40 protein-coding genes, 3 tRNA genes and 1 other RNA gene are annotated in these 41,367 nt (G+C 67.7%); 20 read left to right on the forward strand and 24 right to left on the reverse strand.

The window, feature by feature from the left end; translation table 11 throughout:
• Positions 1-80: 80 nt before the first annotated feature.
• Positions 81-157: transfer RNA gene (locus IAE56_RS08490), tRNA-Asp, on the forward strand.
• A 95-nt stretch (positions 158-252) separates the two neighbouring features.
• Here the strand turns inward: IAE56_RS08490 and IAE56_RS08495 are convergent.
• Genes IAE56_RS08495 through IAE56_RS08510 form a run of 4 tightly spaced genes read right to left on the reverse strand, consistent with a single transcriptional unit; the run spans position 253 to position 4,196 of the window.
• Positions 253-1,488 (reverse strand): nucleotide disphospho-sugar-binding domain-containing protein, encoded by a 1,236-nt coding sequence (locus tag IAE56_RS08495; protein WP_200752223.1) that lies wholly within the window; start codon positions 1,486-1,488, stop codon positions 253-255.
• Entirely contained in the window at positions 1,485-2,090 is a 606-nt protein-coding gene (locus IAE56_RS08500) for a hypothetical protein (RefSeq protein ID WP_200752224.1), read from the reverse strand. Before IAE56_RS08500 ends, IAE56_RS08495 begins: the two co-directional genes overlap by 4 nt.
• On the reverse strand, positions 2,068-3,252 hold the full coding sequence (locus tag IAE56_RS08505; RefSeq protein WP_200752225.1) for a glycosyltransferase: 1,185 nt from the start codon (positions 3,250-3,252) through the stop codon (positions 2,068-2,070). The genes IAE56_RS08500 and IAE56_RS08505 overlap by 23 nt, the downstream gene beginning before the upstream one ends.
• A complete protein-coding gene (locus IAE56_RS08510) occupies positions 3,240-4,196 on the reverse strand; it encodes an NAD(P)-dependent oxidoreductase (RefSeq protein ID WP_234455975.1) in 957 nt (318 codons plus the stop codon). Before IAE56_RS08510 ends, IAE56_RS08505 begins: the two co-directional genes overlap by 13 nt.
• A gap of 226 nt (positions 4,197-4,422) precedes the next feature.
• Here IAE56_RS08510 and IAE56_RS08515 point away from each other — a divergent pair, with 226 nt between their 5' ends.
• Complete coding sequence (locus IAE56_RS08515; protein WP_200752227.1) at positions 4,423-6,378, forward strand: peptidyl-prolyl cis-trans isomerase; 1,956 nt, start codon at positions 4,423-4,425, stop codon at positions 6,376-6,378.
• A 216-nt stretch (positions 6,379-6,594) separates the two neighbouring features.
• On the opposite strand, the gene IAE56_RS08520 is transcribed toward IAE56_RS08515, so the two are convergent.
• Positions 6,595-7,800 (reverse strand): lytic transglycosylase domain-containing protein, encoded by a 1,206-nt coding sequence (locus tag IAE56_RS08520; protein ID WP_200752228.1) that lies wholly within the window; start codon positions 7,798-7,800, stop codon positions 6,595-6,597.
• The gene (gene gloB / locus IAE56_RS08525) at positions 7,797-8,561 is read right to left on the reverse strand and encodes a hydroxyacylglutathione hydrolase (protein ID WP_200752229.1); all 765 of its coding nucleotides are present in this window, start codon (positions 8,559-8,561) and stop codon (positions 7,797-7,799) included. Before gloB ends, IAE56_RS08520 begins: the two co-directional genes overlap by 4 nt.
• Positions 8,562-8,572: 11 nt before the next feature.
• Between gloB and IAE56_RS08530 the strand changes: the two genes are divergently transcribed.
• Genes IAE56_RS08530 through dnaQ form a run of 3 tightly spaced genes read left to right on the forward strand, consistent with a single transcriptional unit; the run spans position 8,573 to position 10,415 of the window.
• Positions 8,573-9,217 carry a class I SAM-dependent methyltransferase gene (locus IAE56_RS08530; protein WP_200752230.1) on the forward strand — a complete coding sequence of 215 codons (645 nt, stop codon included), beginning with the start codon at positions 8,573-8,575 and terminating at the stop codon, positions 9,215-9,217.
• Between the two features lie 12 nt (positions 9,218-9,229).
• Complete coding sequence (gene rnhA / locus IAE56_RS08535) at positions 9,230-9,682, forward strand: ribonuclease HI (RefSeq protein WP_079220822.1); 453 nt, start codon at positions 9,230-9,232, stop codon at positions 9,680-9,682.
• 4 nt (positions 9,683-9,686) lie between these two features.
• The gene (gene dnaQ / locus IAE56_RS08540) at positions 9,687-10,415 is read left to right on the forward strand and encodes a DNA polymerase III subunit epsilon (protein ID WP_200752231.1); all 729 of its coding nucleotides are present in this window, start codon (positions 9,687-9,689) and stop codon (positions 10,413-10,415) included.
• Between the two features lie 70 nt (positions 10,416-10,485).
• Here dnaQ and IAE56_RS08545 read toward each other — a convergent pair whose 3' ends face one another.
• Positions 10,486-11,190, reverse strand: a complete 705-nt coding sequence (locus tag IAE56_RS08545; RefSeq protein WP_108767966.1) for a protein phosphatase 2C domain-containing protein — start codon at positions 11,188-11,190, stop codon at positions 10,486-10,488.
• A gap of 166 nt (positions 11,191-11,356) precedes the next feature.
• On the opposite strand from IAE56_RS08545, the gene IAE56_RS08550 reads away from it, so the two are divergent.
• A tRNA-Ser gene (locus IAE56_RS08550) sits at positions 11,357-11,447 on the forward strand.
• 211 nt (positions 11,448-11,658) lie between these two features.
• Complete coding sequence (locus IAE56_RS08555) at positions 11,659-12,045, forward strand: DUF6165 family protein (RefSeq protein WP_200752232.1); 387 nt, start codon at positions 11,659-11,661, stop codon at positions 12,043-12,045.
• A 51-nt stretch (positions 12,046-12,096) separates the two neighbouring features.
• Here IAE56_RS08555 and IAE56_RS08560 read toward each other — a convergent pair whose 3' ends face one another.
• Positions 12,097-13,143: a glycosyltransferase family 9 protein gene (locus IAE56_RS08560; RefSeq protein ID WP_200752233.1), complete on the reverse strand. Its 1,047-nt coding sequence runs from the start codon at positions 13,141-13,143 to the stop codon at positions 12,097-12,099.
• A 20-nt stretch (positions 13,144-13,163) separates the two neighbouring features.
• Here IAE56_RS08560 and IAE56_RS08565 point away from each other — a divergent pair, with 20 nt between their 5' ends.
• The 3 genes from IAE56_RS08565 to IAE56_RS08575 are packed head-to-tail and all read left to right on the forward strand — an operon-like array spanning position 13,164 to position 15,066.
• Complete coding sequence (locus tag IAE56_RS08565; RefSeq protein ID WP_108767969.1) at positions 13,164-13,913, forward strand: 3-deoxy-D-manno-octulosonic acid kinase; 750 nt, start codon at positions 13,164-13,166, stop codon at positions 13,911-13,913.
• The gene (locus IAE56_RS08570) at positions 13,913-14,680 is read left to right on the forward strand and encodes an MBL fold metallo-hydrolase (protein WP_200752234.1); all 768 of its coding nucleotides are present in this window, start codon (positions 13,913-13,915) and stop codon (positions 14,678-14,680) included. The genes IAE56_RS08565 and IAE56_RS08570 overlap by 1 nt, the downstream gene beginning before the upstream one ends.
• Entirely contained in the window at positions 14,677-15,066 is a 390-nt protein-coding gene (locus tag IAE56_RS08575) for a nuclear transport factor 2 family protein (protein WP_200752235.1), read from the forward strand. The genes IAE56_RS08570 and IAE56_RS08575 overlap by 4 nt, the downstream gene beginning before the upstream one ends.
• A 77-nt stretch (positions 15,067-15,143) precedes the next feature.
• On the opposite strand, the gene ffs is transcribed toward IAE56_RS08575, so the two are convergent.
• Positions 15,144-15,240, reverse strand: an RNA gene (gene ffs / locus IAE56_RS08580) — signal recognition particle sRNA small type.
• 165 nt (positions 15,241-15,405) lie between these two features.
• Positions 15,406-15,795, reverse strand: a complete 390-nt coding sequence (locus IAE56_RS08585) for a hypothetical protein (RefSeq protein ID WP_200752236.1) — start codon at positions 15,793-15,795, stop codon at positions 15,406-15,408.
• A gap of 185 nt (positions 15,796-15,980) precedes the next feature.
• Here IAE56_RS08585 and sugE point away from each other — a divergent pair, with 185 nt between their 5' ends.
• Complete coding sequence (gene sugE, locus IAE56_RS08590) at positions 15,981-16,298, forward strand: quaternary ammonium compound efflux SMR transporter SugE (protein WP_200752237.1); 318 nt, start codon at positions 15,981-15,983, stop codon at positions 16,296-16,298.
• Positions 16,299-16,374: 76 nt separating this feature from the next.
• Here sugE and IAE56_RS08595 read toward each other — a convergent pair whose 3' ends face one another.
• The 9 genes from IAE56_RS08595 to IAE56_RS08635 form a co-directional block, all read right to left on the reverse strand.
• On the reverse strand, positions 16,375-17,061 hold the full coding sequence (locus IAE56_RS08595; RefSeq protein WP_200752238.1) for a hypothetical protein: 687 nt from the start codon (positions 17,059-17,061) through the stop codon (positions 16,375-16,377).
• 22 nt (positions 17,062-17,083) lie between these two features.
• Positions 17,084-18,361 carry a TonB family protein gene (locus IAE56_RS08600; RefSeq protein WP_200752240.1) on the reverse strand — a complete coding sequence of 426 codons (1,278 nt, stop codon included), beginning with the start codon at positions 18,359-18,361 and terminating at the stop codon, positions 17,084-17,086.
• 15 nt (positions 18,362-18,376) lie between these two features.
• On the reverse strand, positions 18,377-22,030 hold the full coding sequence (locus IAE56_RS08605) for a tubulin-like doman-containing protein (RefSeq protein ID WP_200752242.1): 3,654 nt from the start codon (positions 22,028-22,030) through the stop codon (positions 18,377-18,379).
• Positions 22,031-22,044: 14 nt separating this feature from the next.
• Positions 22,045-22,485, reverse strand: coding sequence for a hypothetical protein (locus IAE56_RS08610; RefSeq protein WP_200752243.1), 441 nt, complete (start codon positions 22,483-22,485; stop codon positions 22,045-22,047).
• 33 nt (positions 22,486-22,518) lie between these two features.
• Positions 22,519-23,979 (reverse strand): hypothetical protein, encoded by a 1,461-nt coding sequence (locus tag IAE56_RS08615; RefSeq protein ID WP_234455976.1) that lies wholly within the window; start codon positions 23,977-23,979, stop codon positions 22,519-22,521.
• Positions 23,979-25,430 (reverse strand): hypothetical protein, encoded by a 1,452-nt coding sequence (locus tag IAE56_RS08620; RefSeq protein ID WP_200752245.1) that lies wholly within the window; start codon positions 25,428-25,430, stop codon positions 23,979-23,981. Before IAE56_RS08620 ends, IAE56_RS08615 begins: the two co-directional genes overlap by 1 nt.
• A 209-nt stretch (positions 25,431-25,639) precedes the next feature.
• Positions 25,640-26,788: a DUF3667 domain-containing protein gene (locus IAE56_RS08625; protein WP_200752246.1), complete on the reverse strand. Its 1,149-nt coding sequence runs from the start codon at positions 26,786-26,788 to the stop codon at positions 25,640-25,642.
• A gap of 123 nt (positions 26,789-26,911) precedes the next feature.
• On the reverse strand, positions 26,912-27,358 hold the full coding sequence (locus tag IAE56_RS08630; RefSeq protein ID WP_200752248.1) for a GNAT family N-acetyltransferase: 447 nt from the start codon (positions 27,356-27,358) through the stop codon (positions 26,912-26,914).
• Between the two features lie 219 nt (positions 27,359-27,577).
• Positions 27,578-27,670: transfer RNA gene (locus tag IAE56_RS08635), tRNA-Ser, on the reverse strand.
• Between the two features lie 145 nt (positions 27,671-27,815).
• Between IAE56_RS08635 and dnaX the strand changes: the two genes are divergently transcribed.
• From dnaX to IAE56_RS08655, 4 genes are all read left to right on the forward strand, one after another.
• Positions 27,816-29,897, forward strand: coding sequence for a DNA polymerase III subunit gamma/tau (gene dnaX, locus IAE56_RS08640; RefSeq protein WP_200752256.1), 2,082 nt, complete (start codon positions 27,816-27,818; stop codon positions 29,895-29,897).
• Positions 29,898-29,903: 6 nt separating this feature from the next.
• On the forward strand, positions 29,904-30,224 hold the full coding sequence (locus tag IAE56_RS08645) for a YbaB/EbfC family nucleoid-associated protein (protein WP_005408298.1): 321 nt from the start codon (positions 29,904-29,906) through the stop codon (positions 30,222-30,224).
• Between the two features lie 141 nt (positions 30,225-30,365).
• Entirely contained in the window at positions 30,366-30,965 is a 600-nt protein-coding gene (recR, locus tag IAE56_RS08650; protein WP_108760009.1) for a recombination mediator RecR, read from the forward strand.
• Positions 30,966-31,025: 60 nt separating this feature from the next.
• Positions 31,026-31,385 carry a histidine triad nucleotide-binding protein gene (locus IAE56_RS08655; protein ID WP_150454176.1) on the forward strand — a complete coding sequence of 120 codons (360 nt, stop codon included), beginning with the start codon at positions 31,026-31,028 and terminating at the stop codon, positions 31,383-31,385.
• Positions 31,386-31,521: 136 nt separating this feature from the next.
• Here the strand turns inward: IAE56_RS08655 and IAE56_RS08660 are convergent, their stop codons facing one another.
• From IAE56_RS08660 to IAE56_RS08675, 4 genes are read right to left on the reverse strand one after another with little or no spacing between them, the layout of a single operon-like run.
• The gene (locus tag IAE56_RS08660; protein ID WP_200752250.1) at positions 31,522-32,049 is read right to left on the reverse strand and encodes a Slp family lipoprotein; all 528 of its coding nucleotides are present in this window, start codon (positions 32,047-32,049) and stop codon (positions 31,522-31,524) included.
• Complete coding sequence (locus IAE56_RS08665; protein ID WP_200752251.1) at positions 32,046-33,995, reverse strand: DUF3488 and transglutaminase-like domain-containing protein; 1,950 nt, start codon at positions 33,993-33,995, stop codon at positions 32,046-32,048. Before IAE56_RS08665 ends, IAE56_RS08660 begins: the two co-directional genes overlap by 4 nt.
• Positions 33,988-34,932, reverse strand: a complete 945-nt coding sequence (locus IAE56_RS08670) for a DUF58 domain-containing protein (protein WP_200752252.1) — start codon at positions 34,930-34,932, stop codon at positions 33,988-33,990. Before IAE56_RS08670 ends, IAE56_RS08665 begins: the two co-directional genes overlap by 8 nt.
• 2 nt (positions 34,933-34,934) lie before the next feature.
• Positions 34,935-35,888, reverse strand: a complete 954-nt coding sequence (locus IAE56_RS08675) for a MoxR family ATPase (protein ID WP_200752253.1) — start codon at positions 35,886-35,888, stop codon at positions 34,935-34,937.
• A 44-nt stretch (positions 35,889-35,932) separates the two neighbouring features.
• Between IAE56_RS08675 and IAE56_RS08680 the strand changes: the two genes are divergently transcribed.
• Positions 35,933-37,771, forward strand: coding sequence for a glycosyltransferase family 39 protein (locus IAE56_RS08680; RefSeq protein WP_200752254.1), 1,839 nt, complete (start codon positions 35,933-35,935; stop codon positions 37,769-37,771).
• Positions 37,772-37,869: 98 nt separating this feature from the next.
• On the opposite strand, the gene IAE56_RS08685 is transcribed toward IAE56_RS08680, so the two are convergent.
• Positions 37,870-38,442: a Maf family nucleotide pyrophosphatase gene (locus IAE56_RS08685; protein ID WP_200752255.1), complete on the reverse strand. Its 573-nt coding sequence runs from the start codon at positions 38,440-38,442 to the stop codon at positions 37,870-37,872.
• 114 nt (positions 38,443-38,556) lie between these two features.
• Here IAE56_RS08685 and IAE56_RS08690 point away from each other — a divergent pair, with 114 nt between their 5' ends.
• The 4 genes from IAE56_RS08690 (at position 38,557) to IAE56_RS08705 (ending at position 41,304) form a co-directional block, all read left to right on the forward strand.
• On the forward strand, positions 38,557-39,066 hold the full coding sequence (locus IAE56_RS08690; protein ID WP_108770625.1) for a YceD family protein: 510 nt from the start codon (positions 38,557-38,559) through the stop codon (positions 39,064-39,066).
• A 116-nt stretch (positions 39,067-39,182) separates the two neighbouring features.
• Positions 39,183-39,377 (forward strand): 50S ribosomal protein L32, encoded by a 195-nt coding sequence (gene rpmF / locus IAE56_RS08695; RefSeq protein ID WP_004154640.1) that lies wholly within the window; start codon positions 39,183-39,185, stop codon positions 39,375-39,377.
• 90 nt (positions 39,378-39,467) lie between these two features.
• Positions 39,468-40,448, forward strand: coding sequence for a beta-ketoacyl-ACP synthase III (locus IAE56_RS08700; RefSeq protein ID WP_108764244.1), 981 nt, complete (start codon positions 39,468-39,470; stop codon positions 40,446-40,448).
• 73 nt (positions 40,449-40,521) lie between these two features.
• Complete coding sequence (locus IAE56_RS08705) at positions 40,522-41,304, forward strand: serine/threonine protein phosphatase (protein WP_108767983.1); 783 nt, start codon at positions 40,522-40,524, stop codon at positions 41,302-41,304.
• Positions 41,305-41,367 lie beyond the last annotated feature (63 nt).

Here is a 41,367-nt window from a genome sequence, read left to right on the forward strand (position 1 = left end):
GCTGGCCTGTCACGCCGGAGGTCGCGGGTTCGAGTCCCGTCCGCTCCGCCATCCCGGATCCCAACAAGTTCTGCCCATGTGGAGCGGTAGTTCAGCTGGTTAGAATGCTGGCCTGTCACGCCGGAGGTCGCGGGTTCGAGTCCCGTCCGCTCCGCCAGCAGAGTTTGAAATGTCAAAGAAGATGCCCGTCGGTCCTGGACCTGCGGGCATTTTGCTTTTTCGGGGTCGATCTACGCCGGGCGTGGCCCGGCGCTACCGCAGCGATGCGACGCGGTCCAGCACCGCTTCCACCGCCAGATGCCGTTGCACGGATGCCTGCAGCGCGGCCAGCCCCGGGAACGCATCGGCCTGCAGTGCGCGTGCGAACAGCGCTGGCAGCTGATCCAGATCGCGCAGCCACAGCCCTGCGCCTGCGTCCTGCAGTCTCGCGGCGTGGTCGAACTGGTCGTAATCCAGTGGATGGACCAGCGATGGCACGCCGGCGCGCAGTGCGTGGTACATCACGCCGGCGCCACCGTGGTGCAGCACGCGGTCATAGCGGTGCAGGTGGCGCGCGTAATCGACGAATGGCAGCCGGTGCAGGTTCGGCAGCGGCTGCAATGCATCGCTTGTTTCATGCTGGTGGCCGTCGCTGACGTGGATCTGCCACTGCGGGTGCAGCGCCGCCAGCGTCGCCGCCGCCTCGGCCAGGCGCGGCTTGATCCAGTCCTGGTGGGTGCCGGCGGTGACCAGCAGATGCCGCGCGCCATCCACGAACGGCGGTGCTGCGTGCGTGCTGGGCGGTGTATGCAGCATCGGCCCGATGAACTGCAGCGCGCGTGGCCAGGTGCGCGGGAATTCCAGCTCCGGCACGCCCAGGGCGAGGATGCATTCATCTGAATACACGCGTTCGCTGCCATCGGCGCGATAGATCGACGGCACGCCCAGCCGCTGCATCGCCGGGCGCTGCCACGCGTGCACGCCGCGCTTGAACAGCCGGGTCAGCTGGCGGCCACCAGCATGCTGCAGCGCCTGCCAGCCCGTGCGCGCCGGGCGCTGGCCGCCCAGATACGGCGGCGGGCCGTCCATGCAGTCCAGCACGCAGGGCGAGGGCAGGCTGGTCCACCAGCGGATGCCGAGCTCGGCGGCCAGCAATCCGGCCGGGGGCAGGGTGAAATCGACGATGGCCAGATCTGGGCGTGCGTGCTGCCAGCGCTGCTGCAGCGATTCCCGCATCTGTTCCATCAGCCGCAGCGCCTGGGTCAGCTGCGCGTGCAGGCGCAGTGGATTGGCCTTGACCGGCGTGGGCGGGTTGGCGATCAGCCACAGCGCCGCCTCCTGGTCTGCCGACAACAGCACGCCACCGTTGAGTCCGCTTGCGGCGATCGCTGCCTGTGCGCCGGGCGTGCTCAGCACCGTTACGTCGTGCTGTGGCTGCAGCTGGCGGGCAATGGCGAGGATCGGGTGCAGGTGGCCGCTGTAGGGCGGGGCGAGCAGTTCGATCTTCATGCGTATTCCTGCTGCAGGCGCGCGGCCAGGTCGCGGGCGATGGAGAGCACGTCCGGCTGCTGCAGATAATCCATGTGACCGCTGTCGACCCACTGCCGTGCGCCGCGCCAGCCCAGCCGCGAGATCCAGTCCTGGCGGCCCACCAGGATCTGCAGGTGGGCGACCGCAGGTGCGCGGCGTGCGACCGGTCCGTAGGCCAGCACGCTGCAGCGCTGTGCGAGGGCTGGCGGCAGGGCGAGATTGGCCAGCAGTTCCAGCCCGCAGCTGCCGACCAGCAGCAGGGTGTGCGGTGCGGCGTGCAGCAGCTGGGCCAGTGCCGGCGCGTGCGCTGCGGCGAAACCCGGCTGGCGCGAGCGCAGGTAATGGCGGCTGTTGTGCCAGCTGGCCGACAGCAGCGCGGCGGGCTGGTGCTCGGGCGTGGCGGCGTCGTAGGGGAAATTGCAGGGATGCAGCACCCGGCCTCGTGCCAGCAGGGCATCGCCGAATGCGCGCTGGAGCGGGCTCAGCGCACAGCGCGCCGGATCGCTCTGCCCGGTGAGGAAGGCCAGTTGCAGTTGCGGTGTGGCCGTGGGCATCGGCTCAGCCGCCCTGGAAATCATCATTCGCCCGCACCTGGTACAGCCGGGTGCGCCAGCGGATGCGGCGCACGCAGGCCGCATGCAGCAGGTGGAATGGCTGCAGCAGTTCGGCCAGCAGCGATGCCAGCGGGCGATGACGGGCGCGACCGCCGGCGCGGCGCTGCAGGTGCACCAGCAGGCCTGTGCGCAGCACCAGCACCAGCGCGGCAACGAGTGCTGGCAGTCCGATCGGCGGCAGCACCGCCAGCACCAGCAGCACCCACAGCAGCAGCGGCGGCAGGCCATGCAGCACGCCGATCAACAGGCGCAGGCGCGGTGATTCATCGCGCAGCAGCAGCACCGCGAACAGCATCCAGCGGTGCATCTGCTGGCGGTAGCGCTGCAGCGTCGGCACGTGGGTCTGCACTTCCACCGGCGCGGTGGACTGGAACAGGCGCGCCCCCTGTCGGCGCAGCGCACGGGCCAGGGCCAGGTCGTCGGCCAGCATCCGCAGCAGCGGGGTGAATCCGCCCAGCTCACGCAGGCGTTCGCTGCGCAGCGCGTAGCACATGCCGTTGATCGACAGCGGCGGCAGCCACGGCAGCAGGCCGAGGTAGGTCAGCACCGCATTGTTGTTGACGAACTGCGCCATCAGGCGTGCGCCGCGCGCGCCGTCGTCGCGGTAGCAGGGCAGGGCGGTGACCAGGTCGGCGTCGGCCGCGCCCAGTTCATCGACCAGCTGCGCCAGCGCCGCCGCCGACAGGCGCGCATCGTCGTCCAGCACCAGCAGCACCGGTTCGCGCACCTGCCGCAGCACCGCGTCCAGCTTGAAGGTCTTCGGGTTGGTCCCTTCCGGTGCGGCCGGATAAATCAGGCGGGTGATCTGGTGGACGGGGTGTGCCGCGCACAGTGCGTCCGCAGTGGCGCGTCCGATGGCATCGGCCTCGTCCAGCAGCCAATGGAAATGCGCGTCGGGCAGCGCCTGCAGGTTGTGCTGCAGCACCTGCGCCAGCAGCGGGTCGCCGCCAAGAATGGGCTGCAGGATCGCCACGCCGCGGCCGTCGTAGCCGGCGGGCGCCTGCGGCCGAGGCGGGCGCTGGCCGAGGATGCGCAGCGCGCCGGCGGCTTTGAGGCCCATCAGCAGCAGGTACAGGACCGCCAGCAGCAGGCTGGCCAGGGCAATCCCGTTCAGGCTCAGGCCGACCATTGCGCACGCTGCTCGCTGATGAAGCGTTCGATACCGTCCTCCAGCGAAACCTGTGGTGGCCCCAGGTCTGCCAGCATGCGCTGCGGATTGAAGGTTTTTGAATAGGCGAAGGCGGCCACGCCGAAGCGGGTGATCGGCGGTTCGCTGCGAAGGCGCAGGATGCGCCAAGCGGCTTCGATCACGCTGGCCGCGCGCAGGGCCAGCGCGGTCGGCACGCGGCGGCGTGGGGCTGGCAGTTGCAGGGCGGCCAGCAATCGCTTCAGCAGGGCGTGCAGGTCCACCGGGGCGGCATTGGTCAGGTTGTAGGCCGCGCCCAGCTGCGGGGCCTGGGCGGCGCGCAGCAGGTACTCCACCAGCGTGTCGATGTGGATCAGGTCGATCTTCGGCGGGCCACCGGGGCTGACCAGCAGCGGCACGCTGCCGCGGCGCGCGGCCGCCAGCAGGCGGGGCAGCAGCACGGTGTCACCGGGGCCGAACACCGCGCGCGGGCGCAGGATGCAGGACGGGCCGTCGTAGCGGGCCAGCAGGCGTTCGGCCTCGGCCTTGCTGCGCGCGTATTCATTCAGGAAAGCGGGACCGATCGGGCTGTCCTCGTCCAGATCATGCTGGTGCGCCTCGCGGTAGAACACCGCGGTGCTGGACACCAGCAGCAGGCGCGGATGGCCGGCGCGGCGGCAGAACTCGATCACCTGCGCGGTGGTGTCCACGTTCTGCTGGCGGAACTGCGCCGGGCTGCCCCACGGGGCGACCCGGGCGGCGGCATGCACCACCACGTCGGGCCGGAACGGCAGCTCGAACGGCTGCGACAGGTCGCGCGCGGCGTAGTTGGGCAGGGGCAGCGGGCGGCGGGCGACACCGAAGGCCTGCACGCCGGGCACGTCGGCAAGGCGGCGCAGCAGGGCGCCCCCGACGAAGCCGGAGGCGCCGGTGACCAGAATGCGCATGGACGGGATCCTCCTTGTGCCTGTGACGCGCCGCAGCCGGGGCCTGCCGCCCATCTGACCGGCCAGTATGCGCCGGCTGCCGCGTCTGCGCCCAGCGCGGGCATGGCGTGGATGCCGCGCATGTGGCGCAGATCCTTGTCCCGCCTGCCTCCGGGCGGTTTTTGGTGCGGGCCGCGAAGCGGGTTACACTGCCGGGCTCGCCAATCAGGCCATGTGATTCCTCACCATGCTGCAGAAACTCCGCGACAAGACCTCAGGCTGGATCGTCACCGTGATCCTGGGGCTGCTGATGATTCCGTTCCTGTTCGTGATCGACAACAGCTACCTCGGTGGTGTCGGCGCACAGAACGTGGCCAAGGTTTCGGCACCGCCGACCTGGTGGCGCTCGGCGCCGTCGTGGTGGCCGGTGCGCATGCTGTGGCAGCACCACGAGATCAGCGCGCAGGATTTCCGCACCCGCTTCGAGCAGGAGCGCATGCGTGAGCGCCAGCAGCATGGCGAGAACTTCGACCCGCGCGCGTTCGAGAGCACCGAGAACAAGCTGGCCGTGCTGGACCAGCTGATCGACGAGCAGGTCGTGCGCCTGGTGGGCGAACAGGCCGGCGTGGTCGTCGGTGACGGCGCCGTGCGCGACTACATCATGACCATCCCGGCCTTCCTCGGCAGCGATGGCAAGTTCAACGAGAACAACTACCGGCTGGCGCTGGGCGGTGGCAATCCGCCGCGTACCCCGTCGCAGTTCCAGGAAGAAGTGCGTGCCAGCCTGCAGCAGTCGGTGATCCCGGCCGGCCTGCAGAACTCCGGCTTCGTCACCCAGGCCGAGACCGAGCGCCTGCTGAAGCTGCTGGGTGAAACCCGTGACGTCGAGCTGGTCGCGCTGCCGGAAGTCCCGGCCGATACCGCGCCGGTCACCGACGCGCAGATCAAGCAGTGGTACGAAAGCCACGGCAAGGATTTCCGCCAGGCCGAATCGGTCTCGCTGGAATACGTCGAGCTCAACGGTGCCAACCTGCCGGCGCCGGTGCCGGCCGACGAGGCCACCCTGCGCAAGCGCTATGAAGAAGAGAAGGCCAAGTTCGCGACCCCGGAACAGCGCCAGGCCTCGCACATCCTGATCACCGGCGACGGTGCCGAAGCCAAGGCCGCCAAGCTGGCCACCGAAGCCAAGGCGGCCGGTGCCGACTTCGCCGCGCTGGCCAAGGCCAACTCGGAAGACCCGGGTTCCAAGGACCAGGGCGGTGACCTGGGCTGGGTCGAGCGTGGCGCGATGGTGAAGCCGTTCGAGGACGCGCTGTTCGCCGCCAAGGCTGGTGACGTGATCGGTCCGGTCAAGACCGACTTCGGTTACCACATCATCAAGGTCGCGGCCGTGCGCGGTGGCGAAGGCAAGTCGTTCGAGGAAGTGCGTGACGTGCTGGCCGCCGAGCAGCTGAAGGCCGACGGCGAGCGTGGCTTCAACGATCTGGCCGGCCGTCTGGTCGATGCCATCAACAAGAGCCCGAGCGACCTGGTTGCCGCAGCCAAGTCGGTCGACATGCCGGTGCAGACCCTGGGCCCGATCACCCGTGCCACCGCCAGCGGTATCGCCGCCGATCCGGCCGTGCTGCGCTCGGCGTTCTCCGACGTGATGGTGCAGGACGGTACCGCCAGCGATCCGATCGCCCTGGGCGGCAGCACCAACCACAGTGTCGTGATCCGCGTGGCCGCGCACACCCCGGAACAGGCACTGCCGCTGGACAAGGCCCGTGAGCAGGTCATCGCCGCGATCCGTGCCGACCGCCAGCGCCAGGCCAGCGACAAGGCGGCTGACGCCGTGCTGGCCAAGCTGAAGGGCGGTGCCAGCCTGCAGTCGCTGGTGGCCAGCGACAAGCTGCAGGTCAGCCCGATGCCGGGCCTGCCGCGCAGCCAGCCGGTGCCGACCCCGGAAATCAACCGCGCCATCTTCAGTGCGCCGGTGCCGGCCGAAGGCAAGCCGAGCTTCGGCAAGGTCGACGTCAACGGCCACGCGCTGGTGTTCGTGGTGAACAAGGTCACCCCGGGCAACATCAAGGAAGTGACGCCGGAACAGCAGAAGCAGCTGAAGGACCAGCTGAGCCAGATCGACGGCATGGCGGCAGCCAAGGCCTACATCGACGCGATGCGCAAGAAGTTCGTGGTGCAGACCACCGAAGCGAACCTGTAAGCCGCCAGGCGAGCAGGACGAAGAAGGCCCGGCAATGCCGGGCCTTTTTTGTTGGCGCGTCCGCTGTATGTAGAGTCGAGCCATGCTCGACTGCTTTTGTGGAGACGTGAAGAAGCAGTCGAGCATGGCTCGACTCTACAAAGGGCGGAAGAGCGGAAGAGCGGTCGAGCAAGCTCGACCTCTACGAACAGCGGGGGCAGCCGCCGGCTGCGGCTGTCAGTCTTCGATGCGCAGCACGGCGCCGGGCTTCAGCACGCTGCTGCCGCTCAGGCCGTTCAACGAGAGCAGGGCCTTCACCGGCATGCCGTAGCGGCGGGCGATGGTCCAGGCTGATTCACCGTTGCGTACGGTGTGGCGGCGGTTGCGCGGGCGGTCGGCCGCGCTGGCCACGGTCCTGGCGACCTGCGGGGCCGGCTGCAGGCTTGCGCTGGGGGCAACGGCGGTCGCTGCGGTCGCAACCGTGGCGACATCGTCAACCGGGGCAGAGGCGGCGGCCACCGGGGCCAGCACGCGGGTGGTGCCTGACGGGCGGCTGCTGCCGGCCAGGGCTGGGTTCAGGCGGGCAATGCGGTTCGGGTCCAGCGCACGCTGCGCCGCCCACTGCTGCACGCTGGTGCCCGCTGGCAGGGTGTGGCCTTTCAGCACCGGCACGGTGCGGTCCAGCGAGGCCATCACGCCGGGTTCGTCTTCGGCATCCTCCAGCACACAGGCCAGGGCATGCAGCTTCTCGACGTAGGCATGGGTGACCGGCGACAGGCCGGGCAGGGCCGCCGGCTTGGCGTTCTGCGCGTTCATCCCCGCCTTGCGCATCGACTGCAGCACGCGGTACTCGCCGGCGTTGTAGGCCATGGTGGCCAGGCGCCAGTCGCCGCCGAACATGCCGTGCAGGGTCTTCAGGTAGCGCACCGCGGCCTGGGTGGAATCCACGGCCGACAGGCGGCCGTCGTAGCCGTTGGCCATCGGCACGCGGTGGTTGCGCGCGGTGGTGGCGATGAACTGCCACAGGCCGGTCGGGCCGCTGCCGTTGCGGGCGTTGGGGCGGTAGCCGCTCTCCACGAACGGGATGAGCGCGAATTCGGTGGGCAGGCTGGCCTTGCGCAGTTCTTCGACCACGTAGCCGAACAGCACCAGCGCATCGTCATCCTGGTTGGCCAGGCGCGAGGGGGCATGGGCGAACTGCTTCTGCCAGCGCGGGCTGGTGGCCTCGGCGTCGCAGGTCGGTTCAGCCAGGCCCTCGCGGAAGCTGGCGAAGATCTCCTGGCCGTTGCGGACCGAGGCGGCCGGCAACAGGGCCGGGTCCATCGGCACGGCCGACGCGGCGGTCAGGTTCTGGCTGATGCCGGCGCCCAGCGACTGCGCGCCCGCGTTTCCGGCCAGCCCCAGGACAAGGCCCAGGGCCAGCGGCAGACTTCGGCGCATCATGCGCGGAAGCCGTCTTTCCAGTGCCGGAGACCGGCCATGACATCGACGTCGTCCACGACATCGCGCCCCAGGTGCGCTGACACCGCCGCGCGGATCGGCGCGGTGTGCACACGCAGGAACGGATTGCAGTCCAGCTCGTTGGCCAGGGTTACCGGCAGGGTGGAACGGTCATCGCGGCGCATGGCCAAAGCCTCCTCTTGGCGCTGCCACAGGGCAGCGTTGGCGGGGTCGACATGCCGCGCGAAGACGGCATTTGACACGGTGTACTCGTGGGCGCAACAAAGCAGCAGTTGCACAGGCAAGGTACCCAGCTTGCGCATCGACGCCAGCAGCTGGGACGGCGTACCTTCGAACAGGCGCCCACAGCCCAGGCTGAACAACGAATCTCCGCTGAAAAGATGTTCAGCAGTGTGAAACGCGATGTGGCTGCGGGTATGCCCGGGCACGGATAGTACGTGGAACATCCGGCCCAGTGCCTGAACGCGTTCACCTTCGCCCACCCGTTCGGTGGCGGTCGGGATGCGCTCGTCGACCGGCGCGATCACACGCGCGCTGGGAAAACGCGCCTGCAGCGCGGGCACGCCGCCGATGTGGTCGTCGTGGTGGTGGGTCAGCAGGATGGTGTCCACGCGCAGGCCTTGGTCGGCCAGCGCCAGCACCGGCGCGGCATCGCCGGGGTCGACGACCACGGCGGCGCCATCGTCGGCGATCAGCATCCAGATGTAGTTGTCCGCAAATGCGGTCAGGGCAGTCAGTCGCATAGAATTGGACCATGCCCCTGCTGCAGAGCCACCGTCAAGCGAGCCTGGTGCCGTGGTTCGACAGCGAGCCGGCGGCAGCCCTGCGCCTGCTTGAGCGCCAGCTGTTGCTGCCACGGCTGGCCGGCCTGCCGTCCCAGCCCTGGCTGTGGATCGCACCCACCGCCGCCTGGCTGGAGGATGCGCAGCTCGGCGGCCGCGGCCTGCGCCTGTACCGCGAGGGCGCCGGCTATGCCGGTGACACCCGCTGCGCGCTGCCGCTGCCGCTGGCCAATGAAAGCGTCAACGCCATCGTGCTGCAGCATGTCACCGCCGCCGATGCCGATTACCTGCTGGATGAGTGCTCGCGCGTGCTGATGCCCGGCGGCCAGTTGTGGCTGAGCAGCCTCAACCCGTTCAGCCCCTTCCGCACCCGCTGGCGCCAGCATGGGCTGGTGGTGCGCACGCCGCAGCGGCTGCGCCTGCTGCTGGCCCGCCATGGCCTGGAATGCGATGACACCCGCTACCTGGGGCCGCTGTGGCAGGGCGCCGGCAGCCGCCGTCGGGCGGGCTGGGCGCCGTTGCGCGCGGCCTGCCTGTTCCATGCCGAAAAACGTACGCTGGCCCTGCCCGGGCCGACCCCGCTGCCGGTGCGCTGGCACGGCACCGTTGCTACCTGATCTGGAGTTGTATTGAAAACCATCGAAATCCACACCGACGGTTCCTGCCTCGGCAATCCCGGCCCGGGTGGCTGGGCCGCACTGCTGCGCTACAAGGGCCACGAGCGCGAACTGAGTGGCGGAGAAGCGCATACCACCAACAACCGGATGGAGCTGATGGCGGCCATTTCCGGCCTGGAGACGCTGACCGAGCCCTGCGACATCGTGCTCTACACCGACTCGCAGTACGTGCGGCAGGGCCTGACCCAGTGGATGCCGGGCTGGATCCGCAAGAACTGGAAGACCGCCGGCGGCGACCCGGTGAAGAACCGCGAGCTGTGGGAGCGCCTGCATGCGGCCACGCTGCGGCACCAGATCGACTGGCGCTGGGTGAAGGGCCACTCCGGTGACCCCGACAACGAGCGGGTCGACACCCTGGCGCGCAATGCCGCGATCCAGATCCGCGACGGCAGCCCGGTAAACTGAGCCCATGCGTCAGATCATCCTCGATACCGAAACCACCGGCCTGGAATGGAAGAAGGGCAACCGCATCGTTGAAATCGGCTGCGTGGAGCTGTTCAAGCGCCGCCCGACCGGCAACAACTACCACCAGTACATCAAGCCCGACGTCGACTTCGAGCAGGGTGCGCAGGAAGTCACCGGCCTGAGCCTGGATTTCCTGGCCGACAAGCCCGAGTTCGCGCAGATCGCCGAGGAGTTCCTGGCGTTCATCGATGGCGCCGAGCTGATCATCCACAACGCGGCGTTCGATCTGGGCTTCCTTGATTACGAGCTGTCCCTGCTGGGGCCGCAGTACGGCAAGATCACCGACCGCTGCACGGTGATCGATACCCTGGCGATGGCGCGTGAGCGCTTCCCCGGCCAGCGCAACTCTCTGGATGCCCTGTGCCGGCGCCTGGGCGTGGACAACTCGCACCGTGCGCTGCACGGCGGCCTGCTCGATGCGCAGATCCTGGGCGATGTCTACATCGCGCTGACCTCGGGGCAGGAAGAGATCGGCTTCGGCCTGGAGGACGACAGCGGGGCCGATGGTGCCGCGCTGCTGGCCTTCGATACCAGCCAGCTGCTGCCGCGCCCGCGCGTGGTGGCCACGGCTTCAGAGCTGGAGGCGCACACCGCGCGGCTGGAGCGCCTGCGCAAGAAGGCCGGCCACGCGTTGTGGGATGGCCCGAAGGTGGAAGAGGTCGCGAGCGCGTAAGCGCGTTGGTAGTGCCGGCCGCTGGCCGGCATCCACGACGCGTCATCCACGCATGGCGTGGATCTACGGGTTAATGGCAGCGCACCAATATGACGGTGATGTTGTCCGACCCACCGCCGTCCAGGGCCGAGGCGACCAGGCTGTCCACGCATTCCTGGGCGCTGGCGTCGTCGTAGGCGAGGGTGCGGGCGATGTCGCGGTCATCGACTTCCTCGGTCAGGCCGTCACTGCACAGCAGCAGCTGCATGCCCGGGCGCAGTTCGCCACTGGTGGTGGCCACGTTCAGATGGTTCGGGTCGGTCACGCCCAGCGCCTGGGTCACCACGTTGCGGTGCGGGTGGGCGCGCGCCTGTTCGGCGGTCAGGTTGCCCTGCGCGACCAGTTCCTGCACCACGCTGTGGTCCTGGCTGAGCTGGGCCAGCTGGCCGTCGCGCCACATGTAGGCGCGGCTGTCGCCGACCCAGGCCACTTCATAGCGGTTGCCCTGCACGCGTGCGGCGACCACGGTGGTGCCCATCGGCAGGGTGTCGTTGCGCCGCCGCGAGGCACGGATGATCTCCTCGTCGGCGGTGCGGATGGCGTGGGCCAGCGGGGCGCCACGGCGGATCTCGCGGACGATGGTCTCGCGGGCCAGGGCACTGGCCACCTCGCCGCAGGCGTGCCCGCCCATGCCGTCGGCCACCAGCCACAGGGCCAGCTCGCTGTCACCGTAGTAGGTGTCCTCGTTGAGCTCGCGGCGCAGGCCAGGGTGGGTGAGGTGTCCGAATTCGATCATGGTGGTTGCTGGGCGGGGTCATGCCGGGGAGAACGGCATCATCACGGCCAAGCGGACATCCGGCAAGGCGTTCAGTCAGAAATATTTCACATGATGGGCCGCAATGGCTTGTGGTCTGCCGCGCTTCCTCGTATGATGCGCGTCCCCGGTTCGCCGGGGAACACCTGGAGAGGTGGCAGAGCGGTTGAATGTACCTGACTCGAAATCAGGCAGGCGTTTATAGCGCCTCGGGGGTTCGAATCCCCCCCTCTCCGCCAGATTAAAAAAGAAGGGCTGCCGAAAGGCAGCCCTTCTTTTTTAATCTGGCGCGGGATGCGGTGCGCGCTTTGCGCGCCTCGCCCCGCCCCTGTCGGGGCAGCCCCTCAACAGAGGGGCTTGTTCCACCCGACGCGCCATCGGGTTGCTGTCACGCGGGAACAGCGTCTTCGCTGCGGTTACCATGTGCGCATCAATTGCTGGAGCGCTGCCATGACCGCTGAAATCCTCGTGCCTGTTTCTTTTGGCGAACTGCTGGACAAGATCTCGATCCTGCAGATCAAGTCCGAGCGCATCAGTGATGAAGGCAAGCTGGCCAACGTGCGCCGCGAGCTGTCCGCGCTGGATGCCACCTGGATGGGCCATCCGGCGGCGGTGAAGGACATTGCCAGGCTGCGTGCCGATCTGAAGGCGGTCAACGAGCAGCTGTGGGACATCGAGGACGAGGTCCGCCTGAAGGAGAAGGCGCAGGCCTTCGACCAGGCCTTCGTTGATCTGGCCCGCAGCGTCTACCTGCGCAACGACGAGCGCGCGCGCATCAAGAAGGCGATCAACCTGGCGCTGGGCTCGGCGTACGTGGAAGAGAAGTCGTACAAATAACCCCACGCCCTGCGTGGAGGGTGCGGGCCACATGCGGCCCGCACCGGTCGCTCAGCCGAGGTGATCGGCTACATAGCGCTCGAAGGCGGCGATGCCGTCCTCGACGGTGATCAGTTCCATCACATCGTCGAACTCGATCTTGGTGCCCCACTTGAGGTCGGCCGCCTGCTTGCCCAGGTACTTGCGCGCGGCATCGTCGTAGCGGTCCACGCAGTAGCGCCGGTCGGAGTACGGGCCGCTGCGGTGCGGGTTGCTGGCCGCATGCAGGCCCAGCACCTTGGTGCCCATCGCATTGGCGATGTGCATCGGGCCCGAATCCGGGGTCATCACCAGGTTGGCGCGGGCCAGCAGGGCCGGCAGCTGCTTCAGCGTGTCCCTGCCCACCAGGTCCAGCGCCGGCGCCGCCAGCTGGGTGAGGATGGCATCGGCCATGCTGCGCTCCAGTTCGCTGCGGCCACCGCACAGCACCACCTGCCAGCCACGCGCGCTGGCATGGTTGGCCACCGCTGCGTAGCGGTCGGCGTACCAGTTGCGCATGACGTGGCTGGAGCACGGCGAGATCATCAGCACCGGGCGGCCATCATCGGGCCACTGCGCCGCGGCCCACTCGTAGGCCGACGGCGGCACCGCCAGGTCCCAGCTCACTTCGGTCTGGCACAGCCCCAGCGGCTCGCAGAAACTGCCGATCGCATCGAGCACGTGGATGCCGGGCCGGTCGGGAATGCGTTCGTTGATGAACAACCCATGCAGGTCCTTGGAGCGGCTGCGGTCATAGCCGATGCGGCGCTCGGCCGGGATGAAGGCCGACAGCAGGTTCGCGCGGAACGCCACCTGCATCTGCAGCAGCGCATCGAAGCGCCCCGGCGGCAGCTGCTTGCGCAGTTCCTTGACGCCGGCCATGCCGGTCTTCTTGTCGTACGCATGGAAGACCACGCCGGGCAGGCCATCAAGCAGCTTCTGGCCGACCTTGTCGATGATCCAGTGGATCGGCGTGTCCGGGCGCGCGGCCTGCAGGGTGCGCACCAGGGGCACAACGTGGGTGACATCCCCCAGGGCAGACAGGCGCAGGAGGCACAAGGATGAGGACGCTGATGCCATGTGTTGTTAGACTCAATGGAATGGTCGTATTTGACGCCAATGAAGCGCTGACGCCATGCCGCGAGGGTCGCGGCATCGGGGCCATTCTGTTCGACCGCGAGCGGCTGCGGCAAGCCGAGGTCGGCCTGTTCTCGCCCCAGCACTGGGGCAGTAGGGCCCGGCCGGTGGCGGAAGGCGGTCGCGGCAGTGCCTGGTTCGTCGATGCGTCCTTCGGCCCTGGCGTACTGCGGCACTACCTGCGCGGTGGCCTGGCAGCCAAGCTCAGCCGGGACCAGTACATCTGGCGCGGCGCGGATCGCACCCGCAGTTTCGCCGAATTCCGGCTGATGCGTGCCCTGCGCGCGCAGAAGCTGCCGGTGCCCCGGCCGATCGCCGCCTTCTACATGCGTGAAGGCATGCGCTACCGCGCGGCCATCCTGATGGAGCGCATCGAGGGCGTACGTTCGCTGGCCGACCGTGCGCTGGTGGCCGGCCGTGGCGCACCCTGGGAAGAAGCGGGCCGGCTGATCGCGCGTTTCCATCGCGCCGGCCTGGACCACGCCGACCTCAATGCCCACAACATCCTGTTCGATGGCAACGGCCATGGCTGGCTGATCGACTTCGACCGCGGGGTGATCCGCATCCCGGCCACCGCCTGGCGCGAGCGCAACCTCAAGCGCCTGCTGCGCTCGCTGGTCAAGCTGCGCGGCGAGCGCAGCGTGGAAGACGTGCAGAAGGACTACGCGCGCCTGCGTCGCGCCTACGACATGGCCTGGAACCGGGGCACCTGATGGACTGGTCATTGCGTTTCCTCGGCGTCGGCAATGCGTCGGCGGTCGAGCTGGGCTCGCCCATGTCGGTGATCGAGCGTGATGGCCGGCCGTGGCTGACCATCGACTGCGGCGGCGAAGGGCTGACCGCGTTCAAGGCGCACTACGGGCACCTGCCGCAGGCGGTGTTCGTCACCCATGTGCACCTGGACCACGTGGCCGGCTTCGAGCGGCTGTTCGTGGATACCTTCTTCAACACGCACCGGCGCGGCAAGGTGCGCCTGTACGTGCCGGCCACCGTGGTGCCGCTGCTGCACAAGCGCGTGGCCGATTACCCCAACGTGCTGGCCGAGGGCGGCGCGAACTTCTGGGATGCGTTCCAGCTGATCGTGGTGGGCGATGCGTTCTGGCACGAGGGCGTGCGGCTGGAAGTGTTCCCGGCGCGCCACCATTGGCCGGAGACCGCCTACGGGCTGCGCCTGCAGGGCGCGCTGACCTGGAGCGGCGATACCCGGCCGATTCCGGAGATGCTGGCGCGCTTCGCCAATGACAACGAGCTGATCGCCCACGACTGCGGCCTGCATGGCAACCCGTCGCACACCGGCGTGGATGACCTGGAGCGCGAATATAGCGCCGAGCTGCAGTCGCGGATGATGCTTTACCACTACGCCAGTGCGGCCGATGGCGAGGCGCTGGCAGCACGTGGGCACCGGGTCGCGCAGCCGGGGCAGTGCGTGCCGCTGGCGACGCCGACGGCGCCGCACGTGCTGGCGCAGGATCCGCCGTGAACACCTCCGGCCAGCCTGCCGACGCGGCGCTGGCGGCCGAGCTGGAACATCTGGAGCGCGCGCTGCACACCCCGCAGGTGCGCGGTGATCGTGTGCGGCTGTCGGAACTGCTGGATGAGGATTTCAGCGAGATCGGCAGCTCCGGCCAGTGCTACGGCCGTACGGCGGCGCTGGCGGAGATCCCGCTGGAGCGGGCGCAGGTGCAGATCGAATCTGAACAGTACGCAGTCTCGCTGCTGACGCAGGACTTGGCCCAGGTGCGTTACCGCAGCCGCTACCACGTGGATGGCCAGCCGCAGCGCTGGGTGCTGCGCAGTTCGCTGTGGCGTCGGCATGCGCAGGAATGGCGGGTGGTGTTCCATCAAGGAACGCCCGAAGCACGGTAGCGCCGGGCCATGCCCGGCGAAGGGCGCCAACCAAGGTTGGCCGCTACCAGGGCGGGGCACGGCCCAAAAAGGCGGTGGCCCCGCCGGCTGACCTCGGCGCCCGCGTCGATCGATACCGTTGCTGCCTTCCGGCCCTGGCGGGATTTTCGACCTAGCGTCGCGAGGGGCCGACGGGGCCACCATAGAGACGTTGGCCGCCCAAGGGCGGCCGGTTCACGGATCAGGGGAAGCAGCGCGTCGCGCGCCGGAGACCACAGCCGGACTGCACATCGGCTGGCCGATGGCAGGCGCGCATTCTAGCGCAGGCAGGCAGGTGCGCGCCAGCGTCACGCGCGGTATTCAATCCCCGCGTTGCCACAGCAGGTGCAGGTCGCCGTCCACGAAGCCCAGGCCGACGCCCTGGGCCAGGCGCAGAGACGCACCGGGCGTGCCTTCCTGCACCAGCGGCATCAGCAGTCCGCGCATGTTTTCCAGACAGCTTGCCCAGTCCGGCCCGGTGAACGCGGTGGCGATCTCGAGTGGCGGATGGCTGGGGCGCCAGCACTCGTCGCATGGCCAGTCCGGATCATTGGCATCGAAGCGCTCGCAGCCGACCAGTTCCAGGGTAAAGCTGGCCTCGTCGTCGGCCGCACCGTCCACCAGGTTGAAGCAGTAGCCGCGCAGCGAGGCCGGGCGCGGCTCGCGCAACGTTTCCGCCAGCCACGTCGTCAGATCCTCCTCAACGCCCATGCAGCACTCCGGACGAAAACGCCATTATGGCATGGCCTGTCCGCCTGAATCCCATGTAATCACAGTGCGCGCAGCACGGCCCCGCGCATCCGGCGTTGCTAGAATGCGGCCGCAGGAGGAACGACCTCCCCCGCATCGGGAATCAATGACCAGGACGGCCTGGCCCTACCAAGAGGAGGGCCGTCATGGCCTGGATCTATCTGTTGTTCGCTGGCCTGCTGGAAATCGTCTGGGCCGTGTCCATGAAGCAGTCCGAAGGCTTCAGCAGGCTCACCCCCACCGTGGTCACCCTCCTCGGCATGATCGCCAGCTTCTGGCTGCTGGCCGTAGCCATGCGCAGCCTGCCGCTGGGTACCGCCTACACGATCTGGACCGGCATCGGCGCGGTCGGTGCGTTCGTGGTCGGCATCGTGTTCCTCGGCGAGCAGGTCAGTGCGATGCGCATCGGCGCGGCCGTGCTGATCGTCTGCGGCCTGGTGCTGATGAAGCTGTCCAGTAGCTGAGGCCGCTGGACGCAGGGGCAGTCGCTGCCCTGCCTGGAAGATCCACGCCGAACGTGGGTCTTCCAGGCGTGCAGGATCAGCGCTGGGCGATGCTCGAATGCAGGGGAATCAGATCGGTGCCGTCAAAGACGACCTGGATCTGCTGTGTGCCACGGGTAGCGCGCTCGCCGTTCACGAACAGATCGGTTTCGATGGCATAGCGGCCCTGCGGCATGCTCGACGGGAACGTGATGGTGAAGGTGTTTTCATAGCCGCCGCTACCGCGGGTCGTGCTTGCGACCTTTTCGCCTTTTTTGAACGGCTGGTTCTGCCCCGGTTCGTAGATGCGGATTTCTTCCTTGACCTGTTGGATCGGTGTACTGCGCCCTTCCACGGCTTCGATGTTGGAGATCACCCGCAATGGCTCGCCACGGCGCACGTTGGCGGCCGACAACTGCGTGTCGTAGCGCAGCACTTCAGGCTGTTCGGGCAGCTGGGCATAGCGGGATCGATAGTCGCTCTCGACGTCCTGCGCGCTGCGGGTGCGCTTGCTCTGTGCATTGATGACAAAACATGCTGCAACGCCGGCGGCGGCACCGACATAGGCTCCCCGCTCGCCTTCGGCCAAGGCCCCCGCGCCGGCACCAAGCACCACCGCGCCCAGGCACTTGCCCCAGTCCGAGCGTGTCATGGTGCCCTCGGCGCAGCCACCCAGGCTGACGGCGATGGCGGCGGCGAGCAGCAACGAGTGCCTGCCAGGAGAAAGGGAGAGGGAGTGGTTCATGATCGGTCCTTGGTCGATGGGGTCATTCAATAGTGGTTTCGCGCATGACGCGGCCGCGTTCGCTGCGTGCCTGCTGGATCACGTCCCGCGCATCTCTCGAGCTGGGGTTGATCGACAGCGCCGACTCCGCCAATGCAATGGCCACGTCGTACCGGCCGGCCCGCAATTCGCGCCTCGCCTTGTCGATCATGGAAACCTCCTGCCCGCTCTGGGGCGTCGATGCGTCGCCACGCGAACTGCTGCTGGGCGGGTCGAAGGTGATTTCCTTCTGGATGACACCTGCGGCGGCTTGCCCGGAGATGATGGCCGGCATGTAGCGCCAGCGTGAGGCCGCTTCTTCCGCGGCACGATCCAGGTAACGGTTTCCACTTGAGCGGAAAACGCTCACATGCCGTGCGGTGCCATCGGCTCCCACGTTGATGGTCAGAACCACCGAGCCGCCTGCACCGTCGCGCAGTGCCTGGCTTGGGTAGCGCACGGGTGGATCCTCCTGCGCGCCGGGCAGTAGTGACGCGGGGCGGTCAGGGATCGCCGGCGGTGAGGGGCCCTGGGTCGGAACCGCGAGTTCGGCGGCATCTTCCGCTTCGGCGCGCTGGCGTTCCAGGGCCGCCTTCTCGGCTTCTTCGACGGCTGCCCGTTCTGCTGCCTCGCGCTGCTGCCGCTGCAGCTCTGCGGCCTGTTGTGCCTGGTTTTCGAGCTGTTGACGCAGATGCTGGGTGCGCTGCTGCAGATCGCTCCAGTACGCGGTGGGCGCACTGCGCCTCAGGTTGGCCAGTGCGGCATCCGCGCAGGCCGGGTCCTCGTTCTGCAGGCAGGCTTCCACCGCAGTACGCCATTGCTCGAACTGCGTGCCATCGGTGGTTTCCTTCTTGCCGTCATCACGCAGGAACATCGCAGCACCCACCGAGCCCACCACCAGGGCCACCAGCACCACCGGCAGCCGTGAGCCCGTGCGCCGGGGCGGTGCCGCAGGCGCGGGGCGCGGGTCAGGCACCACTGCGGCCGCATCCCCAGCCGCGGGCGGCTGCACGACCTTCTGTTTCTTCTTTCTGCCGGGTGCGGCCGATGCAGCAGCATCCTGCACCGTCACCGCTGCCGGCGACGGTGGGATCGGCGGCAGCGACGGGACCGGTGGCGGCAGTGCGTCGTTGTGCGGAACGGTCTCCTGCACGACTGCATCGGCCTTGGCAGTGGCCGGTTGCGAGCGGCTGCAGAACGGGCAGAAGGCGACCGCGGCTGCGAAGGGGCGTTCGCAGGCCGGGTTGACGCAGGTAATGGCAGAGGGGCGGGATGTGGCCATGGTAACCAGCTGAAATCAGGCGACAGGCAGCGGCGGCGGCGGCGGCGCCATCGGTGCTGCAAACAGTGAAGCGAGCTCCGGCAGCGCACTGGCAGCCGTCCAGGCAAGGCCCTCGCGCCACAGCAGACTGCTGCCGGTGATGCTGCCTGCGGCCACGTACTGCTGCAGGTGCTGCACCGTGTACGGACCCAGTGACTGGCCGTTATGGGCCAGGTAGTACTGGTATGTCACGCCCGGCGGAGGAGGCGGCAATGGGCTTCCAGGCGGGGGCGGCGGAACCGGGCCGGTTGCGAGGGCTGGAGCCGCCTGTGCAACGGTCGCAGCAGCCGCAGCAGCCGTCATTTCATAGAACGCGGCCGTCACCTGCCGCTTATCGCCGCGATCCTGCGCCACTTCATCGCCGTACGCATCGCCGGTCGAACCTTCGATGGTGCTGGTCCACGTGTTGAACAGTGCCTGTGCCTGCTGTTCGATGGCAGCAGCTTCATCGCCGGCCTGCTGCTCAAGACGGTTGCGATACTCCTGTGCAAGCATCTCGCTCAGCTTGTAGGGGAAGCGCTTCTTCAGGCTCTCGCGACCCTGTTGGTCTTCTTCCTTCTGCGGCTTGTAGGCAACGCTGGCGATGTGGCGGAACAGGTGCATCAGCAGGGCCAGCTGCACCGGCTCGCGCAGGTTGGCCGTGCGTGCGCGGACCTGGTCCTGCAGGTTGCGCTTGTCATTGCCGTCGAGCCCGCTCTGACGCACGGCAAACTCATCGCCGATGCTGAAGCTGTCGCCCTCAAGCTTGATTTCATACTTGCCATCGGGCCGTCGTTTCAGCACGCCAAGGCCCAGTGCATGCAGGTACAACCGGAAGTCTTCGGCGAACTGGCGGTACTGGTCCTGCGAGAACTGCATGGGCTGGACGAACTGGCTCACCCGCTTGTGCGTATGCAGGGGGATGAGCGCCGCTTCGGTCCGGTATGCGGCCTGGTAGGTTGGCAGCGGGGTCAGGGCAGGGGCCGGGAAACCGGACAGCTCGGTGAAGCAGACAAGCTTGCCCGCGATGCCCGACTCGACGAAGGACAACTGGCCAGCGGTCATGCCGATGCCTTGTGGCAGGGCCTGTTCCAGCTGGGCGCCATACAGGCTGCGGAAGGTGCTGGCGTTCTTCACGCCGATGAGGCAGGTGTAGCGATCCTTGTTGATGCCAAATCCACCGTTGAGGTTCAGCGGTACCCACGGCATCGCGCGCTGCATCAGCAGCCTGAAGGTCTCGCGCAGTTGATCCGGGGTCAGCGCCACCAGTGCCTGCATCAGCGGATCCTGCTGGCTGCGCGCGCTCTGTGGCAGCTGCGCGGTGGCTTTGCTGCGCAGCTTGGTGACCAGCTCCTCGGCCCCGCCATCGCTGACCAGCTTCTGGAACAGCGTCTGTGAACCACCAAAGTCCTTGAACGCATCCTTGGCCCACTGACGGAACTCGAGCGGGTCGATCGCAGCGACTTCCTCGTCCTGCGGCGCCTTCAGTGCGATCAGGGTGGCGTGCTTCTCCGCGATGGCCGCTTCGATCTTGGCGATGTCGCGGTCGATGCGCTGCAGCAGCTGTTCGACCGATTGACGACCTGCCTGCAGCCGGCCGACGAACCCGCTCCAGACCGGGCGGCCGCTGGCATCGACTCCTTCTTTCTCGCCCAGCCAGCCGGAGACTTCGCGCAGCAGCGCAGCTGCCTCACGAGCCGCCACGGCGCGTACATAGAACAGCAGGCGATCGCCAATGGTTTCCTTGATCTGCGCCAGCACCGTCTCGGCCTGTTTTTCCTTGCCGCTGATGCGTGCCAGCAGACCGCGGCCGGTGGTTTCCTTCAGGCGTTCGAACTCGCGGGCAAGCTCGCCGTTGCTCAGGCGCTCACTGATCTCGGCAAAGCGCTGTGCGTTGCGTTCCAGTGCGGGAATGATGCCGGTGGCGTCGTTTTCCAGCCGATCCTTGATCATCTCCACCAGGGCCAGCGTGTAATCCAGGCCGCCCCGCTCATCGTCGTCCAGGCGGCGGAAGATCTGCGCGGGCAGTGCAAGCTCGTCGATGATGCGTGCAAAGGCCTGCTGGCGATTCTCGCGGATGCGGACCTCGTGGTTGCGGTCGGCGCTGTCCACGCGGTTGCCCTGGGTATCGCGCTCCAGCTGCTTGATGATGTCCTGGACATGCAGCGGCCACTGTTCGCGGTCTGCGCTGCCGAACATCAGCTGCTGGAAGGCTGCCTCGACCTTCTGCTCGATCTGGGCCCCGATACTGTTGTCGCCGCTGACCTTCAGCAGTTCGTCGGCGACCTGGTAGTGGGTGAACTCGCCGTTGACGGTCGCCAGGTCACCGCGGGACAGAAACTGCGGGATCTCGGTGAACGTGCGCGGCACCACCGACAGCTGCTCGCGCATGAAATCATCACGCTCCTTGTCGGTTGGGCGGTTGCCCGCAACCTGCGCAGTCGCCACGCCGAAGAATGCCTTCAGCATCGCCTGGACCTGCTGGTTGATACGGACGTTCTGCCGCTGGTCGACCTGCGTGTCCAGTACGGCCTGGCCAACGCCGGAATAGCTGGCAGTGAAGCGCATTTCGGTATCGTCGCCGTAGTCCTGCGGGAGCGGGACCGAATAGGCGCGGATCTTGTGCTGGTTCTGGTTCACCGCGACCGAACGCTTGCGGTTGGCGAAGTCCTGGGAGGTGAAGTCAGTGAAGAAGATGTCGGACAACATCTCGTAGATGTCTTCCTGCTCGCTGGTCTTGGCCATCGCAACATTGGTGTTGTCGACGATGTACACATCATCGAACGGCCGTGCATCGATGCTGAGGTTGTCCGAGGCGTTCCACTGCTTGACTAGGCGGGTGCCGCGCAGCGCGGTCTCCAGCTCCATCAGTGCCGCGTAGCCGTTGGCCTGGATGCGGTCGGGATTGGTCGTGCTGACAAAGCCGCCGGGCAGGACCATGTACAGGTCCACCTTGCCGTCGACGTTCTTCTCCTTGAGGATCGCCTTGGCCAGGTAGCCCATGTCCAGGAAGGAGCCGGAGCCGGTACCGCCAGCCACTGAACCGGTGATCACCACGCGGACCTTGCCGGGCTCGATTTCCAGGCCCAGCCGCTTCAGTCGTTCCGCACGTGCACCGATGTTGCTCAGCAGCGTTTCCAGCTTGTCACGCAGCTTGTCGCGGATCATCGGGTACTTGTCGAAGAAGTACAGCCTCGACAGGGCGCGGATCTGCCCGGCGCCCTTGCTCGGGTCGATGCCCAGGTTGGCGATCTTGTCCGGCGTCAGCGGGAACCATTCGGCCACTTCGCGATGGCGACGAAGTTCATCGTTGGAGTGGGTGTACTTTGCGAGGTCCAGCCGCTCGATGATCTTTTCTTCGGAGGTGAAAGCGACCTGCTCGGCAATCACATCGGTCTTCACCGACTTGCCGTCCTGGGTCACTTCGCCTGCATCCAGATCGAAGTTGATGAACTGGGCAACCGGGAAGTCACTCAGCTCTTCCACCCGGGCGTTGCCACCCCAGATGGCATTGAGGATGCGTCGGCGAAGGCGGATGTTGACCTTCATGCCGGTGCCGCCGAGGGCGATGAACAACGTCGGCCGGATCTTCTCGGTCACCTGGGTCGGCGCGGCGGCCACCGTCGAGGAATTGTCGCTGGACTGGCTCATCGTCTGCTCCTGCTTCAGCGCTTGGCGGAGAAGGTGGCAAGCCAGGCCACCAGCGAAACCAGGGCCAGGCCCCCCAGCGGGAACAGATAGAGCGGTGCGAGGAACCGGCCGCTGTTGACGAAGCCAAGTACCGCAGCTGTGGCAACGGCCATCAAGCCCAGGAACAGGAACCAGCCCGACGCATTGGCCCGGCTGGGCGCCACGCGTTCCTTGACGCGCCAGTTCGCATACGCGTTCTTGATCACGAAGAACACCACGGCCAGGACCAGCAGCACGACGCCGCCGATCAGCGCATCACGGCTGTTGGTCTGCTCGCCCACCGTCACATCCCAGTCGCCGGTCAGGGTCAGGCTGGGCTGCTGAGGGGTGGTGGTGGGGGTGGCAGCATCCGTCGGCGCCGGATCAGTGGCAGGCTGGTCGGTGACGGGGGCGGGAAGCGAACTTTTCTGGCTCATGCTCTGTCCTTGGGCGAATGCAGCGAATGGGGGTTACTTGAGGCGGATCGGGGTATCGGCATGGACCCAGGCCAGGCGCGCGCCGGTGAGTCCTCGCTTGAGCGTGGCCACGTGTTGTCCATGGCTGTCGATCACGTTGGCCGAGGCGAAGGGCTTGAGCCGGAACTGCTGGCTCTGGCCATCGACAACCACGGTGCAGGCACGGGCGCCGCCCAGCAGAAGTGCTGCAAGCAGCGCTGCGGCAAGCAGGGCAACGCCGCCGCCGTAGACAACGACTGCAGGCCAGACCGGGTACTGGACCTTGAGCAGCAGCGGCACCCGGGTGACCGAACTGTTCAGCTGCACGGGTGGCAGGAACACGTCCGGAAGGGCGTCGCCGGGGAAAAGCTCGGCCATGTGGGCGATGAAGGCGGGCGATACCTGCAGCTGCTGGTCATCCAGGCGGATGTCGATGGCACCGCGCTTCTCGTAGCCACTGCGCAGCAGTACTTCACGTGACCACTGAGAAGGCAGCGGCGGCAGTCGCAGCGCCAGCGTCAGTGGATCGCTCTGCTGGCCCGGTTCCAGTGCCTGCACGGTCTGCGTCGACAACGTGCCTTCCAGGCCGATCGCCGGCGGTGTGACCAGCGACGTGCGCGCGCTGTGGATCTGGTAGGGGTTGAACAGATTCTCGAAGCGGCCCTCGACCTGCGCCGTGCGCGCGAGCGTGCCGGCATCGAAGGACAGCACGAGGGTGGAACGATCGGCGGCAAGACCGGCCTGGATGCCCGGGGAATTTTTCACACCGGTCGGCAGGAACCGCACGGCCGCCTCTGAAAGCGGCTTCAGCCGCACGTGGCCTTCCGGCAACAGGGCGGCCAGCGAGGGCTGCTGCAGGATGGCCTGCAGGGCGGAGCTGGCGGGTTCGCCATAGGCGAGTGCGTAGATCATCAACCCGTTGGCGCGGTAGTGCTTGCCCTGCACCGGCATCTTCAGGGGGAACGCAGCAACCCGGGTGATGACCGGCTCTTCGTGCAGCAGTTCATAGAATTCCCGGTTGCGGGCGATGGTTTCATCGCTGTTGTTCGGGCTGTTCTTGTTGTTGGTGATCACCCAGATGATGCCGGGCCGGCTTTCCAGGCCGGTCTCAATGGCGCCCAGCAGGGCTTCCTTGAAATCCGTATCGGCCAGCGCACCGGACTGCTTGTGTGCCAGGCCCGCCTTGGCCAGTGCCTGGCCCAGACCAGGGTGGCTGCCCGGCCCGCGATAGACCCATTCGGGGGACGGGTGGCGTGCATCAGCCTGGTTGAACAGGCCGACCACCACCTCGCCATTGCCGCCGGCGGCCTGGCCAAGCCGGGTGACCAGCGGCTTGAAGGGCGACGCGGGATCTTCGTAGAACGGCTCCATCCAGCCGGAGTTCTGCACGAGGATCGCCTGGCGCAGGGGTTCGGCCCATGCAGGAATGCTGGCGCCGAGCGCCATCGCCAGGATGATCAGCTGCAGGCGCCGCATCAGCGCACGCTCCATCGCAGCAGCGTGCCGCGGTCGTCGATCCAGAGCCACAGCGCATCGTCGTGCATGAACCATTGCGCGTTCCAGGGTTCGGCCGCGTCCAGGGTGTAGGTCTGGTTGGGGAATGCCGGCCAGCCAATGCAATAGCTGGCCTGCTGCCTGCCACGGTTTTCATAGAACGACAGCAGGCTGGTGCGGCGCTCATTGGGGACGCGCAGGTACATCAACATGCCGTTCTGTTCAATTTCCAGGAACGGATGGATGACGTTGTCGGAGGCGTCCGGATGGTCATCCGGGTCGTAGTCCGCCCAAGGGCGATCCACCCGCACATTGAGCTGGAAGGTGCTGGCGCCGGTGCCCGCGGACGCGCGTCGCAGCGGGTTTTCATGTGGCAGGGAAGCGCCGAGCAGGACCGACACGGTGCTCTTGTCTTCGCGCTGCAGCAGTTGCCAGTCGCCATCGCCGTTGCGGTAAGGCGGGCCCAGAATGGGCCGTGCCTGCATGCCGGACGGCCAACCGTGCCAGCGGACGTCGATGTTCTCGCCGTTTTCCTGCACCTGCAGCCAGCCGAGTTCGCCGATCCAGGCCAGCCCATGTCCATTGGCCACCACGACGGGTGCCGCAAGCAACGGCATCTGTGCGGGCACGTCGCCCTGCACAGGCAGCGTGTTCCAGCGGCCCTGCTGATGCATCGCGATCTGCGCCCGCCCACCTGCGTGCAGCGGAACCAATGCAGCATCGCCCAGGCGACCGGGCGTCCCCATTGCAGTGCCTTCGCAGCGGTCTACGCTGTACTGCATGCGCAGAGGGTCGATCTGCACGAAATCCGCGCCAGCGTCGTTGGCAATCACCAAGCCGGAGCCCGTCGCGGCGGGCAGTGCAGCCACCGCCGAGGCCCAGTGGTCGAAACGGTGGCGCGCCAGCGGCAGCTTGCTGGCGCGCAGTTGTACCCAGCGCTGGCCATGGCGCTGCCAGATCCACAGCGAACCACTGCGGCCCAGTGCGAACAAAGCGTCGCGATGGCCACCAGCGTCGCTGGCGATGTAGAGCAGACCGTTGCTGGCTGGCGCGTCAACGCGCACGGCGCTGCTCTGCATCGTGGTTGCCGTCGTGCGCCAGTGTGTTGTCAGCCGGCCGACCAGCTCGGCCAGCGCCGCGCCGGCGTCTTCATCGCAGATCCGGTTGCCCTGGCTGCTGGCGCATGGCGGCAACCAGTTCTGGCTCCGGATGTCCGGCAGTGGCGAGCCGTCGAAAGGCGAGAACTTGAACTGGCGGGGCAGAAATCCCGCGTCGCCAGGCGCAGTCCGGGCACCCGCGAGGTAGTCCAGATCGGTCAGGACCGATGGAACAGGCAAGCCATCCAGTTGCTCAGCGTCGAATCGGTGGCCGTCCTGCGTCCACGCATCGTTATCCAGGCACCACGTGGTGCCTCCTGCACTTTCGGCAATCACGCCGACCCCCTGTGTCCATGCGCCGTGAAGGATATCCTAAAATTCTCTGACGGCGGTCACGGTTTTTCCCTACAGCGTGTAGGGAAAAGCCTTACATCCCGGACGCTGGGCCGAACCCTGTCGTGGCGCGACCCGACGAGGGGCTGCGGATCGGGCGGCGCAGTGCGGGCTGGGCCCTTGGGGATCGCAAGCGATCGCGTCTGCGGTGATCAGGCGGAGATGCCTGCCAGCGCCGCGTACATCACCACCACATTGACCAGGAAGAAGTAGACGCCGCCGATGAGGGTGTAGCGCAGCACGGTCAGCAGCTTGTTGCCGCCGTACACGCGCTGCTGCATCCACAGCAGGTAGACCGGCACCGCCAGCCACAGCAGTGCCGTGATCCACAGGCCGAGCGTGGCGACCAGCGGCGAGGCGAGTGCATTGCTGATGCTGGCGACCAGAAAGGTTGCCAGCACGACCATCATCAGCCAGCAGTGGCTGTACAGCGCCACTACCAGATGTTCCAGGTAGCCCATCGATCGCGGGATGTAGGCAATGCGCAGGACCAGTCCGAACACCGGCATCAGGAAGAACAGCGCGCCGGGCAGTGCGGTCAGGATCGCCTGCATGTACAGATCGGTCTTGCCGCCCATGCGCTGGATGTTGGCATTGCCGTTCTGCAGGCGCCGGTTGAGCCAGTTGTTGGCGAACTGCGGCAGGCCGGCGAGCACGATGGGATTGGTATCCGCATCCCAGGGCTTGCCGTTGATGCTGTAGTTGAAGAACGTGCCGTGATCGTCGTCGGCCGGCGGCGCGGGGGTGTCGGTAGGCGCGCCGAGCTCGGCCCTGCGCTGTGCGGCGGCGGCATTGACCGCAGCCCGGGCAATGGCGAAACCGGCGTTGCCGGTATTCGTGGTGCTGGCCTGCTGGTCGATCAGTGCCATCTGCTGCGCGCGTACGGCTTCGACCTGTTCGGCGGTGGTGGCCTTGCCGAACAGCGAATTGCCGCTGGCGCCTACGTTGAAGTCGTCGACGTGGACGAACATCTTGCCGATGAAGAAGGTGAACAGAGTGAGGATGACAAACAGCCGCAGCGGCTGCACGTAACCCACCCGGCGGCCCTTGAGATAGTTCAGTGCAATGCGGCCGGGCACCCACAGGTCGCGCAACGTGCGGAAGATGCGCCCGTCCAGGTGCCAGAACGATTCGAAGACTTCCTCGATGGCGTGGCCGACATGCTTGAGCGGATTGTGCGCGGACTGCCCGCAGTGATGGCAGTAGTGGCCCTGCAGGGCGGTGTCGCAGTTCTCGCAGGTGCCGTGTGCCGATGGATCGGCGTCGGGCAGGGCGGCGTGCACGCGGTCGATCGAGCTCATCGGGGCAAAGGGCCGTGCGTAGGGTGAAGGCGCCTACGATAGCGATTTTTCAGGTTTCGTTCAGCTTTTGGGGCAGGGGAGTTTTTGGGTGCGCAGGGTGTCTCATCCACGCGTGGCGTGGCTCTACTGCAGGCGTACTTCCATGTGCACGGCGTGGATTCCCGGGCCGTGACCGTCCGTTACCCGTTGGGTGACGCGGAAGCCCAGCCCGGCGTAGAAGCCCTCGGTGTGCTGGCTGGTGCTCAACGCAACGCGCTCCACGCGGGGGTCGGTGGCGGCCTGCTGCAGGCGCACCCGTGCAAGATGGCGGCCAAGTCCTTGTCCGTGGCGGGATTTCTCGACCATCCCCCAGCAGAATCCGGCGGTCCCGTTCGCGGGAGGAGACAGCCCTCCGCAGGCGACGACGCTGCCGTCGAGTTCGATGACCTGGTAGGCGTGTTCTTCCGCCAGCCCGCGCAGGAACGACTCGAAGTCCGGGCGTTCCTCCGGCGCGAAATAGGTTGGCAGATTGCTGTCAAAGATCGCCAGGCAGGCGGCCAGATCGTTGCGGTGGTAGGGCCGGGTCCTCATGGGGTGACCATAGCGCATGGGACCGGCAGGGGAGCGGGATCGGGCGGCACGCCATCCACGCATGGCGTGGATCTACTGAACTTTCCGGGGAGAGGCAGGCAAAGGGAGGGGCCCATTCGTTGCGCAGCAACGCATGGGGCGAAGCGCGCAAAGCGCGCATCGCGTCCCACGCCAGATTAAAAAAAACGGGCTGCCCTGAGGCAGCCCGTTTTTTTAATCTGGCGGAGAGAGGGGGATTCGAACCCCCGAAGCGCGGTTTAGACGCTTACACACTTTCCAGGCGTGCTCCTTCAACCACTCGGACACCTCTCCGGATCCCTGCCATCGGCAAACGCCTCAGCAGGGGCGCAGATTCTAGCGGGCGGCGCGGCAGTACACAAGCACCCCCAGTCATCGATGTGCAGCGGGTGTGTCGGAGGCGAGGGGGCTGGACAGGCATGGCACAATGGAACATCCGATGGAAGACGGTGGCCTGATGTCCTATCTCGTGCTTGCCCGCAAGTGGCGTCCGAAGCGTTTTGCCGAGCTGGTGGGCCAGGAACACGTGGTCCGTGCGCTCAGCAATGCGCTGGACAGCGGCCGGGTCCACCACGCGTTCCTGTTCACCGGTACCCGCGGCGTGGGCAAGACCACCATCGCGCGCATCTTCGCCAAATCGCTGAACTGCGAGCAGGGCACCAGCGCCGACCCGTGCGGCCAGTGTGCGGCCTGCCTGGACATCGACGCCGGCCGCTACATCGATCTGCTGGAAATCGATGCCGCGTCCAACACCGGCGTGGACGACGTGCGCGAGGTGATCGAGAACGCCCAGTACATGCCCTCGCGTGGCAAGTACAAGGTCTACCTGATCGACGAAGTGCACATGCTCTCCAAGGCGGCGTTCAATGCGCTGCTGAAGACGCTGGAAGAGCCGCCGGAGCACGTGAAGTTCCTGCTGGCCACCACCGACCCGCAGAAGCTGCCGGTCACCGTGCTCAGCCGCTGCCTGCAGTTCAACCTCAAGCGCCTGGACGAGGACCAGATCCAGGGGCAGATGACCCGCATCCTCGCCGCCGAGGAGATCGAGGCCGACGGCAGCGCCATCGTGCAGCTGGCCAAGGCCGCCGACGGCAGCCTGCGCGACGGCCTGTCGCTGCTGGACCAGGCGATCGCCTATGCCGGCGGCGCGCTGCGCGAGGACGTGGTGCGCACCATGCTGGGCACGGTTGACCGTACCCAGGTGGCGGCCATGCTCGACGCGTTGGCCGAGGGCGATGGCCCGCGCCTGCTGCAGGTCGTGGCCGCGCTGGCCGAGTTCTCGCCGGACTGGAGTGGCGTGCTGGAAGCGCTGGCCGAGGGCCTGCACCGCATCCAGGTGCAGCAGCTGGTGCCCGGCGCCGCGGCCCCGGTCGAGGGCCTGGACGCTGCCGCGTTTGCCGAGCGCCTGCGCGCGGAAGTGGTGCAGCTCTGGTACCAGATGGCCCTGAACGGCCGTCGCGACCTGCCGCTGGCGCCGAGCCCGCGTGCCGGCTTCGAAATGGCGGTGCTGCGCATGCTGGCGTTCCGCCCGGCCGCGGCGGTGCCGCCGGTGCCGAAGTCGGTCGAAGGTGCGACGGGTGGTGGTGCTGCGGGCGGCAGCGCCGGCGGTGGCCATGCCGCCGGTGCCGGCAGCAACGACGCCGCACCTGTGGCTGCAGCTGCTGCGGCGAGCCCTGCAGCGGTGGCTGACGTGGCTGCCCCGATGCAGACCGCGCCGCGCGAGCCCGAACCCGAACCTGAGCCGGCCCCGCAACCGGAGCCGGCCCCGCAACCGGAGCCGGAGCCGACCCCGGAGCCTGAACCGGTTCCGGTGGAAGAACCCGTGTCGCCGCCGCCGGTGAAGGCCGAAGCGGCGCCGCAGGTGGCCGAGGCGGATGATCTGCCGCCGTGGGCCACCGACGAAGCCGACGCGCGTGATCAGGCGCTGGCGGCGGAAATGGACGTGCCGGTCGCGATGGCGACGCCGGAGGCGGCCATGGTCGCCCCGTGGCAGGAACCGCCGGCCCCGGTGGCCGTGGCGGCCGAGCCGGAGCGCCCGTTCCATGCCGAGGGCATCGAGATCGCCCCGGCCGCGCCGGTGGCAACGCCGGCGCCGGCAGCGCATCAGGGCAGCATTTCCGACCTGGCCAGCGCCGAAGACTGGCTGGACCTGGTGGCCAACAGCGGCCTCAGCGGTCCTTCGCGGCAGCTGGCGGCCAACGCGGCCTTCATCAGCTGCCAGGGCGGCACCTTGAAACTGGGCCTTTCGCCCGGATTTGAGTACCTGCGTTCCGAACGCGCGCTGTCCGCCCTGGGCGACATGCTGGAAAAGGCCCTGGGCCAGGCGCCGAGGATCGTGGTCGAGACCGTGGAAACCGAGCAGGTCCCGGCCGAGACCCTGCACCAGCGTGCCGACCGCCAGCGTGGCGAGCGGCAACAGGCCGCCGAGGCCATCTTCATGGACGATCCGGAAGTGCAGCTGCTGATCCAGCAGCATGGCGCCCGGGTTGTTTCCGATTCCATCCGTTCTTTTGACGAGTAAGACACTATGCGCGGCAACATCGCCCAACTGATGCAGCAGGCCCAGAAGATGCAGGAAAACCTGCAGAAGGCCCAGGAAGAAATCGCCAAGATCGAAGTGACCGGCAGCGCCGGTGGCGGCATGGTCAGCGTGACCCTGACCGGCGCCAAGGAATGCCGCAAGGTGCGCATCGATCCGTCGCTGACCAGCGACCCGGAAATGCTGGAAGACCTGATCGCCGCGGCCTTCAACGACGCCTCGAACAAGATCGATGCCGAGTCGAAGTCGAAGATGGGTTCGGCCACTGCCGGCATGCAGCTGCCGCCGGGCATGAAGCTGCCGTTCTGATGTCCAGCGTGGCACCCGTGCAAGCGGGTGCCATCGACTGCGTAGAGTCGAGCTTGCTCGACTGTTCCAGCCTTCAGTCGAGCATGGCTCGACTCTACAGATAATCGTCGAGCATGGCTCGACGCTACAAAGCCTGCCGCCGTGTCCGCACCCCTGCTTGAACAATTGATCGATGCACTGCGGGTGCTGCCTGGCGTTGGCCAGAAGACCGCGCAGCGCATGGCCTACCACCTGCTCGAGCGCGAGCGCGAAGGTGGGCAGCGGTTGGCCGAGGCGCTGGCGCTGGCGGTCGAACGCATCGGCCATTGCGCGCAGTGCCGCGATTTCAGCGAAACCGAGCTGTGCCCGACCTGTGCCAACAACAGTCGCGAGCGCAGCCAGCTGTGCGTGGTCGAGTCACCGGCTGATCGCCTGGCCATCGAAAATGCCACCGGCTTCCGCGGCGTCTACTTCGTGCTGCAGGGCCGTCTGTCGCCGCTCGATGGCGTCGGCCCGCGCGAACTGGGCCTGGAGCAGCTGGAACAGCGGCTGGCGCAGGGGGAAGTGCAGGAACTGATCATCGCCACCAGCGCTACGGTTGAAGGCGAAGCGACTGCGCACTATCTGGCCCAGCTGGCGCGTGCGCGCCAGGTCCAGCCGAGCCGTCTGGCGCAGGGCCTGCCGCTGGGTGGTGAACTGGAATATGTCGATCGCGGCACGCTGTCGCATGCCTTCGGGACGCGCAGCGAATTCCGCGACTGACCGCGGCCGCGCGCGGCGTGGCCGGCCTACAATGCGGGAGACATCCCGCCGAGGCCGACCATGACCACCGAAACCCTCTTCAGCAAGATCATCCGTCGCGAGATCCCGGCCACCATCGTCTACGAGGATGACGAGGTGCTGGGCTTCAAGGACATCGCACCGCAGGCGCCGGTGCACGTGCTGTTCATTCCGAAGAACGAGATCATCCCGACCCTGGACGACCTGCAGCCGTCGCAGGCGCACCTGATCGGCAAGCTGGCCCTGGCAGCAGCCGCGTATGCGCGCAGCGAAGGCTTCGCCGAGGACGGCTACCGCATCGTGATGAACTGCCGCGAAGATGCCGGGCAGACCGTGTTCCACATCCACATGCATCTGTTGGCCGGTGCGCCGTTGGGCCATTTCGGTACGCCGGGGCATTGAGGCAACGGCGTACATGGCTTCCGTGCCGACCAACGGTCGGCACCCACCGTGGATGGCGGTCGGCACCCACCGTGGATGGCGCCAACAAAAAGGCCGCCCGAGGGCGGCCTTTTGCGTCACGCGGGACGTGGCAGGTTTACCACCAGCCCCAGCCGCGGTAACCACCCCAGTACGGGCCCCACGGACCCGGGCCCCACGGGCTGTACGGGTAGGGCACGACATCGACCTGGCGCTGCTCCGGCCACAGGTAGATGACGTCGGCCGCCAGCTTGGGCAGGCGGTAGTCGTACTCGCCGATGCGGGTGTTGGCGTAACCGTCGATCTTGCCGATGAAGGTCACGTCGCGACCGGCCTCGAACACGGCCGGATCATAGAAGCCGGCGCGGCAGGCAATGAAGCGGCCATCGCTGGCATCGGCCGAGCTGGTGTTGGGGCGGCCGCTGCCATTGAGCGGGCGCGAGATGATCTGGAAGCAGGTCTCGCCCTGGCTGGGCTGGGTTTCGATGATGCGGCCACCCCAGCGAACGGGGGTGCCCACCTGCTGGGTGGCAACCGAGTCACGCGGGGAAACCACGCTGAACTGACCCTGCAGCGGCTTGGGGGCCGTGGCGCAGGCCGACAGGGCCAGGGCGGCCACGGCGGTGAGAAGGAACTTGGTGTTCATGAAGTAGCTCCGGAAGTCGGGCGATGCCTGCGCAGGTCCCGCAATAATGGGGCGAGCTCGGTACGAGTGCCAGCGTAGCGCGCTTCGACGAAACGCTGGCTGAGTGCAATGAGGGCAGGGTCGGGGCGCTGGGCATGGACCCGCTGGGCCCAGGCCAGGGCGGGTTCGTGCGGCTCGCGGGCCAGCCCCAGCCGTGCGTAGCGGCGGCCCAGCCGGTGCCAGGCGCGCAGCAGCGGGTCGCGCTCGCGCTCGCCACGGGCCAGCAGCCAGGCCATCCAGCCCATCGCCAGCAGGGCGGTGGCCACGAAGCCGGCCAGCAGCTGGCCGGGCTTCAGATCATCCAGGCCCAGCGGCTGCAGCAGCTGCTGCTGGCGGCGCGCGTCGAAGGACAGCACCAGGTCGTTCCAGCCGCGGCGCAGCCAATCGCCGATCTGACCGGCCTGCAGCCAGCGCTGCTGCAGGTCGAGGTCGGCGCCGGCCGGCAGGCGGTCTTCCAGCGTGTCGAGGATGCGCTCGGGCGCCACTGCCGCGGTCGGGTCCACGCGTACCCAGCCACGCTGGGGCAGCCAGACTTCGGCCCAGGCGTGGGCGTCCATGCGCCGCACGACCCAGTAGTTGCCGAGCCGGTTGCGGGTGCCGCCGGCGAAACCGGTCACCACGCGTGCGGGGATGCCGGCGTTGCGCATCAGCACCACGAAGGCCGAACTGAAGTGCTGGCAGAAGCCGGCCTTGTAGTCGAACAGGAACGCGTCCACCGGGTCGCGCCCGGGCGCCGGGGTTTCCAGCGTGTAGGAGAAATCAGCGGTGATCCAGTCCAGGGCGCGGCGGACGACGGCGGCATCGTCGTCGCCGGCTTCCTGCCGCCATTGCCGCGCCAACGTTGCCGTGCGCGGGTTGAAGTTGGCCGGCAGCTGCAGCGCCGCACGCCGCTGGTAGGGCGACAACTCGGCATCGAAGCGTGTCGCCGGTGCCGAGTGCAGGCGCCAGCGGGTCAGTGCGGAGAGCGTGCGCTGGCTGGCCAGGCTCATCTCGGCGTTGAGCGCGGTGCCTTCGGGGGCGGCCGTGGGCAGGTCCAGCGCCACCAGCAGGCGGCGATCCGTAGGCTCGTAGTCGATCTGGTAGTCCCAGCCCGGGCCTTCGTGGGTCACCTGCGCCGGCCGTCGATGGTCGGCGTCGCGGTTGCGCGTCCAGACGTGGCCATCGAAGCGGGTCAGCACCGGCCCGCGCCAGTAGCGCTGCTGCGGCTGCGGCACGGGCCCGAAGAACTGCACGCGCAGCGCCGGGGTGTCGTCGGCCATCAGGTCCAGCCACTTGTCCGGCTCCATCGAGTCGGACAGGCCGGGGGTGCCGACCGCGCGTTCGGGCACGCCCCACAACGGCGAGGACAGCCGCGGGAACAGCCAGAAGCAGGCCAGGGCCAGGGGCAGGCCGATCAGCAGCAGGCGGCCGACGCCGCGCAGCTGGCCGGGCAGCGGCAACGCCGCGCTGCGGCCTTCGTTGTGGGCCAGGCGCTGCAGGGCGAGCAGGCTGCTGATGCCGGCCAATGCGGCCAGCAGCGTGGTCAGGGGGCCCTGGTCGAGCAGGAAGGCGGCAAACGGCCCGAACAGGGCGAAGCCGAGCAGGCTGCGCGCATCACGCACGCTGCGCAGTTCGCTGGATTTGATCGCCAGCATCGCCGCCAGCAGTGCGCAGCCGGTGTCACGCCCCGGCCGCACCGCGCCCATCTGCCAGACGATGGCGCCCAGCATGGCCAGCACCAGCAGCAGGCGCACCGGCATCGGCAGCACACCTCGCAGCGACAACGCAGCGGTCGCCAGGCCGGCAACCGCGATCACCGCAGCCAGTGCGCTGGGCAGCTGCAGCAGCAGGGGCAGCAGCGCCAGCGCGGCGCTGGCCAGGGTCCAGTTGCGCGCGTTGCGGTCCAGCAGGAGGGCGGGCTCAGTCATGGGGCATCAGCGCCAGTGCGCGCAGGCACGCATGATGGTGGCTCGCGCCCTGGCCGGGGCCGAGTGCGGGCTGCGAGGGCAGCAGCAGGGTGTAGCGCCGGCCTTCGCGTTCGGCGCTGTCGACCCAGCGCGCCAGGCGCGAGATGCGCGCTTCCGTCGGCAGGGTGGAGAGCGCGCGCCAATCCAGCACCACTTCGATGCCGACCGGTTTTTCGTATTCGCGCACCAGCAGCGTGTCGCGTCGTGCCGAATGCTTCCAGGCAATGCTGCGCGGCGGGTCGCCTGCGCGGTAGGGGCGCAGCTGGTGCAGCTCCTCGCCGCTGGCGTGGGCGCGGGTGTGCAGCAGGTCGCTGCCCTGTTCGGGCAATGACGGCGCCACGGCTTCGGCCACCGGGTGCACCAGCAGCGGTTGTTCCGGCCACACCCAGGACCACGCACGCACCAGGCCCAGGGGCTGGGTGCTGGACAGGCGGATGCGTGGCAGGTCGAGCCAGCCGCGCCGCTCGGTGGGCACGTCCAGCTCCACTTCACCACGTCCCTGTGCGGGCAGGTCGGTCCAGGCCTGGCTGTCGCCGACCTGCAGTTCCAGGCCATGGCGCGGCCGCGGGTCGCGCAGCGACAGGTCGATGCGCAGGCGCAGCGGCTGGCCCGCCGGCACCGGTTCGGCCGAGATGGCGTCGATCTGCACGCCCGACAGCTGCAGGTGGGCGGCGATGGCGCTGGCGATGGCGGCTGCCGCCAGCAGCAGGGCCAGCAGCAGGGCCGGGTTGTTGTTGTAGTTCAGCGCACCCAGCAGCATCGCCGACAGCAGCAGGGCCACGAACAGGCCGAAGCGCGTGGGCAGCACGTAGATGCGCCGGCGGTCGAGCCGCTGCGGCAATGCTTCGGGCGTGCGCGGACGCGCCAGGCGAAGCAGGCGTGAGCCGCGTGCGGACATCCTCAATCCACCGCGACGGTCTGCAGGATGGCGCGCGCCAGCGCCGGCCCCGTGCTCGATTCGGACTCGCCCACCAGACGGTGACCGGCCACGGCGACGAACAGGGTCTGCACGTCTTCGGGGACCACGTGGCCGCGGCCGAGCAGCAGCGCGTGGGCCTTGGCCGCACGCAGCAGGGCCAGGCCGGCGCGCGGCGACAGGCCCACGCGCACGCCGGCATGCTGGCGGCTGCGGGTCAGCAGGGCCTGCACGTAGTCCACCAGCGCGTCGCTGACGTGGATCTGGCCGACCGCGGCGCGAAGTTCACGCACCTGGTTGTCATCCAGCTGCGGCACGGCGCGCGCGATCAGGTCGCGGCGGTCGGTGCCGCGCAGCAGCTCGCGTTCGGCCTGCGGGCTGGGGTAGCCCATCGCCAGCCGCAGCAGGAAGCGGTCCAGCTGCGAATCGGGCAGCGGGAACGTGCCGGACAGGTCGACCGGGTTCTGCGTGGCGATCACGAAGAACGGGTCGGGCAGCGGATGGGTCTGCCCGTCCAGCGTCACCTGCTGTTCGGCCATCGCTTCCAGCAATGCGCTCTGCGTGCGCGGCGGCGCGCGGTTGATCTCATCGGCGAGCAGCACGTGCGAGAACACCGGGCCAGGATGGAACTGGAACTGGCGCGTGCCGGCGTCATACACCGAGACGCCCAGCACATCGGCCGGCAGCAGGTCGGAGGTGAACTGCACGCGCTGGAAGCTCAGCCCCAGGCTGCTGGCCAGTGCATGGGCCAGCGTGGTCTTGCCCAGGCCGGGCAGATCTTCGATGAGCAGATGGCCACCGGACAGCAGGGCGACGAAAGCCAGCCTGACTTCCGGCACCTTGCCGAGCACCAGGGCATTGACCTGATCCTGTGCCTCCCGCAGGGCCTGGCGCAGTTGATCGGTTAGCATGCTGGGCATGGGGGACGGAGCTGGCATGTTCGTCTCACGTTCGGGAACCATTCGATTCTATCCATAGAGCAATGCAGGGCGAACAGCGCGCACGTACGATTTTTCTCTGGTTATGGACGCTGGTCACAGCGGCCAAGCTGCTCGTGGCCGCGCGTCTGCCCCTGTTCGTGGACGAGGCGTTCTATTGGCAGGAAGGCCAGCACCTGGCGGCGGCGTACTCCGACCTGCCGGGATTGACCGCGTGGCTGGCGCGCGTGGGCGTGGAAATCGGCGGCCAGCACGTGCTGGCACTGCGTCTGCCGTTCCTGGCCATCGGCGCACTGCTGCCGTTGCTGGTCGCGCGTGTCGCCACGCGCTGGTTCGGCAACGTGGCCGGCTGGCAGGCGGGCAGCCTGACCCTGCTGATGCCGTTGTCGGCCACGCTGGGCCTGTTGGCCGTGCCCGATGTGCCGATGGCACTGGCTGCGGTGCTGTGCCTCGATGCCGGTGCACGCCTGCTGCGCAGCGTCGATGCGTCGTCCGCGATCAAGCTGGGCCTGGGCTTGCTGATCGGTGCGCTCAGCCACTACCGCTTCATCGGCGTGATCGGTGTCGGCTTCATCGCGCTGCTGGTGTTGCCGCAGGGACGGCGCATGCTGGCTGATCCGCGCGTGTGGGTGGCGCTGGCAGTGGGTGTATTGGCGTGGTTGCCGCTGCTGGCGTGGAATGCCGACAACCATGATGCCGGCCTGAAATTCCAGGTGGTCGAGCGCCATCCCTGGGCGTTTGAATGGCGCGGGATGTGGTTCCTGGTGATCCAGCCGATGCTGGTCACGCCCATCCTGTGCATCGCGATGTGGAAGGTGGCGTTGGCCGGTACGCGCAGCGGCGGTGGCGCGCGCACGCAGTGGCGCTACTTCGGCCTGGTCGGCGGCGTGTCAACGCTAAGCATTTTCCTGCTGGGCTTCTTCACCGATGTCGAGCGCATCAGCTTCCACTGGCCGCTGCCGGGCTACCTGGCGCTGCTGGTGGCGGTGCCGGTGGTGCTCAACGGCTGGCCGCGCTGGCTGCGCCGCACCGGCTGGTGGCTGGCCGGCATCGGCATGACACTGGCGTTCGGCTATTACCTGGTGGCGTCGACGCCGTCGCTGCGCGAACAGCTGGCCGGTGACAAGTACTACCCGCGCAACTTCGCCGGCTGGGAACCGCTGGCGGCCGCCGTACGCGACGAACTGCAGCAGATGCCGGAAGGCACACGCGTGCTGGCCGGCAACTTCAAGGTGGGTGCCGAGCTCGGCTTCCAGCTCGGCGACGGCAACATCACGGTGCTGCCGCACCCGCTCAACGACAAGCACGGGCGCACCGCGCAGCTGGCGCAGTGGGGCCTGGTACACGAGGGCGAGCGCAGCGGACCGATGCTGCTGGTGCTGTCGCCCAGCGATCAGCGTTTCCGTGACCTGGTGCCGCGCTACCACGCGGTGTGCGCGCAGGTGGGACCGCTGCCGCCGCCGAAGGTGGTCAGCAACGATCATGGTTTCCAGCGCTTCCTGTTGTTCCGCCTGCCTGCGCAGCGCGCCGAAGGCGAGTGCGTGACGCCGGCCGTCGCCTATCTCGATTCGCCAGGCAATGGCGAAGCGGTGTCGGGCACGCTGGCGGTGAAGGGCTGGGCGTTCAAGGACGGCATCGGCCTGGCGCGCGTGGAAGTGCTGGTGGACGGAAAGCCGGTGGGCGATGCGCAGTACGGTCGCGAGCTCGACATCCGCCCGTTGTGGCCGATGTCCAATGATCCGCAGCACCCGAATGCCGGCTTTGATGCCAGCGTGGACACGCAGGCGCTGGCACCTGGTCGGCATTGGCTGGGCCTGCGCCTGCATGGCCGCGATGGCAGCGTGGAAGACTGGCAGGAACAGCCGTTCGACGTGGAGCGGTAGAGTCGAGCTTGCTCGACTGCCTCGAACATCCAGTCGAGCAAGCTCGACGCTACGGAAAAGCAGCCGAGCATAGGCTCGGCTCTACAAAAGCCAGTGGCTTACGGCACGGCGAAGCCGGCCCGGCGCAGCAGCCCGCACAGCGCGATCAGCGGCAGCCCGACCAGGGCGGTGGGGTCGCGGTTGTCGATGGCCTCGAACAGGCTGATGCCCAGGCCCTCGCACTTGAAGCTGCCGGCACAGTCCAGCGGCTGTTCGGCGGCCACGTAACGGGCAATCTCCTGCGCCTGCAGCGGGCGGAAGCGCACTTCGGTCAGGTCCATGGCCGCGAACGATTCTCCATCGCGCGTGAGACTGATCGCGGTATGGAAGCGCACCGTCTGCCCGGCCATCGCCGCCAGCTGGGCGCAGGCGGCCTCGACCGTGCCTGGCTTGCCCAGCGGCTGGCCATTCAGGTCCGCAACCTGGTCCGAGCCGATCACCCAGGCGCCGGGGTGGCGCGCGGCGACCTCGGCGGCCTTGGCAGCCGCCAGCCTCCCGGCCAGGGCCAGCGGGGCTTCGCCGGCCTGCGGGGTCTCGTCCACCGCCGGGCTTGCGCAGTCGAAGGGCAGGCCGAGGCGCTGCAGCAGCTCGCGCCGGTAGCGGGAGGTGGAGGCCAGAAGCAGGGCAGGCATGCGACAATTCCGGGGCAGGGCGCGGCAGTCTGGCCCGGCGCCGAGGCTGCCAGCAAGCCCCTGTATGGCGGGCATTTGACAGCGGCGGTCCCGATCCTTAGTATTCAGCGGCTTATGTCCGCGAACGTGCCCGAAACGCTGGATGCTTGGCGGATGGTCGTAGCGCGAAGGCGCTTCGACGGCCAGGTCTCTTTGGCTGATTTGACTCGCCTGCAAGGGTTGGTCGCCGATACCGACGGTGAGTGCAATTACTCGCTTGAATTCGGTCGCGACGACGTCCTGCGGGTATCCTATGTGGAACTGACCATCGATACCGCGTTGCCGCTGACCTGTCAGCGCAGCATGCAGCGATTCCTGTTGCCGGTGAAGATGACCCAGAGGCTTGGTCTGATCCGCGACGAGGACGAGGAATCGTCCCTGCCCGAGGAGTACGAGGCGTTGCTGGTGCCGGAAGATGGGCAGCTGCGTCCGCTGGACCTGGTCGAAGATGAATTGGTGCTGGCGGTACCCGTGGTACCGCTGTCGCCGGACGGTGAGGCAGTCAACAGGGACTGGGCACCGACCGAAGAAGAAACGAAGCAGGCCAACCCGTTTGCGGCGTTGGCGGCACTGAAGAAAGAGTAAAAGCATTAGCAGCCGGATTGTCGTCGGCGGCTGCGGCGAAAGCGAAAGTGTGCTGGGCGCTGGCGTCCTGCGCGACGATACGACGAAGCAAATCGAACCGAGTTTGGAGCAATCCCATGGCTGTCCAGAAATCCCGTGTCACCCCGTCCCGCCGCGGTATGCGCCGTGCGCATGACGCCCTGAGCGCCAAGCAGCTGTCGACCGACCCGACCACCGGCGAAGTGCACCTGCGTCACCACATCACTGCTGACGGTTTCTACCGCGGCAAGAAGGTCATCCAGACCAAGACCTCGGCCGTCGAAGAAGATTGATGTGCCGGAAGGCCGCTGCCCCAGGGCAGCGGCCTTTGCCTTCTTCCCCGGGCATGCCGGTGATCGGCAGCCTGCGCAACAGGAAACATGATGAGCAAGCGGATCTACTCGAGGATCGCGGGCACCGGTAGCTATTTGCCGGAAAAAGTCCTGACCAACGCCGACCTGGAAAAAATGGTCGAAACCTCGGACGAGTGGATCCAGTCGCGCACCGGTATTCGTGAACGGCACATCGCGGCCGAAGGCGAAACCACCAGCGACCTCGGCTACCACGCCGCGGTGCGTGCGCTTGAAGCGGCCGGTATCGACGCTTCGCAGCTCGACATGATCGTGGTCGGTACGACCACCCCTGACCTTATTTTCCCGTCCACCGCGTGCCTGATCCAGGCCAAGCTCGGTGCGTCGGGCTGCCCCGCCTTCGACGTCAACGCGGCCTGCTCGGGCTTCGTGTTCGCGCTCAGCGTGGCCGACAAGTTCATCCGTTCCGGTGATGCCCGCTACGTGCTGGTCATCGGCGCCGAAACGCTGACCCGCATCGTCGACTGGGAAGACCGCACCACCTGCGTGCTGTTCGGCGACGGTGCCGGCGCGGTCGTGCTCAAGGCCGATGAAGAAACCGGCATCCTCAGCACCCACCTGCATTCCGATGGCAGCAAGAAAGAGCTGCTGTGGAATCCGGTCGGCGTGTCGGTCGGTTTCAAGGATGGCAGCGGCAACGGCGGCGGCACCATCAACATGAAGGGCAACGACGTGTTCAAGTACGCCGTCAAGGCGCTGGACTCGGTCGTGGACGAAACCCTGGAGGCCAACGGCCTGGGCAAGTCCGACCTGGATTGGCTGATTCCGCACCAGGCCAACCTGCGCATCATCGAAGCCACCGCCAAGCGGCTGGAGATGTCGATGGACCAGGTCGTGGTCACCGTCGACCGCCACGGCAACACCTCCTCCGGCTCGGTGCCGCTGGCGCTGGACGCCGCGGTGCGTTCGGGCAAGGTCGAGCGCGGCCAGCTGCTGCTGCTGGAAGCCTTCGGTGGCGGCTTCACGTGGGGTTCGGCCCTGCTGCGCTATTGATAGCGTAGTTACGACAAAGTGAAGTCTGTCGTTACGGCCCCTCTGGGGCCGTAACGCGTTCAGGAGATCCGTCATGGTTGAGCCCATCGTCATCGAAGGGCAGCGCGCCTGGCTGAAGCAGTACGGCAAGGGAAGCCGCGCATTCGCCTTGGGCCTGCTCAATTTCATTGCCCGCCGCTTCCACCTCGATGCCCTGCGTCCGCCGCCGCACCGCGGGGGCGATGCCGCGCGCGAGACCGAGGCCCGCCGCCTGGGCGAGCTGCACGCGCAGGGCGTGAACGTGCCCGAAGTGATCGGCAGCGGCCATGCTGCGCTGGTGATCGGCGACAACGGCGGTTCCTTCAATACCTGCCTGCGCGAAGCCGATGACGCCGGTCGTGACCGGCTGGTGGCCGCCGCGATGAAGGCCCTCGCCGAAGCCCATGCCCGTGGCGCCTATTTCGGCCAGCCGGTGCCGCGCAACCTCACCTGGGACGGCCAGAACGTGGGCTTCATCGATTTCGAGGAAGACCCGCTGGAAGTGATGGACCTGGCCGAGGCGCAGGCGCGCGACTGGCTGATGTTCGGCTATGGCGTGGCCAAGTATTACGCCGACCGTCCGCAGCACCTGCAGGCGATGATGGCCGAGGCCATGGATGGTGTGCAGGCGCCGGTACGCGCGCACGTGCATTCGGTCAGTGGCCGGCTGCAGGGCCTGGCCCGTGTGTGCATGAAGCTGGGCCGCTCGGCGCGCGCGCTGGCGCAATCGATCTTCATCACCCATGGCGCCACCACGCTGGGCCTGATCATGGTGGTGGGGCTGTGCGTGGACTGGTTCGCCGATGGCGAGCTCGACATCCTGCAGCTGTTCTGCTGATCGCATCCGCCGGGGGGGGGGCCCCGCGGCCCCGGGGGGGGGGGGGGGGGCGGGGGGGGGGGG

Origin of the sequence: Stenotrophomonas sp. S41, from assembly GCF_016624625.1 — a bacterium.
In the GTDB taxonomy this organism is placed as follows: domain Bacteria; phylum Pseudomonadota; class Gammaproteobacteria; order Xanthomonadales; family Xanthomonadaceae; genus Stenotrophomonas.

Excerpts from the sequence above, each read along its gene's own strand:
- IAE56_RS08630 (WP_200752248.1), bottom strand. The coding sequence starts at position 27,358 with ATGAGGACCCGGCCCTACCACCGCAACGATCTGGCCGCCTGCCTGGCG.
- IAE56_RS08495 (WP_200752223.1), bottom strand. The coding sequence starts at position 1,488 with ATGAAGATCGAACTGCTCGCCCCGCCCTACAGCGGCCACCTGCACCCG.
- IAE56_RS08675 (WP_200752253.1), bottom strand. The coding sequence starts at position 35,888 with ATGCCAGCTCCGTCCCCCATGCCCAGCATGCTAACCGATCAACTGCGC.
- IAE56_RS08595 (WP_200752238.1), bottom strand. The coding sequence starts at position 17,061 with ATGAACCACTCCCTCTCCCTTTCTCCTGGCAGGCACTCGTTGCTGCTC.
- IAE56_RS08505 (WP_200752225.1), bottom strand. The coding sequence starts at position 3,252 with ATGGTCGGCCTGAGCCTGAACGGGATTGCCCTGGCCAGCCTGCTGCTG.
- IAE56_RS08615 (WP_234455976.1), bottom strand. The coding sequence starts at position 23,979 with ATGCGGCGCCTGCAGCTGATCATCCTGGCGATGGCGCTCGGCGCCAGC.
- IAE56_RS08690 (WP_108770625.1), top strand. The coding sequence starts at position 38,557 with ATGTCCGCGAACGTGCCCGAAACGCTGGATGCTTGGCGGATGGTCGTA.
- rpmF (WP_004154640.1), top strand. The coding sequence starts at position 39,183 with ATGGCTGTCCAGAAATCCCGTGTCACCCCGTCCCGCCGCGGTATGCGC.
- dnaQ (WP_200752231.1), top strand. The coding sequence starts at position 9,687 with ATGCGTCAGATCATCCTCGATACCGAAACCACCGGCCTGGAATGGAAG.
- IAE56_RS08555 (WP_200752232.1), top strand. The coding sequence starts at position 11,659 with ATGACCGCTGAAATCCTCGTGCCTGTTTCTTTTGGCGAACTGCTGGAC.
- gloB (WP_200752229.1), bottom strand. The coding sequence starts at position 8,561 with ATGCGACTGACTGCCCTGACCGCATTTGCGGACAACTACATCTGGATG.
- IAE56_RS08685 (WP_200752255.1), bottom strand. The coding sequence starts at position 38,442 with ATGCCTGCCCTGCTTCTGGCCTCCACCTCCCGCTACCGGCGCGAGCTG.
- IAE56_RS08700 (WP_108764244.1), top strand. The coding sequence starts at position 39,468 with ATGAGCAAGCGGATCTACTCGAGGATCGCGGGCACCGGTAGCTATTTG.
- sugE (WP_200752237.1), top strand. The coding sequence starts at position 15,981 with ATGGCCTGGATCTATCTGTTGTTCGCTGGCCTGCTGGAAATCGTCTGG.
- IAE56_RS08530 (WP_200752230.1), top strand. The coding sequence starts at position 8,573 with ATGCCCCTGCTGCAGAGCCACCGTCAAGCGAGCCTGGTGCCGTGGTTC.
- IAE56_RS08585 (WP_200752236.1), bottom strand. The coding sequence starts at position 15,795 with ATGGGCGTTGAGGAGGATCTGACGACGTGGCTGGCGGAAACGTTGCGC.
- IAE56_RS08665 (WP_200752251.1), bottom strand. The coding sequence starts at position 33,995 with ATGACTGAGCCCGCCCTCCTGCTGGACCGCAACGCGCGCAACTGGACC.
- IAE56_RS08600 (WP_200752240.1), bottom strand. The coding sequence starts at position 18,361 with ATGGCCACATCCCGCCCCTCTGCCATTACCTGCGTCAACCCGGCCTGC.
- IAE56_RS08655 (WP_150454176.1), top strand. The coding sequence starts at position 31,026 with ATGACCACCGAAACCCTCTTCAGCAAGATCATCCGTCGCGAGATCCCG.
- IAE56_RS08670 (WP_200752252.1), bottom strand. The coding sequence starts at position 34,932 with ATGTCCGCACGCGGCTCACGCCTGCTTCGCCTGGCGCGTCCGCGCACG.
- IAE56_RS08645 (WP_005408298.1), top strand. The coding sequence starts at position 29,904 with ATGCGCGGCAACATCGCCCAACTGATGCAGCAGGCCCAGAAGATGCAG.
- IAE56_RS08500 (WP_200752224.1), bottom strand. The coding sequence starts at position 2,090 with ATGATGATTTCCAGGGCGGCTGAGCCGATGCCCACGGCCACACCGCAA.
- IAE56_RS08565 (WP_108767969.1), top strand. The coding sequence starts at position 13,164 with ATGGTCGTATTTGACGCCAATGAAGCGCTGACGCCATGCCGCGAGGGT.
- IAE56_RS08705 (WP_108767983.1), top strand. The coding sequence starts at position 40,522 with ATGGTTGAGCCCATCGTCATCGAAGGGCAGCGCGCCTGGCTGAAGCAG.
- IAE56_RS08560 (WP_200752233.1), bottom strand. The coding sequence starts at position 13,143 with ATGGCATCAGCGTCCTCATCCTTGTGCCTCCTGCGCCTGTCTGCCCTG.
- IAE56_RS08520 (WP_200752228.1), bottom strand. The coding sequence starts at position 7,800 with ATGATGCGCCGAAGTCTGCCGCTGGCCCTGGGCCTTGTCCTGGGGCTG.
- IAE56_RS08610 (WP_200752243.1), bottom strand. The coding sequence starts at position 22,485 with ATGAGCCAGAAAAGTTCGCTTCCCGCCCCCGTCACCGACCAGCCTGCC.
- IAE56_RS08605 (WP_200752242.1), bottom strand. The coding sequence starts at position 22,030 with ATGAGCCAGTCCAGCGACAATTCCTCGACGGTGGCCGCCGCGCCGACC.
- IAE56_RS08510 (WP_234455975.1), bottom strand. The coding sequence starts at position 4,196 with ATGCGCATTCTGGTCACCGGCGCCTCCGGCTTCGTCGGGGGCGCCCTG.
- dnaX (WP_200752256.1), top strand. The coding sequence starts at position 27,816 with ATGGAAGACGGTGGCCTGATGTCCTATCTCGTGCTTGCCCGCAAGTGG.
- IAE56_RS08545 (WP_108767966.1), bottom strand. The coding sequence starts at position 11,190 with ATGATCGAATTCGGACACCTCACCCACCCTGGCCTGCGCCGCGAGCTC.
- IAE56_RS08515 (WP_200752227.1), top strand. The coding sequence starts at position 4,423 with ATGCTGCAGAAACTCCGCGACAAGACCTCAGGCTGGATCGTCACCGTG.
- IAE56_RS08680 (WP_200752254.1), top strand. The coding sequence starts at position 35,933 with ATGCAGGGCGAACAGCGCGCACGTACGATTTTTCTCTGGTTATGGACG.
- IAE56_RS08660 (WP_200752250.1), bottom strand. The coding sequence starts at position 32,049 with ATGAACACCAAGTTCCTTCTCACCGCCGTGGCCGCCCTGGCCCTGTCG.
- IAE56_RS08625 (WP_200752246.1), bottom strand. The coding sequence starts at position 26,788 with ATGAGCTCGATCGACCGCGTGCACGCCGCCCTGCCCGACGCCGATCCA.
- IAE56_RS08570 (WP_200752234.1), top strand. The coding sequence starts at position 13,913 with ATGGACTGGTCATTGCGTTTCCTCGGCGTCGGCAATGCGTCGGCGGTC.